The organism is Butyrivibrio sp. MB2005 (assembly GCF_000424285.1).
In the GTDB taxonomy this organism is placed as follows: Bacteria; Bacillota; Clostridia; order Lachnospirales; family Lachnospiraceae; genus Butyrivibrio.
On record NZ_AUJP01000008.1, the window covers coordinates 115344 to 173014 of the forward strand.

The following is a 57671-nucleotide window of genomic DNA, read 5'->3' on the forward strand; positions in this document are numbered from 1 at the left end:
AAGATAGAAATATAATGTCAATTTATATACTTTTTTCTGTGCTTTATAAGTACATGGGCTGAGTACTACAGGAAATGCATATAAAAAAGTATATAAGTCTAATTATTATTTTCAATTTATATACTTGGCGAGAAGTTACGGGAGAAATAGGTATATAAATTTGGCTTAAGAGCCTTTCTTATATATGTTGTGTAAAAAGGAACAGTAAACATATTTTAGGAACACTTTTGTAAAAAGAAAGATGTTTTTTGTGCGGAGTATACCTCAGATGACCATAACAGACGTTATTAGGTATATATCAAAAAAATCGTAGCTTTTATAGGGGAGTAGAAACACTTTTAGAAAAAGGGAATATATTTATGAAAAAGTGCGCAATAATAGCGGGTTCGGAAATAAAGAATTATGAATGGGTGAAGTCCCATTTTGATGAGGAGACTTTCTGTATATACTGCGATGGCGGGCTCTATCACGAAGAAAAGCTGGGGGTTAAGCCGGATCTTATAATCGGGGATTTTGATTCACATCCTGTGCCTGAAACAGAGGTTGAGCTTATAAAGCTGCCAACGGAAAAAGATGATACAGACAGTGTCTATGCCGTTAAGGAAGCCATAAAGCGTGGATTTACGGAATTTATACTGATAGGAGCGATTGGAAAGAGATTCGATCATAGCCTTGGAAACATGGCGATTCTGATAATGCTTGAAAAGCAGGGACTTTCCGGGATGATAATTGATGACTACTCGGAGATCAGCCTGATTTCAGGCGGATGCGCCTCGGTGGATAAAGGAATCTCTGAAAATAATGGAATAGCAGAAGCCGGTAAAAGTCTGGGAACTGCCAGCAACATTGCAGAAATTGGCGATGACTTTAGTTTCTTTTCTGTGCTTCCTGCAGGGGGCGATGCAAGCGGCGTCACAATAGAAGGCGCCAAGTACAATGTTAAAGACGTAGAGCTTACCATGGATTTCCCGGTAGGGATAAGTAATGAAGTGGCACCGGGCAGCAGAGCAACAGTTTCTGTAAGAGAAGGGAAGCTTTTCATAATAAAGGTAAAGAGCGAGAAATTCTAAGATTTATATCAAAAAGGCTACCAATGTAACAGTTTTGGCTATATATTTAAAAGGATAAGCGAAAACAATGAATAAGATAAGGAACGACCTGCGGACACACACATTTTTCTCTGCAGGCGGGGTATCCACATTACAGGAAAATATCGAAGCTGCAAGAGACAGGGATATTCAGCTATTGGCAGTAACAGATCCCTTCAGCGCATTGGTGGTTGATGAGGACTCCGCAGGCGCGGGATTTTCAGAAAACGAAACCACGGATTGGGATGCTGCAAATGAGGAAGCCGGAGACCAGGAGGAAGCTCCGATCAGTGAAAACCTCGATGGCCAGGAGGATGTTCTCATCCGTGAAAGCCTTGGAGTAAAGCTTCTGTACGGCTGCGAAGCAGATATAGTTAGTCCTGAAGGATATCTTTTCGGAATAGGACTTCCAGGGAAAGAAGAGTATCCAGGCGATGTCATTTTTACTCCGGATTTTATAGTTGCAGGGGTAAGCAGCAGATGGAAACCCATGGAAATAAGCGAAGCGAAGGCTACGCAGATGTACATAAATGTCATTAGGGACAGCAATGTTTTGATGCTGGGTAATCTTTGCAAGACAGAGATCAGCTGCGACATTAATGAACTCCTCAGGGTATGCAAGGAATTACATAAACCTGTAGAAATTGACGAGCAGAGCTTTTTATATGGGGACGACGCAGTAAGGAGAATCAGGAGCCTTCTTACAAAGTGCGCAGAAGAAAATGTTTTGATATGCGCAGATTCAGGGGCTTTGTCAGCGGCGAAGGTGGGACAGATGCCGCGTCTAATGGCAGAGCTTAATGAGATAGACTTTCCAAATGATCTTATAATGAATGCTGACAGTGATATTTTTCTAAGTAATTATCAAAAAGCAGGATTTGCGACCATAAATACACCTTGGGGGACTTATCAATGAAAATAGTTTTGGAGCATCTTACCAAAAAATTTCCAAACAGAAACAAAAAAATAAAAGAGGATGTCATTGCCGTAAATGATTTTGACTACGAGATTCCAAATGGCAAGCTTATTGGACTTCTTGGGCCTTCAGGCTGCGGAAAAAGTACAGTCCTTAATCTTATAAGCGGGCTTGAAAAACCAACCAATGGCAAAATCCACTTTGGCGATGATGATGTCACTGAGCTCCCTGCGGAAAACAGGGGAGTTGGTCTGGTTTTCCAGAACTATGCGCTTTATCCGCATCTGAATGTAAGAGAAAACATCAGATTCCCGTTAGAGAACCTTCGCGGTAAGGACAAAATGACCAGGGATGAGATGGACAGAAAGGTTTTTGAGACCGCAAAGCTTGTGCAGATAGAAGGACTCCTTGACAGAAAGCCTTCAGAGATGTCAGGTGGTCAGCAGCAAAGAGTTGCCATAGCAAGAGCTCTTGTAAAGCAACCAAAGGTTCTGCTTCTTGATGAGCCTCTGTCAAACCTTGATGCGAGACTAAGGCTTCAGACCAGAGAAGAGCTTAAGAGAATTCAGGTGGAAACAGGTATAACCACAATTTTTGTAACCCACGATCAGGAAGAAGCCATGAGTATCTGCGACACCATAGTGGTTATGCAGGATGGCAGGATCATGCAGCATGGCAATCCCCAGGATGTCTATGACAAGCCGGATAACCTTTTTGTTGCAAAATTCCTTGGGACGCCCCAGATCAACGTATTTAAAGGCGTTGTCAAAGCGGGCACTGTTTTCATTGGAAATGACAGAATCATGATGATGGAAGAAGACTTTGAAGACAGAGATGTCTTCGTGGGTATAAGGCCCGAAGGCTTCATTCCGGATGATAGCTGGAATGGCAGAAGCGAAGCCTCTGATAATAAGGAGAGACTTATCTGCGAATTCAGAAAGCTTGAAGTAATGGGTAGAGATTCAAGTATCCTTTGTGCCAACGAATATTTTGAAGGCACTATGATACGTGCAATTATCGCATCCGGCACAGAGATCAAGACTCCCGGCGGCGAAGTGGCATTTAATATTAAACCTAACAAGATTCATATTTTTGATGCAAAAACGGGGAAGGTGCTTCATTAAATGAATAGTAAAAAACAGACTTTAACTGCATGGCTGTGCTTACTGCCTGCAATCATATTTTTGGGAGCGTTTTTGGTCTATCCCATGATAGATGTTTTCATATATTCCTTTGAGGAGGGCTATAATTTCGCATCCCAGAGCTACTTTGGTATAGGTGGCTACAATTATTCTTATGTGCTTCATGATCCATATTTTATTCAGGCCCTTAAGAATACATTTATTATCGTGCTTATAACAGTGCCGCTTTCCACGGGCATTGCACTTATAATCTCGCTGGCTTTAAGTTCAATCGATAAGCTTCGTGAACTTTTCCAGACAATCTTTTTCCTTCCATACGTGACCAACACTCTGGCGGTAGGACTTGTTTTCATGATCCTTTTCCAGAAAACCGCCTACACAGACGGAATGGTTAATCTGCTTATAAGATTCTTTGGCGGCGAATCCGTTGATTTCATAGACGGACCATATTCTGCCAAGATGTTTGTTATGTGTTTTTACACAATCTGGGTGGTACTGCCCTTTAAAATCCTGATTCTTACAAGTAATCTGGCATCCGTAGACCCTATCTATTACAAGGCTGCAAAAATTGATGCCACACCAAAATTCAGAATCTTTTTCAAGATAACGCTGCCCATGATTTCGCCCATGGTATTTTATCTTGTGATCACAGGCTTTATCGGAGCTTTCAAGGCCTACAGCGACGAGGTTGCACTTTTTGGAACGGACCTTAACGCTGCGGGAATGAACACTATAGTTGGTTATATCTACGACATGCTCTACGGAAACAGCGGCGGATATCCATCCTACGCATCGGCAGCAGCTATCATACTTTTTGCCATAGTATTTACGATTACCATAATCAACCTTCTCGTCAGCGAGAAGACCGTTTATTACCAGTAATTACGGGCTTTAGCATGACCTTAATACATAACGTATCATGAAAAGAGGAAATATATGTCTTCAAATACAGATGGAAAAACAGGCTCTGTGCCTCATGTTAATTCTGAATATAAGCTGATTGAGCAAAGAGCAACGGCGGCAAATGTCTTTGGACAGATCATAAGGTATCTGCTGCTGGCCTTTTGGGCGCTTATCGTACTGTTCCCTTTTTACTGGATGATCCTTACATCCTTTAAAAGCTACAGCTCCTATAACAGTGAGTACGTGCCAAAGCTTTTTGTGACATCGCCCACCTTCCAGAATTACGTGGACGCTTTTACGGAGGTTTCCCTTGGCAGATACCTGCTTAACACCTTTGTGTTCACGGTGGTTACAACAGCAATCATGCTGGTTATCGTAGTGCTGTCGGCCTTTGCCTTTTCAAGGCTTGAGTTCAAAGGGAAAAACATACTGTTTGCCCTGTTTTTATCACTTATGATGATTCCTAACGAGCTGGTTATCATCACCAATTACGTCACCATCACCAACATGAACCTCAGAAACTCCATGCCGGGATTGGTGTTGCCTTCTGTTATCTCAGTTTTTTATATTTACTTATTAAAAGAAAACTTTGAGCAGATTCCGGACGAGCTCTACAAGGCAGCAAAGGTGGACGGGACATCTGATATGCGCTATTTGTGGCGCGTTATGATCCCCATAGCAAAGCCCACACTTATAACCATCACTATTTTGAAGGTCATAGAGTGCTGGAATTCCTACGTGTGGCCAAGACTCATAACCGATGACCCCAATTTTTTCCTTGTTTCAAACGGAATTCAGGAGATAAGGGAAAACGGCTTTGGAAGAGAGAATATCCCTGCCATGATGGCAGCGGTTGTAGCTATTTCAGTGCCTTTGATGGTTCTGTTCCTTGTTTTCAGGAAAAAGATAATGGCAGGCGTTGCAAGAGGAGGAACCAAGGGATGAGACTGTTTTCGTTTATGAAAAAATCCGGGAAGGCCGCAGCTTTCATGGCAGCAGTGCTTATGACCATGTCTGTTCTGCCGCTTACTGCGTGCCATGGATCCAGGGAATCCTCCGGTTTTGAGATTCCGGAAGCCTTCGATGAGACTTCAAAATATGAAATTACATTTTGGGCAAAAAACGACACCAACAAGACCCAGACCAGGATCTATGAGAAAGCCATCGCCGATTTTGAGAAGCTTTATCCAAATATCGACGTAAGCCTCAGACTTTACACGGATTACGGAAAAATTTACAACGACGTAATTACCAATATTTCCACAAATACAACGCCAAATGTCTGCATCACATATCCGGATCATATCGCAACTTACCTTACGGGCAGCGATACGGTGGTTCCTTTGGATGAGCTTTTGACGGATTCAAGGTATGGTCTTTCAGGGGATGAGCTAAAATACGACGCTCCTTCAAAAGATGAGATTATCCCCGAGTTTTTATCTGAGGGAATAATAGGGGATCACTACTACGCAATTCCCTATATGCGCTCCACGGAGGCTTGCTATGTGAACAAGACCTATGTGGAGAAGCTTGGATATGAGATGCCTGAAGTTCTTTCCTGGGATTTTGTCTGGGAAGTATCTGAAAAGGCCACGGAGAAAAATGAGGATGGAACCTTTAAATTAAATGGTCAAAAGGTCCTCATTCCCTTCATATATAAGTCCACCGACAATATGATGATTTCTCTGCTAAAACAGGAGGGCGCCGAGTATTCGGATTCTTTTGGAAACAACTGGCTTTTTGAGGATGTGACAAGGGAAAACCTCATGGAGATCACATCTCACGCCAAAACAGGAGCTTTTTCCACATTTAAAATATCAGGATATCCTGCAAACTTCCTGAATGCGGGACAGTGCATTTTTGCTGTGGATTCTACGGCAGGTGCCACCTGGATGGGCACTAATGCACCTCTTTGCGATATTGCCAAGGATAAGATCGTCGATTTTGAGACCGCAGTTTACCCTATTCCTCAGTTTGTGGATAGGGAGGGATTGCAGATTTCAGATAATAAGGCATCAAGGCTTGCTCCCGAAGAAAAGAAATTTGCCATGATGTCCCAGGGACCGTCGATTTGTATTTTCAATAAGAAGGATCCCCAGGAAGTGCTTGCCTCCTGGCTTTTTGCTCAGTACATGCTGACAAATGATGTGCAGATAGCCTACGCTGAGACGGAAGGCTACGTTCCCGTAACATCAAAGGCTCAGGATTCTCCGGAATATCAGGACTATTTAAGCAGAGCAGGGGAAGACAACACTACCTATTATGATGTGAAGATCGAAGCCACAAAGCTTCTTTTGGAAAATCAGAAATATACCTTTATTACCAGCGTTTTCAATGGTTCCGCATCGCTTAGAGATGCAGCCGGGTCGCTGATTGAGAATGTGACAAAGTCAGTTCGAAGGAAAACCGAAGTGGACGCAGCCTATATAGATAAACTCTATGAGGATACGAAGAGTCTTTATCACCTTGATCAGGTATCGGCAGCAGGAACCGGTAAAACGGAATTCGGAGAACTGCCGGCGGAATCAAAATGGCTTGTGAGACTTCTAATTACCACCTGGCTTTTAATAGGAATTTACATTTTTTCAAACAAAATTTTGAAATAGTGGTATAATACGTCTGTTACATTATTAACATGTAAGAATAAAGAGGAGAAAAATTATGAAAAAGGTAATTGCAACAGTTTTGACAATGGGCCTTGCTCTTAGCATGGCAGCATGCGGCAGCAAAGGTGCAGAGGTTCAGGACGCAGCTACTGAGGCAGTATCTGAGGTAGCAGAAGAGGTTTCTGATGCAACTCAGGAAGTAGCTGAGGATGCAGCAGACGTAGCTGAGGAAGTAGCCACAGAAGCTACAGAAGAGGCTGCAGAAGGCGAAGAAGCTACAGAGGAGACAGCAGCAGGCGACGTTATGACTCATGATGATTACGTTGCAGCTGAGCTTGATTCAGAAGTAACAGTTGAGACTTATGTACAGGCTAAGCAGGGCTGGTGGGAGAACGAAGGCGTTGGTAACGCTACATTCTACACACAGGCTGAGGACGGTGCTTACTTCCTTTACAATATGCCTTGCTCAGAGGAAGAGTACGAGCAGCTCACACCCGGCACAAAGATCAAGGTTACAGGTTATAAGTCAGAGTGGTCAGGCGAAGTTGAGATCACAGATGCTAAGTTCGAGATCGAGGATGGCAACTTTGTAGCAGAGGCACTTGATGTTACAGATCTTCTTGCAGATGATTCTATTATCGATCACCAGAACGAGTTCGTAGCTTTCAAGGGTATGACTGTTGAGGCTAGCAAGGATGCTGACGGCAATGACGTAGCTTTCCTTTATAACTATGATGGTTCAGGCTCACAGGGTGATGACCTTTACTTCAATGTTTCTGCAAACGGCACAACATATACATTCACAGTTGAGTCTTACCTTTGCGGACAGGATTCAGACGTTTACAAGGCAGTTGAAGGCCTTAACGTAGGCGATACAGTAGACATGGAGGGCTTCCTCTACTGGTATGAGGGTGTTAACCCCCACATCACAGCTGTAACTGTACAGTAATTATTTAAAAATCCGGTATTTTGTTCCATACGGCTATAGTGGGAGCCGTAGAATAAAATCGCAGGGTGCGTAAAACCGCATAGAATCTACAAGAACCGTTACAACAAGGCGTAAAGCCAGAGCTGTAGCGGTTCTTTTTATATGCAAAAACATGTTAAAATACATCAATTTACAAGCTGCAAAAATGTGAGATAATAAAAATTAGTTAAGCAATATATGGGAAGAGTTTTTTGGGGAGCCACAAGATATTGTGGAAGTTGGGGGAGTCATGGACTACGATTATCTTTCTTCGATTGTTTCTAATTACACCAATTTATCAGCACTTAGCAATAAAATAGGAGCTTCAACAGGCGTATCATCAATAAAGGATGTGATGAATACGCTTTCTTCAGGTGATTCATTTAGTGGGATCCTTGGAGATGCCGTGCAGTCGATTGCCGGAGATTATGACGAATATTCCAATGCTGAGCTTGCTGATTCTGCCATCAGAGCAATAACATCGAATACAGGATCAGCTTCTATCACAGGAATGCTTGATTCTATGGTTAAGTCCGAAGGCGTTGACGATGACACAGCACAGAAGCTCTCCGGTATTGCAGGCGTAAATGTGTCAAATGGCACTGAGAAGGAAGCCAGATCCAGCCTCATCATGCAGAACTATCTCACAGCCTCTATCCTTAAGGATACCCTTCAGAACTCCCTTACAGATTCAGCTGACTTTACCCAGTCACTCTTTAGCGGGCTTGCAGTTGGAAGCGGTGATGATTCATCAAACAGCACTTTGACATCACTGCAGAATTCCACACTTTCCGCCATCTCTAATATGTCAGCATACGAGGACTACCTGGATAAGCAGGTGGTATAAGGATGCTTTGTAAAAGAAATTAAATGAGAACCTAAAACCGGGAGTATGATTCGCACTATCGATAGTACGGCTCGTAAACGAGATACACTCTGCCTTTCTAAAAGATCAAAAATTCTCCGAATCTATGCGGAAAAATATCAAATCAGAATACAACTATATTTTGCAAAATCAAAATAAATTATTATTTTTAATATTGACGAAACTTTTTGCTGATGATACTATCAGTGAGCATTCAGTTCCAAATGCATTCAAGCACAAGATGATCATCTTGATTATTCCTAAACGCAGTACCTAAGGAGTTATCAAACTATGGGTTTGGAAAACGCACAAAATGATGCACGCCCGATCTGATCATGGTATTCACCGTAGTACGTAAATCGATCGATGAAGAGTGTTCACTCTATGTATTACATAGCAGAAAGGGCAAAAACCATGATATTTTCATGGAAGAACTAATATGATGTATGCGCAATCTAAAAGGCGCTACATGTGGGTTATTTTCCCTGGAATGCGATGGATCGATTCCCGGAAAATAGCATGTTAATACGAATAGGTATTAAATTTAACAATTGAAAACCAACAATAAAGATAAAATTTGTAAAAAACGTGAGAAAGTAGCGGCATTAGGTATTATGCTGCTACTTCTTGTATTCACTCCATCTCTGGACGTATTTCCTAAAGAATATTTTTTAATTTTTTTTAATAAATGAAATGTTAACGTTGTTTTATAATATAAGTAGATTAAAAATCATTTACAAAATGATTGTCAGATCTGTGCATACAGGTCAGTGAGCATGCTAGAGCGAGGGGGTACTACTATGGCAAATGATCGTGACAACAGGCAGGAAATCATGTCCGAGAGAAAGGGCTCATTTTTACAGACGATAGCTTTTCAGAATCTGGCGGTGAATATCGTGATTTTGATAGCTGTAATCATTGTGACCATCATAATGATAAACAGCATGAAGACCATGAAATTCACAGCAAATACGGCCAGTGTGAATGAGGCTGAATCCCTGGTCCAGGAGGCAAAGCTTAGAGAGAAAACGCTTTTGATCGATGGAAGATTAAGCGCTCTCATCGGTGCATCATCTGTCGAGGGTGTAGATCAGGCAACACTCCAGGGATACGTAGATGACATGAAGGCAGCTGAAGCAGGAATTCCCGAGCATGTGGAATATCTTAAGCAGAGCATACTTGTTACTCAGGTGGCAGATGGACAGCAGCAGATGGATGCCTTGGAGGCAGCTCTAAATAGCTACCTTGCTGATGCCAATGCTATAGTAGATGGATGCATGTCAGGTGATTTACAGACTGTTTATGGAATTTTGGGAAGCACCTACTACGCAAATATGGGCAACATGGAGGCTTGCTATGATGTAGCGGAGGCTTCTCTTGTTGGCCTGTCGAATGGCCTTGATGCTTACCTGCAGATCAGCCTTGATACTGCAACCAAAAAGGCTGTTATTGGAATCATTGTAATTATAGTTTGTATAGTAGTTGGTATGATTCTAAGTATTACTCGTGTCAGCAAAAAGATCAGTGCAATTTCCGGCGAAGTTGTTTCTATCATTGACAATATCAATGCAGGAAAAGGTGATCTTACGGCTCGAATCAATACGAAAACCAAGACAGAGCTTGAGTCCATCGTGGATGGAATAAACCAGTTTATCGGCACTCTTCAGAATATCATCAGGGATGTTAAGGATGGCACAGTCATTCTTCGCACATCTTCCGATGAGATGACAGAGCAGATTCAGAGAGCAAGTGATAACATCACCAATACATCCGCAGCTTTGCAGGAGCTTTCCGCAAGCATGGATACAGTATCTGAAACCGCTGAGCTCATAAACGGTAAGCTTGAAGAGGTTAAGGAAGCAGCTGATGATATCAGAAACGAAGCTGCAGCAGGTACAGAAACTGCCGGCAATATCAAGGTTGAAGCAGATAACATTAAGTCTGAAGCTACCAATAAGAAGGAGAATACCGGAGCTAAGATCACAGAGCTTGGCGAAGTACTTAAGAGTTCTGTAAAAGACAGTGAGAAGGTTAGCCAGATCAACGAGCTTACAAATGTCATTTTGGATATCGCATCTCAGACAAACCTCCTTGCCCTCAATGCTTCCATCGAGGCAGCAAGAGCTGGAGAAGCAGGAAAAGGCTTCGCAGTTGTTGCTGAAGAGATCAGTGCCCTTGCAGAGAACTCAAGGCAGACAGCAGGAAATATCCAGGTTATCAGTAATGAAGTTACTAATGCTGTTAAGACACTTTCAAACAATGCCCTTGAAGTTATAGACTTCATCACCGATACGGTTATCGCCGACTACGACGCATTCGTTGAGACCGGTGATAAGTACGAGCAGGCAGCCATTTTGATGGATGAGATGCTTGGTAAGTTCTCCGATAAGGCAGATAACCTCAATGTCATCATGGAGCGCATGGCAGATTCCGTTGAGTCCATCACAGAATCAGTTAAGCAGTCCAGTGAAGCCATCGGACTGTCCGCAAATAACTCTACGGAGATCGTTGGTGAGATTCAGGGCATCGACAATGCCATGAGCGAGAACAACAGAGTAACAGAGAGACTTGGCGAGAGCACAAGCATATTTGAGAATCTGTAAAAGGAACCGGAATGAAAATTGGCAGGAATATGCTATAATTGGTTAGTGTTGTATGACACAAATCCATAAACCGGGGAATATTAAATGACATATTCAGGCAGCACAAAGAAATCAAATGTGCTTATTATCATCCCAGCCTATAATGAAGGCGAGAATATCAAAAATATAGTTGAAGAGCTAAGGAGCGGATATCCGCAGTACGACTACGTTGTAATTAACGACGGATCATCCGATGACACCGGCAAGATTTTAAGAGAGCAGGGCTATAACCACGTGACCTGCCCTATAAACCTTGGAATCGGTGGTGCCATTCAGACAGGCTACCAGTATGCCAAGGAAAAGGGATACGACGTGGCAGTTCAGCTTGACGGTGACGGACAGCACGATCCTGCCTATATCGGCGATATCGTGCAGCCTATTTTGGACGATGAGGCAGACTACGTAATAGGTTCAAGGTTCGTCAATAAAGAGGGCTTCCAGAGTTCTGTTACTAGGAGAATCGGCATCAGATTTTTAAGTGCGCTAATAACGGTTCTTTGCCTTAGGAAAATAAAGGACGTAACCAGCGGTTTTAGAGCTGTGAACAAGTTTTTCATAAATGCTTTTGCTAGCAGCTATCCCATAGATTATCCGGAGCCTGAGGCTATCATGGATGCTGTTATGCGAAGGAAGAGAATCATGGAGCTTCCCGTTGTCATGCGTGAGCGTGAGACAGGCACAAGCTCGATTAATTTAAGACGTTCCGTTTATTACATGATAAAGGTTACGCTGGACATCATAGTCTGCAGAATCAGCTATGGCATCAGGAGATAAGAGATTTTCAGTATATCTGATGTGACTATAGATATTGTTAATTAGAAATGGGAGATTTTAAATGGGGACAATTATTCCGCCAAAACTTACTGCGGTCCTGATTACCGCAATAGTGATCTATTTTATAATAATTCTTTCGCTTTTAAAGCATAGAATGCTGAATATGAAGTACACACTTCTGTGGCTACTTACAGGAGTTGTGATGCTGATTCTTGTGATAAATCCGATGCTGATGTTTTATCTGATCCAGATTCTTGGCATTACCAGTGCCATGAACGGCCTCTACATAATGCTGATCGGTTTTCTTATCATGCTGGTACTGTCCCTTACAAGCATTGCATCAAGGCAGGCAGGCCGCATCACCAAACTCATCCAGAACCAGGGACTCCTTGAAAAGAGGATTCGTGAGCTTGAAGAAAAAAATGGAGAATCAGCAGAAAAATAAGGTTTTTTTGCGGGCGAAATCATACTGCCTTGTTAACGAAATTTTAATAATCTTCCTCTCGTAATCATGTTACAATATTCTCATCAATCAACTAGTTGTTTACACACGAAAGGAGTATTTCTTATGAAGTATGTATGTGGCACATGTGGATATATTTATGATGAGGCAGCAGGCGATCCGGATAACGGTATCGCAGCAGGAACAAAGTTCGATGATCTCCCGGCAGATTGGGTTTGCCCCCTTTGCGGAGTAGGTAAGGACGAGTTCAAAGCTGAGTAAATAAACAACAAGGTAAAGACAGTAAGGTATACAGCGAAAGTTGTATACCTTATTTAATTCACTGGATGTATACTGTTATTATAATCAGGACGCTGCTATTTGATTTATAATCTAAAGCAAGCAATTTGCGCATAAGAAAAGGCTAATGGAAATGAAAAAAATAAGTACATCTATATCTACATTTAGAAACTTAATAAATTCAGACTGCATGTACGTTGATAAGACCAGGCATATCTACGAGATGGTAAAAGAACCTTTTGGATTGTTCTTTTTTTCCAGACCAAGAAGATTTGGCAAAAGCCTTACAGTAAGTACTTTGGAATCGGTTTTTTTAGGTGAGAGAGAATTGTTTCAAGGACTCTATATCTACGATTCAGATTATAAATGGGAAAAATATCCTATCATACACATAGATTTTGGAAGAAGTGACAGCACCACTGCAGCGAATTTGGAAGAGTGGATAAAACTTGAACTAAAAAGTATCGCTTCTGATCATGAAGTTCAGATAGAGGGCAGTTCGCCGGCGCTTCAGTTTGGTGAACTTATAAAGGCACTTTATAAGAAATATGGAAAAGGCGTTGTTGTTCTTATTGATGAATATGACAGACCTATAACCAATAACCTTGAGGATGGAAAGGGAGTAAAACTCATACGAAGGATGATGGAAGCTTTTTATCAGATGATAAAAGGCTATGAATCTATGGAGCGTTTTGTTTTTCTCACCGGAGTGACGCGTCTGAGTCAGGTTTCTGTGTTTAGTAAGCTCAACAATCTGGTTGATATAAGTAGAAGCAGTAAGTACTCTGACGCTGTAGGCTACACCCAGGATGAACTGGATGAGTATTTTACTGATTATATCAAAGCCGGTGCTGAAAAGAACGGATGCACTTATGATGAGTTAAAAGAGAGACTTGCTTCATGGTATGATGGATTTAAATTTGTATTCGATGGAATCAAGGTATATAACCCGGTGTCCGTTGGAAGATTTTTTATGGAAAATTTTGAATTCAGGAACTACTGGTATGCGACTGCAACACCGGTTATGCTGGTAGAGCAGGCCAAGAAACAGAGGATAACTGTTGAAAATATTGAAAATGCAGTTATGACGGATATTGCCTATAACTCTTTTGATATTATGAAACTTTCAGAAGATAAGGCTGATTCACACTTACTAATTCAACTATTGCTTCAGGCAGGATATCTGACTATAGGAGATATGGTGGCGGAAAAGCCTGCCCCCACATATCGATTGGTGTACCCTAACAAGGAAGTGCAATTATCATTTGAAACGGACCTGGCTTCTGTATATATGGATAAGCCCATCGCGGATATAAACAATATTGTTAATGACATACAAAGTGCGGCGATAGAACAAATATTGGAAGGATAGATGCAACAAAATTCGGAGGCGCCCATGGCAAGAAAAAAGAGGCTTACCAGAAAGCCATTATCTTTTGCGACCAAGATCAAGCTCATGCAGATGAATCTTGACTCTGGTCTCGATCTTTTAGATAAAAAACTTTCCCATGAAGAGAAAATAAAAGTCGTAAAGTTCTGCCTCTCCCATGACAGAAATATCAGAGGAACCGCTGAACTCTACGGTCTTCGCTACGCCCACGTCTACCAGTGGGTTCGAAAATATGAGGCAGGCGGAGAAGAAGCCCTCATCGATAGGCGCGGCAAACGCGGAAAGGGCCGCAGAACCCTTCTTCTCGAAGAAGAACAGGCCGAGTACGACAGAGAGAACGAGCTTGAAAGACTCCGGAAGCTGCAGGAGGGGGAAGATGGCGAAGAGGATGAGGGGGATGGAGAAGGCGATAGCGAATGAGGTAGATACTGCGAACTGATAGCAGTGTAATAGGGATATTAAAAGCGGTTTTAGCCAGTGCTCATATGGGTGCTGGCTATTTCTAGTGCGCCCGACGGCGCACGTTTCTAATGGGTGAAAGTCCCTAGCCCGCCCGACAGTGGGAAGGGCATAGCTGAACACCAAGGGTGTCCTTTCGTGGTATAACCACGTTAACGTGAGGGGAATCTGAAGGAAGGTGTAGGCAAATCTCCGACCTTACGAACAGAAACCATATATGAGGCTATGTTGATCTGGGGGTAAGGCTACTAGACAAGTCAAAGCCCAATAACTGTACGGAACCGCGCATAGTAAATTTGGTTGGTGCATGGAGTGAAAGAAACGTGTGGTACTCGGGGAGGTCTCGTCAGCGGATGGAAACGGAGTATGAAGTCCGTGAGTAACAACGAATGGCGAGAAGTCAGCAGAGGTCGTAGTACCACGGTGACTATAGGCGCTGTGGGAAGGACTGAACTTTTAGGAGACACAAGCAATGAAGGTAACCGAAAGTGGGTTTGAGAACAGACAACTTCATATTGAAGGCTACCTGCAAATGGCTACTGCGGAACAGGAAGAGTATGCAGGAGTGTTCGACTACGCTAAAGGATAGTAATAAGTCTATTGATTTTCTTACAAGGGATAACAGAATTGTGCCTTGGGTCAAGAATGGCAACTATTCACCTGATAACAGCTATCGAAACGGAATGATAGAAGGCATGCCCTTTAATATTGATTCGTCAGATTTCATCAGTATTTTTGAGGGGGAATTATAATGGCTTTAAGGATTAGAAAATGCTATTTTTGATTTACAAAATGCAATTTTTAAATGCGAAATTGCTATTTTTTAATACAGAATTGCAATTTTAAATTTGCAAATGCAATTTTATAACATAGAAATTGCAATTTTGAATTTCTATTGCAACAAATCTCAAAAAGTGGATTACCCAATTTAGCCAGCATTCATAATGAATGCTGACTATTTTTATGCGCAAAATCTAAATTCGGCTTTTCTGTGCCTTGAAAGCAAAAAATGTATCTAAATGAGAATAAATCACATTTGAGCGTTGATTTTTAGTCCGATTTGTATATAATCAGAATTAAGGAGGAATCAAACCATGTTGATTCAATTTAATTTTAAGAATTTCAAATCTTTTAAAGAAGAAGCAACACTGGACTTGTCAGCGACAAAAATGACAGAGTTTTCAGAACGAGTTGTGAATGTTGGCGGTGAGAAGAGCCTGACAGTTGCGGCTATTTATGGAGCAAATGCCAGTGGAAAATCAAACATATACCATGCATTAGGATATATGTCCGATTATGTTATTAATTCTTTCAAATATGGGGATGATGAGGAGGAATATGAGTTATATAAGCCTACTCCGTTCCTGTTTGCTTCGGACTCTGCAACAGATGAGTCGAGTTTTGAAATATATTTTACATTTCCTGGTGATAAGAAGGAAAAAACATATAATTACGGATTTTGTATAAATGGTGAAGGTGTCACGGAAGAATGGCTAAATTCTAAAGCAAAAACAGCCAGAGAATTTAAAACGGTTTTCTACCGCGGAAGGACGCCAGATGAACTGGATTTGTCAGGTATTCCAGCTAGCAGCAGAGATAATATCAAGGTAGCTCTGGAGAAACAGGTTCTGGTAGTATCTCTCGGGGCAAAACTGAAAATAGAAATATGTAAGCAAGTCAGGGAATGGTTCCTTATGAATGAATTTGCCGACTTTGGAGATCCAATTACAAATTATTTCCTTTCCAGAAGACTGCCTAATGAATTTGCTGATAATAAAGATGTTCAGAAGGATGTAATAAGATTTTTTGATTCCTTTGATGAGCATATCAAAGACTTTAGGGTTGAGAAGATACCTCAGGAGAATCAGGCGAAAGAAGAAAAGTATAAGATAAATTCACTTCATAAGATGGTTGACGCGGACGAAATGGTGGAGATACCTCTTGAGGCGGAATCTGCCGGAACATTAAAGATGTTTGCACTTTATCCGGATTTAAGAGATGTGTTGGAGAAGGGAAGCGTGTTTGTTATCGATGAATTGAATGCTCGCCTTCATCCGCTTTTGGTAAGAAATTTCCTGCTTACATTTCTAAATCCTAAGATCAATACAAACCATGCACAGCTTATTTTTACGACTCATGATACATGGCAATTATCAAATCAGTTACTGCGCAGAGATGAAGTCTGGTTTGTGGAGAAGGATGAAAATGGTGAATCCACATTATATTCATTAGCTGATTTTGTTGATGAAGATGGTATTCATATTCGTAAGGATGAGAATTATGAGAAGAATTATCTCATAGGAAAATATGGGGCAATACCCAGCTTAAAAAGCATAGATTTTATAAACTGAGGTGGCATTTGTGGGTAAAAAAGACAGGACTGGGAATAGAGTGAAAAGGGATTCCCGTAGGAGATTAAGGATACCGGAATTGGGGTATTACCTCATCGTAACGGATACAGAGGGCACTGAGCGATGCTATTTTACGGGGCTTCATCAATCATTGCCTGAAAATATCAGAAAGAACATAGTGATAAAGGTTGAAGAGACCAAAACAAGAAAGCTAATAGACAGGTGCCTTGAACTGACGGCTTATGATGCTCAGTATCGATTACCCTGGATTGTTTTTGATAGAGATCAGGTGGAGACTTTTGATGACATAATTAAAGAAGCAGAAAGTAAAGGCATCAATGTGGGTTGGTCCAACCCTTGTTTTGAAATATGGATGTACGCATATTTTGGATCTATGCCTGCAATCGATAATTCATGGACCTGCTGCACAAAATTTGGACAACTGTATGAAACGAAAACCAATCAGGAATACTCTAAGTCCGATGAGAGCTTATACAAGAAGGTCCATGACAATGGTGATGAGGAGAAAGCGATACAAATAGCGGAGCAGAAGTTTCAACAATGTATCAGGGATGGCAAAACTATACCGTCAGAAATGTGTCCTTGTACTACGGTGCATAAGCTTATTGGTGAGATTAGGGATAAGACAAAAGACGTTGAAAGAGAACGTATTATGGGAGTTTGATAATTGGATAAGTTTATAGAAAAAATTGTTAGTGAAGAATGGGGGAAATGGAGTAGTTTTATAATATTCTTAATATTCAGTACGTTAACAGCGGTATCTATCATTTCTGCGATATGTGGTGTGTTTTCATATACAGTTACTTATAAAAATATAAGCTATTCAAAACTGACGAATACTGGAAAAAATATACTTGCAGTTGTTATTATTCTGGTTATAGCATTGAATATTTGGCATTTTATATATGTATATAATAAGAATCATATTCGGAGAGCAAAGAAAAATCAGTCAGGTATCATGATTTATTTAGATGCACCTACAAAAAAGGTATATGAAGATACTGTAAGGAAATTTGGAATAGAGTTTTCTAATAACGTATCCCTGTCCATAAATGTCAATTTCCGGAACTTCAATAATATCAACAGTTCCACCAATTTGTTCAAGGATTTGTTTTTTTAGACCATTGAAGTAATAAGGCTCAGTTTTTTCACCTTCTGTAATGATAAGAAACGAGTTTGCCTTAGGCGTTTTAAAATCATGGGTACGCTTTTTTCTATCGGCCCGTCTCTTTTTAAAAATATCATCGCTTCCCATTCAATCACCTGCTTCCACATTATACTCAGATAATGAAGGGATTCCTCCATAAACTCCGGATAAATAGTCTTTTTCAAACGATGCATCAGAACGAATCTTGAAATCAGATAAGGCAGAAAGGCTGGAATACCCATAATCATCTTTTTGAACAAACCAGATCTGATCTCTTCTGAAAAATTTTCGATCCAAAAGAGTTGTGTCATGTGTTGTATAAATAAGCTGGGCACTAGAATCCTTATTGTTAAATAAATCAATTACAAATTTAAGAAGTAGAGGATGCAGCTTAATATTCAACTCATCTACAATCATAATTCCATCTCGCATAATGATTGAAGAAGCAATAATAAAAATAATTATGCTTTTTAAGGTACCTTGCGATTCGTTATACAGATTTAGCTTATATTTCTTTTGATTCTTACCATTATGATATGTAAAAAACTCTATCTTTTTGTCGATTGTATCGTATGAAATATCCCTGATACCAGTATCAATAGCAGTGAGAAACCTGATGAGCTCATCTTTATTATTATCAATTACATCTGGCAGAAATCGTTCCATAACACGGGGATTTTCATAAAAGCGAGTATCTACTATCATCATGTGAGAAATTTCAGCAAATACTTTGTGAAATACTTCTGTTTTTAGAGATAATCTGCTGAAAAAGGTTAGGGCAAGAGCTTCTTTTGAAATCTGATTCTTATATCGGTCACATTCTCTTCTGATCGAAGCCCCCATTTTAATTTCTTTAGTACTGCGTTCTAAAATTATTGATTTACGATTGCTCTCAAAATCCCGGACATAAAACCATTCACTAATAATTTCTTTATCATCAAACTCAAATCCATAGCTATATTCTGCAGAATCATCACAGAAAATAATTTGATATTCAGATGGAGAGAAATCATCATCAAAAGCAAAGGGATTATAATATTTTTCCAGAATGTTATCCTCAATCTCACCGACGGCATTCATAGAGCGCATAACTATATTTTGGAACATCTGTATACCATAGTAGAGGTTTGATTTTCCACTTGCGTTTGCACCATAGATTGCTGCTACTCGTAAGAACTTTTCTTTTGTTCCTTGGATTAGATTGTACTGATGTTCTTTATATGCTGGTATGGATGTCATATCAAGAGTGATTTCATCTTTAAAAGACAAAACATTCTTCATAGAAAACTGAACTAGCACGGCATGAACCTCCTATTATTCCTATTCTGATAATAAAATAACATTTTATGCATGCTACGTCAATAAAATTACGGAAAATTCACAAAAATATTGGCATAAGCAACATGTAGTAAAAACACAATATCTTGTGCAAAACCTAAAAGCTGCATAGGGATAATGAATATATGAATTTGTGATATGATAATTGTGGAGAGGAGGCGTGATAAATGAGAAAAACATTAAAATACTCAGTATTAAGATATTCTCCTGCTAAGATTTCAGGGGAGTTTATTAATCTAGGAATCCTATTTTCTGAGGAGTCTGTGAATTTTCACGCGTTCTATTATTCAAAAAATATTGCTAGAATTGCAAAATTCGATGATATGCTTGACCCCAAGGTTTTAAGGGAGTTTTTGTCTGGAATCATGCAAGATATTGAGGGTTTTTCTACGGAATATTTTTTTGATATAGACTATTACGTAAAATTTTATATAAATGATTATGAGTTTGAAAAACCTAAAATAATTGAGTATGACGATTTAGATGAGATTGTTGACGCTTTAAAAAAGACATATTTTAGATTTGATTATCCAAAAAATGAGCGGCCGACAAAATTTGAAGATCAAAGAATACTTGCCGATCTTATCATGGCTTCAGGCACCGATTTTAGTCGAAATAAAGCAGTTCAAGGAAAGTATAGTGAAAGTATTCATTACGATCTCGTTACAGCTGATTATTATGTCAAATTGTTTGATTTTGATGGAAAAGATTTAAAACGTTGCATAAATACTGCTAAGACATGGGCTTGGAACAGTAACTATGATGACGGTAAGAAGGTGTATATTTTCTATAGGTATAGTCAGAAAAAGCCTGAGGATAGTAAGGAATTCAAGATTATTTCTGATATTTTTAATGATTCACGGGCTGATTTCTTTAGTATAGAAGAAAGCGCAGATGTGCTACAGGGAGCAGGATAAATAAAACTGAATTAGTAAATAGCTTAATATATGGCATGGTATTCGTACCATGCCATAATAATTTGAAATTGAGAGAATAATATAGATCAATAAAAAGTGTTTGTGTTCTCTTGTCTAACAGTATTCCATAGCGGCCATCTCGGGTTCCATAAAACATTGATTTCTGTCTAAAAAAGTCCTTGACTTTTGACCCAGTATAATCAACCCGCTGATTATCATTTGAAAAATGACAATTACAACACATTTTTACCTTTGAATTTTGACAATTCGAGGCTACTTTATCCTTTGAAAAATGACAATTGTCGTTGTACAATGGTATAAACAGGAGGCTTTTATGTTAAAGAGAGATATTTGGGGAAAGCTTAACGATTGGAACAATCGAAATCATCACCCCCTAGTAATAAAAGGCTTAAGACAGATTGGAAAAACATATATTGTGAAAGAATTTGGCAAGGAATTCTTTGAAAGCTGCGTATACATTGATCTTAGAGCAAATAAGACAGTGCACGGTGCTTTTGAAGGAGATTTTGACGTAGACAAAATGGTTATGTCCATTTCAGCTGTAATTACAAATGCCAAATTTATCCCACACAAAACACTTATCATTCTTGATGAGATTCAGGATTGCCCCAATGCCAGGAGTTCCCTTAAGTATTGGGATATTGATGGCCGCTATGATGTTATTGCTACCGGAAGTTTTCTGGGCGTGAAAGGATTCCGCGAACCATATACAAGGGGCATACCTGTTGGCTATGAAGAGCAGCTGACAATGTACCCACTTTCGTTTCGCGAATTCTTAAAAAATACAGGAATAGATGAAAAAGTACTTGATTATGTTAGGGAATCTATTCATGATAAGAAAACAATAGATAAACCCATACATGAAAGTATGCGCGCTCTGTATCTGCAGTATCTTATAGTAGGTGGTATGCCTGAGGCAGTAAATACATTTTTTGAAGCTCATGACCTCAATGCTGTGAGAAATGTGCAAAAATCTATACTAAAGTCGATAAGGGATGATTTTGGACGGTATAAAGACGCTGATGGAAATGACAAGACAAACGAAGTACTTAAACTTAGGGCAGAGGCATGCCTGGATTCAATGCCATCACAGCTTTCAAAAGAATATAAGAAATTTCAGTACAGTCTTGTAAATGCTAAAGGACATTCACCGGAAAAGGCTGATGGTTTGCAATACCTGATAGATGTGGGTCTTATTGTCCGTTCATTTAACACAAGAGAGATATCATTCCCTCTCGAGGGAGCAAAAATACCAACTGAGTTCAAAGCCTTCTATTGTGATACAGGGCTACTCATATCGCAGCTTGGCGACGATATTCCTGCAAAAATTCTTTCAGGAGATTTAAGTGCTTACAAAGGAGCCATAGCAGAAAATATGGTTGCATCTGCATTTGCTACTAACGACATGAAATTATATTACTTCCATGCGCCTAGTGGATCTCCGGAACTTGACTTTCTGTTTGAAGATAAGGGCGAAACGGTGATAGTCGAATGCAAGGCTACCAATAATAGAGCAACAAGCATGAAATATGTGATCCGTAATCAGAAAAAATACGGAATTCACCTGGCAATAAAGCTTGCTGACACCAACGTAGGCGAAGGTGATGGCTTTATCACATATCCGCTTTATGCTATTGGGTTCATGGAACCAATTGTGCCAAATGCTATCATTGAACCTGTGGATATTAAGCAGCTAAAGGTCCCTGATAACAATTAAAATAACACCAAACCAAATAGTATAGTAATTACGAAGAGGGATACATTTTTGGGAGAAGATAATCAATTAAAAATAAGAAATCCAATTTTAAAAACTGACAGTGTGATAAAAAGTGATGTAAATGCTAATACCGATAATTTTAATTATGGCATCGCTGTTTTAAGAATTTGGATGTGTTTTGAAGTAGTTCTTTATCATTTTAAAAGTTGGAATGGAGCATCGATTCAAGACTTGGCATGGCCCTTTCGAATGCTAATGAGATATGGTAAAATTGCTGTTCCGGTCTTTATGCTCACATCATTTATCTTTACTGACATGTCGAAATTATCGATGGATAATAAAAAGATCAAAAAGAGATTTCTTCGGTTACTGGTACCGCATTTCTTTTGGGCTTTTTCGTATTATCTGATATATAAATTGCTGGACATATGGAAAGGATTAAGTCTAGAAAAAGGAATTAGCGATTTGCTATGGCAATTGGCACTCGGACATAGTTTAAATCAGACAGAGTGGTTCCAGATAGACTTGATTATATTAACAATTGTTTTTATTGTGCTTTTTAAGATATTCAAGAAACATGCGATATTCGTCACCTGGTTAATGGGTTATCTTGCGTTATACCTTCAGTATTCAGGCAAAAACGGAGCCCTTTTTGACAATGTAGTTTGGAAAGAGGGATTCAACGCGGGTTATGTAACATATCCTATAGGAAGAATAATGGAAATGCTACCTTTCGCTGTTATTGGAATTTTAATCTGTCATTATGAAATTTTGGATAAGATAAAAAAGCATAGGTGTGCAGTAATAGTTATTTCTATACTTAGTTTGTGTTTTTTATTTAATATGGATGTATTTTCAAGTGTAGAACGGCAATACGACTATTCAGGATGTTATTATATTTTAGCGGGCACAATATCGGTTATTCTTTTCTGTTTGGTACCGTTAGAGGTATTGCCTACATTTATTAAGAAGATTATCATGTTCTTTTCCCAATTTTCTTTGTCTGTATACTTCGGACAAAGACTGATAGCCACACTGATTTATAATACATGTCTTAACGCTTGGTTTAAAATGCGTCCGGGTTCGATTCATGATTGTATTATTATTTATATTTGCTGTGTTATTATAGCTTGGTGTATAAGCCTGATTCCTTCAAAATACATCAGAATGGCAGTAAAGTGATTTTGGAACTCTGCCAAGTGTAATGTTTGTTTTGGGGAATTAATCATTATCTTTTAAAGGTATAAATAATGTTTAATAATAATAGCAGAACCCGAAATGCTGTTAATGCATCTTTCTGGGGGATGACTTGTAATGTAGTAAATAGTTTATTGGGATTTGGATATAGAACTATATTCATCTATGTATTGTCATCAAATTATTTGGGGATAAATGGGCTATTTACAGATATATTACAGATACTATCTTTTGCGGAACTAGGGATAGGTAATGCTATAGCATTTCGATTATATAAGCCAATTAGTCAGAAAAATATCCAAGAAGTTGGCGAAATCATGTATTTTTTTAAGAGGGTATATCATTTTATTGCCTTAATAATACTGATGTTAGGATTATCTATCCTTCCTTTTCTTTCATATTTCATTAAGGATACTGGTGAAATCCCGGGAGATGTCAATTTAACAATAGTTTATTTACTGTTTCTATTTCAAACAGTATCATCATATTTTTTTTCTTATAAACAGATATTATTGAATGCTGATCAGAAGCAGTATATTAATTCGCTGGTGAATTCAGCAATTTCTTTGATAGTATATATTTTTAAAATAATAGTTCTCTTAACAACAAAGAAATATGTTCTTGTATTGGTAGCCGGCATTATCTTTACAGTAATATCTAATTATATATTTAGCGAATGGGTACGTAACAGATATAGGGAAGTATTTGAAGTTGATAATAATGTTAATGTTTCCGTAAAAAGTCAGATTTTCAATGATACAAAGGCGATTTTTTGCCATAAGATAGGCGGAACAGTCTTAAATAGTACAGATAATATAGTAATCTCAAAGTTTGTGGGACTTGTTTCTACAGGTATATATTCTAACTACAGTTTACTGTTTTACAGTGTCACTTCTTTATTGAATCAGCTACTGGGCAGCTTCGTTTCAACCTTGGGGAATGCTCATATTGAACAAACACGGGAACAGAGATATACAACCTATAAAAGGCTGTTATTTGCTAATTTATGGATAACGAGTGTGTGTACCGTCTGTCTGTTTACACTTATCAATGATTTTATTCTTAATTGGGTCGGGTCAACAATGTTATTATCATTAATGACAGTGGCAGCATTAAGTATGCAGTTTTTTGTTGAGACATCACGGATTATATCCACTGCTTATACGAATGGATGCGGTTTGTTTGTAAAAGATAAAATGCGCCCTTTGATCGAAGCATCAATAAATCTGGGGGTATCAGTTATTCTGGTCAAGGAGATGGGGATTGCCGGTGTGTTTTGGGGAACGGTTATCAGTCATCTATGTACAGTATCATGGCGTGAACCTTATTTGTTATATAAATATGAATTTATGAAAAGCGTTGTTGGATATTGGATTCATTACTTTATAGCATTGATAGTGACAGGGCTGATATGCTATGGATATAGTGTTTTTTTTGAAATGGCAGGAATAGAAGTAAAGAACTTAGGATTATGGTTTATTAAAGCGGTGTGTGTTTTTTGTTTGACTAACATATTTTATGTATTGATGTTTCGCAAAAATGGCAATTATCTGTTCTATAAAGAACTGATAATGAAAAGACTGCGACATGATCATTAAATCACAAAGATGGTTGTGAAAGTATGTGACGGTGAAAAGATATGAAGATTCTTTATTATTCAATTGAACATGATGATCTGGATCATGGTGGAAGCGTAATCCGGAAAAGAAATCTGGCACTCTTGCAGAAATTGGCGGGAGAGGAAGATGTTTACTTTTATGTATGTCAAAATCAGAAAACCTTGCTTTCTAAAGGAATCAAGTATCTACAGGCCCTGACAGGATGTGAGATTGGAATTGATAAAGAATTGATACGAAAGATTAAAGAATATGATTATGTTTTTATGGATGGAACTACTTTAGCAGACTTTAGCATCCGCATGCTTCAGATGGGCAGGGTGATCAGTTTTTTTCATAATGTGGAATATGATTATTGGTGCCAATTACTTGCATCGCAACAGAACATTATTAAAAAGGTGGAGCGGTGGCTTTATAAGCAAGCAATTTTTGTATATGAAAGAAGGATTACACGATATTCGGATACGTTAATTACACTGAATAAAAGAGATTCTGACAGACTAAAAAAACTTTACGGTCGAGAAAGCGACTTGCTGCTTCCCACTTCCATGGAAGATGCGTATAGGGAGAACACGCTTCCGGCCGAAGACAAAGAGCCCTATCTTCTGTTTATAGGCAGCGACTTTTTTGGTAATACGGAAGGCTTGTTCAGGTTTTGCGAAAACTGCATGCCTAAGATCAATGCTTCTCTGATTGCGGCAGGCCTGAATATGGAAAAACATGAGGAACGGTTTGGGTCAGATAAAATCCATTTCTATGGTTATGTCGATGACCTTACTGAACTGTACCAAAATGCTGCGGCAGTTGTAATGCCTATTATCAGTGGTTCCGGTATGAAGACAAAGACCTGCGAAGCGATGATGTATGGAAAAGTCATTTTTGGGACACAGGAAAGCTTTGAGGGATACCTCCTTTCTGAGGACTGCATCTTATGTGAAGACGATTCGGCGTTTATTGATAAAATTAACGCTTATCTTGAAAGCGGGATACGTAAATTCAGTCCCGCGAATAGGAATGTTTATTTACAAAACTATGAAAGTAACATTATGGCGGAACGGTTTGTAAAGTATTTTACCGGAGAAAGAGAATGATACCAAAAACAATCCATTATGTCTGGCTTTCCGGCTCTGCCAAGCCTGATGAAATTAATGAGTGCATCCGTTCCTGGGAAAAAATCCTGCCGGACTATACTGTGCGTGAGTGGCAGTTGCAAGATTTTCCAATAAAGGATATGCCCGGTTATGTGAAGGAAGCAATCGCTATGAAAAAGTGGGCTTTTGCAACGGATTATCTGCGACTCTTTATCCTGTATCAGGAGGGAGGGATTTACCTTGATTCGGATATATTGATGAAAAAGAGTATCGATGAATTCCTTGACAATGCTTTTTTCTCATTTATCGAATATCATGAAGAGGGCTTTGCTCCATACAAGGATTTGATTGATGAGAATGGTAAGGCACTTGTGGAAGATCATATCCCGGGCTTTTGCATGCAGGCAGCATTTCTTGGCTCGGAAAAAGGAAACGCTTTTATCAAAGATTGTATGGACAGCTATCAAAACAGATCATTTCTGACTCCGGAAGGGAAGCCTGATATGAGCATATTGGCACCTGATATTTATGCTCTTTGCGCACGTAAATATGGCTTTTTGTATAAGGATTGCCTACAGAAGATAGGGGATCGCATGACAATCTATCCATCTGCCTATTGTGGTGGAACGAGATCTCTTGAGCAGGAAAGCAACTATGCAGTACACTGTTGTGCCGGCTCATGGAGAGAGTATGCGCTGAAACAGAGACTATTTAGCAAAATCAAAAAGATCATAAGAGGATGAGAATTGTGAAATTCCGAAAAAAAGTGGCAGTCGTGTTTTTGGCCAGAGATTGCGAAAAGACACTGCCTGCTTTCTTGAAAAAAACAGAACATTTGCGGTTGTACTTTGAAGACAGCAGTGTTTTTATTGTGGAAAACGGCAGCAGGGATAGAACGCGAAATATTCTTCGTACGTACTGTGAATCGCATACGAATGTGAGATTGTTTTTTTTTGATGATTCAAATTTTGACAAGCTCCCACGTATTGAGAAAATGACGATACTCCGCAATAAGTGTCTGGAACTTGTAAGGGAAAGAGGATATACACCGGACTACTATATCATAATTGACGGGGATCTGGATTATGATGTAGAGTCGATTGTAAAGACTTTGCAAAATGCACCGGCTGACTGGGCTGCATTATTTGCGAATGGGCGGTATTTTCTGAAGGTAGGACCTATACATATTCCTGTTTTGTATTATGATTTGTTTGCCTACTTGCCAGAGCCACCGGTAATCGGAGTTGGAGATTGCATGACGCAGGATGAGATGCTGAGACTTCGCCGTTTTACGCAGCAGGCACTGAGAAAAAAGAGATATCTTCCCTGCAGGTCAGCTTTTGGAGGCCTAGGGATTTACCGTTATGATGCAGTCAAAGACCTTAGGTATGTAGTTGAAGAAAACAAAAGAAGTCCGGAATTTGATCATTTGTGCGAACATATACCTTTCAACAGGGGAGTTTTAAAACACGGAGTACTCTATGTTTGCTGTGATATGAAGGTGGACTATGAGCCGGTTGGCTTTAAGGTTTTGATTGGGGCTTTTTTAGTGGGACACGGAAAAGAGAAGGAACTGCAAATAATCAGAAGAATCTATCGAAAGGTAATTACTCTACGTGATAAAATTAATGGGAGATCAGAATGAGGCTGCTGTTTTGCGGAAATATTTTTTCCAACTTTGAATGTGGGAATTCCTTTCGTAGTGGGATTTTTTTTGTGGCATCTGCACTACTTGACGAGTTTTGTAAGATGGAAGATGTCGAAGTAACGGTGTATGCAGATCCTGAGAAAGCGGACATAGTGGAACGTTTTCTTCAAACCGCTCATCCGACGCTTTCAGTTATTACATTCAGGGCGTTACCACACAGACGTTTGCAGTATCACCTAAAAACGTGGCTTGAGAAAAGAGAGAAAAACGGGAAAAGGCCATTAAGAGGTAGTGGAAGGCTAGTGCATTTGTTTGATGCATTTGATGTGTTCACGTATGACAGTGATGTGACAGCCTTCAAAAAATATGATGCATTCTTTTCACCCTGTGAGGCTGCACCGCCGGCAATTGAAAAGTCGGGGATACCGGTTTATACAATTATCCATGACCTGATTCCAATCGTGACTGGGGAGTTTCCGGTCAGAAAAGGATATTGGTTCTATGATGTATTGCAGCAGGTTTCTCCTGAAAAATATTATTTCTGCATTTCAGAATGCACGAAGCAGGATTTCATAGAACATTGTCCTAAGGCAGATACTGCGCATATACGCGTGAATTACAATGGTTTTGTGCCGAGGGAGGAAGTGTTAACGGAAGCAGATGGTCAGCGTATAGTTGAAGATGCAGGCCTTTCTTGGAAGAAATACTTGCTTATCCTCGGAAATGTAGTACCGCACAAAAATGTGGAACGGCAAATCCGTTCGGGAGTCCGCTTTATCAAAGAGTGTATGCTTAATGACTATCGGATTGCTGTTGTCGGGAGCTGTAATGATCCGGATAAGATACTGGAAAGTGCAAAGGTTGCTCAGGATGACCGCAGCCTTGTAATCTTTTGTGGTTATGTTCCGGACGCGCATATCGGGGCTTATTACAAAGGAGCCTTCTGTCTTTCATTTACAAGCATGTATGAAGGCTTCGGACTACCGGTGCTTGAAGCAATGAATGAGGGGTGTCCGGTGGTTACAAGTAATACAAGTTCTCTTCCGGAAGTAGCCGGTGATGCAGCACTCCTGATACCACCAAAGGATGATGAAGAACATGTAAATGCTTATACAAGATTACTGAAAGAGCCAACTCTTAGGGAATCACTGATAGCCCGTGGAAAGGAACGAGTCACACATTTCAAATGGGATCAGACTGCTAAACTAATGATGGATGCAATGAAAAATGACAGAACGGTTTAAACATTAGTATCTAAATAAGGGATATTATGAAAAAACAAATCCTATGGCTTGCGCCCTACGTTCCTTACTCCAAGGTAAGGCATGCGGGTGGTAAGAACCTAAATTACTACATAAACTACATAAATGACACCGGGGAGTTCGATATCACCTTTATTGGGCTCGGATATGAGGAAGAGCATTGATTGCATGGTTCTAGGTATTATAAGATGGATTGTTTATGTTTGTGGGCTATTTGCCTGGACAGAATACTAATATCTGTGCGATAGGAGTGAAAACATGATACCTAAATATTTATATCATTATACGTCAATCGACACATTAAAAAAGATACTTGAAAACAAAACAATTAAGTTCTCAAGATTAGATACGATGAATGATCCTCTTGAAGGAATTATAACAATTAATGAATCGCAGGAACTTCTAAATGCAAGAAAATGCATGTATTGTTCATGCTGGTCTGAAGAGTCAGAAGAAAGCATAAGCATGTGGGGAGTATACAATAGATTCAGGGGAGTAAGAATAAAAGCCAGATCGGATCTGTTTGCTGATTTTCAAGGTGTGATGGAATGTGAATGTGGCTTTGTTCCGTATGGAGCAATAGACCCAGTTGATAGTGGAGTTAGAGCTACTATCGATAAAAGGCCCATCATGATAAATAAGGTTTACGGACCAATAAAAGTCACGTATCAACCTTTAAGTGAATTACAAGGATGCATTGCAAAAGAGGGGGATTTTTGGGAAGGAATTAATGAACCATCGTTTAAGATTAAAATTGCTGATATTGGAAACCATAAGAATTCCTTCTGGGAATACGAAAAAGAATGGAGATATAAGTTATCAGCTTTTTCAGCTATAGGTGCAAGAGATATAGAAACACTGAAAAGTGGATCTAATGATTATTTGATGAAAGAAATGTATGTCCACATAAAGCGCAATATAGAAGAAATTGTGATGGGACCAGAGACAACAGACGATGAATTTCATGAATTGGTTAAATATCTTAATGATAAAGAATTGAATATTTGTATTCGAAAAAGTGATATTGCGTTGAGAAATATGTATTAAAACATATTTTTATAATGTAGAGCAACAATGACATCAAGAGGACTATAAATAGATATTTTGATGTTATCATAGATAAATGAAACTGAAGTATGAAGTGATATACTATGCGTAAAGGATGAAATGATGAGAATATTTCAGAATTAGACGTTTATATACGGAATAAGTATTTATATGAAGATGTGAGGGTACTGATTATGCATGGAGGCCAAGGAACAATTGAAATAATAACGAATAATGGCCAGCAAGTGGCTTGCAAACATCTACTAGATGGGAATTTTGCGGACGAATATTCTAAATATAGATTTTTGCGCGAAATTAAAATAGCACAGAAAATTGATTCGCCAAATGTAATTAAAATAATAGATATTGGAGAGGATGAAGAAGGCCTTTTCTATACAATGCCTGTGTATCAATATGATTTAAATAATTTTATTATTATAAATAGTGAACAGCTTTTTAATGATCCGCAAATGCAAAAGAAAATATTTATTTCTATACTAAATGGAGTGAGTGCTTTGCATGCTGCTGGGATTATTCACAGAGATTTAAAACCGGGAAATATACTGATAAATAATCTGGATGATATTGTTATTTGTGATCTTGGATTAAGTAAGGATATCGATTCATCCAGTTCGTTTACATATACAGGAGCGGTATTTGGTACACCAAATTATATGTCACCGGAGCAGAATAATGATTCTAAGCATGTAGATATACGAACGGATATTTTTGCGCTTGGCGTAATATTAAATGATTTGACAGGCAGAGTGATGAATTGCGCGCCAAATCAGCTGTGCAGAATAGCAGATAAAGCCACTAATTATAATAGAGAAGAAAGATATAGTAGTGTTGCAGAATTTAAGAGGGATATTGAAGAAGGGTATGATATTTGGCTTAAAAGTAATGCACGTGTAAGTTCAGAGGAACTAATTAATTCGCTTAGTCGTAAAGATATTGGGATAATTGAAATTGTTACATATTCAGAACAGATTTTACATAGTCCCTACTATAAAATAGGAGATGCTGATAACTTATCTGGCGCACTAGATGAAAAGAAATATATGATATTAGAAAGAGAAGATGAAAATCTTTGCTTGGAAATGTTCGAGCATATTTGGGAAGACTGGAGAAATACATGGAATAATAATTATTATAAAGTTGACGATATGGAAGCTTTAGTAAAATGGTATTGGGGAATATCGGAATCTCCACTAATAAAAGGGTACAATCTTGCGATGCTAGCAAATGCTGCTCGGGATGGCAATAGATTTGCAGCTATGAATACTATGATTGAAATGATAGGGGAAATAGCTGGTAATGAGGAGATAAAGAGAGTTCTTTTGAGCTTTACAAGTGTTAATACAATAAAGAGTAATTTCAAAACAGTGGGAAAGAATCCGCCAGCATGGATGTGATTTGAATTCATTTTATGAATAATACCTACGAGGGTAAACTATATACAACTGAAGCAGAGAATTTATTAGAATATTTAAGTTGAAAATATACAAAGGCTATGCGATGTGTAGTAAAAGAAAGGGAAAATGATGCTTTAGCTTTTGGAGACATCATAGGAGAGATGAGATGAGAGTTTACTTGAATAATATTGGGGTGATTCGAGATTCCGAAATAGAAATCAATGAAATAACGCTAATAACGGGATATAACGATTCTGGAAAAACAACAGCAGGGAAAACTATAAATGCTATTTTTTCGGCAGTTGAAGATATTTTTTTGAATGCGCTTGCTGATAAAATAGCATATATCAATATTGTTTTACATAGGAGAATAAGAAATATAATTCCGGTTGGTGCAAATGAATTAAACTTAAGCAATAGGATCAGCCAAAGGATAAATGAATGGCTCAATATAGGTTTTGCAGCTACGGATGAAGAAATCAAGGATTTATGTAATAAAGCAAAATCTATTATTGAAGACATCTCTCAAGCGAGCGATGAACAGATAGATGGATTGTTCAAGGAGCCAAACAGATCAATGCTGGGTGGAAGAGTAAAAATCTATAGAGATAATGGCGAATTATTGAAAACCATTGCCTTGATAGAGACTATGGAACAGCTTATAACAGATGATCCTCAAGCTATGAAATATGCAGATAGAAAGATTATAAAATATCTGCAGAGTGATTTCTTTGATCAGATTACACCCGTGAGATACAAGGATAGAGTGGGAGAAATTCTTGTAAAAGAAAACGATGCAAATGTATTTAACATACGCATTAGGAAAAATGAAATAGAAGGAACAGAGCACTTATACAACTATATAGCAAATTCTGAGATAGAAAAGGTAATAATGATTGATGATTCTGACGTACTAGATGAAATATATGCTCACGTTAACAAGCAGACTTCATATGGTATGTATCATGATCAATTAGAATTATCTGATTATTATCAAACCATTTCTGTTCGGAACAGAAAAGAAAAGTTGTCAAATTATATGTTTCCACATAACTATCTTTATCAGGAAATTGAAAATGAGGAGAGAGCCCAACTTATTTTTGAAAAAATAGATGAGGCTTTTAATGATGAAGTAATTATCAGTGGAAATAAGATGGTATGTGCGGGTAGTAAGCTGGATGTTAGGAATTTAGCGGCAGGTTCAAAACTATTTGCTATTATTAGACAATTATTACTTAAGGGACAGCTTGATAATAAAACTTTGCTAATTATGGATGAACCGGATGACCATTTGCATCCTGAGTGGCAAGTCTTATTGGCAGAGGTGTTGGCGCTACTAAACAAGGAATTGGGTGTAAAGATATTGCTTACGACCCATAGTACAAATCTGGTATATGGATTCGAGGTAATTCAGAAGCGTGAAAAAAAGCAATCAGTAAAGCTATATGATACGATTAAATTAGAAGATGAGTACTCTGTAATGTACAAGGATGTATCTGACGATTATTCAGAAGTATACTCAAAGCTTGGTGCACCTTTTATTAATCTCAGGAGAGAGGAAAGCTTGTATGACAATTAAGGAATTGAGAGATTTTCTCGAAGCTAATTTCTCAAATGAGTATAAAACGATATCAGAGCTTGCAAAGCCCATGAACATTACGGACAACAGAGAGGCTTACAATTTTGATGCTATTAAGAATCATTATTGTCGGAGGCAAAAGCTTGAATCAGCGGACGCACTTGCACTTAGTTCTGATACGGTGTATTTAATTGAGTTTAAATCTGGATTTGCAAGGCAGGGAATGGATCCAAAGCTGGAAAAGGCAAAGAAGGATGGACAAAGATGTAGCATAAGACTAAAGGCATGCGAAAGTGAGTTATTACTTGAGAAAGTCTTATGTGATGGGGCAGCTGAATTCAAGAAGGTGTTTATTAGCGTTATAGACTGTTCCGATACAAAAGGTGCTATGGAAGATGTAATTCTCAAAATGGCAGGAGGAAAGCTTGGGAATGAAAGTGTTTCTGAAAAGAGTAAGTTGGAACATGACCTTAAGGAGAATTCGTTGTTAGTATATAGAAAAGAGATAGATAAAAAGCATATTTTATATGATGAAGTCTGGGTTATGTATGACTTTGAGTATAGTGAAAAGGCAAGAAAAAGGTAGCTCTGTGGAAGGAACTTATCCCCCAAAAAGGGATTTTTTGCAGCTGATGATTGGGGTCATTTATTAGTAAAAAATAAGAATATTTGTGGATATTAAGGGCAATTGTCTCAGCAACACTAAAGTCAAGAGAACAATATTTTAAGATTACATTCTGAAGGAGATAGGGAATCTGATGAATGAGGCAGATATAAAAGCAAATTGGTACTATTTTAGGTCTTTGTCGAATCAACTTCATAGGATAAATCGTCAAGAAAAAATGTTAAATGCTTCAACGTTTTCAAATGAGTTTGCAAAGATTCTTATGCTTGCATCATCAGAATTTGAAGTAATATCTAAATTGATATGTAGGGAGGCAGGAATAAAACTTCCCTGGAACGCAAATATTGTTTCAATTACGAAAACGTTGCTTTTAAAATATCCCAAAATTGGGGATACAAAAGTTTATACGCCATATATTGAATTCCAACCATTAAAAGAGTGGAAAATTATTAAGGAAAAATAGAAATGGAAAAATAGTTGATTCAGTTGATGGAATCTCTTGGTGGGGTAAGCATAATGGAATAAAGCATGATAGAGTAGATGTTTTTGAAAGTGCTACTTTGGATAATTGTGTTTATGCTGTGGCTTCATTGCTTATTTTAGAGTTATATTTATCGCAACAGGCCTTGGGGAATGTGGATTCTATTAGTATGATAGGCTGTAGTTACTTTGATTTGAAATATGGTGTTTCTGGAATAGTTGCCACAACAGGAGTTTTTCTTCCGGATTTTATGTAGAATTATATTTAGTTCATTTATATTAGGAGATGTGTTCATATTTTGGTACGATATATGACATGGAACGCATTTTCTGAGAACGATGGGTTCTGGATAATACATGCAAATTGTAATACCAAAGTACACAGGATTCAGACTATGGAAGAACTCGAAAAGATAGATCACGAAATCGTTAAGAATGTGCTAAAGATGAGCGTAATGAATAATGCATCTTTGTCGCAGTACCAAAAACAACAAGCTATTAACATCATAGACAGAGCCGCGCAGCAAGCAGACTGGATAATAGAAATGCTAAAAATGTACGGCTACATCAAAAAAGATTAATGTATGAAAAAACAAATCCTTTGGCTCGCCCCATATATCCCATACCCTAAGGTAAGGCATGCGGGTGGGAAGAACCTAAATTACTACATAAACTACATAAATGACACCGGGAAGTTCGATATCACCTTCATTGGGCTCGGGTACGAAGAAGAGCGGAAGGAAGTGGGGCTGGAACGATTAGGCATATCATCTGACATATATTACCGCGACCATTCCAAATTAGACTATATAATAAGAAGGGTGGTCAGCGGATTTACGCTTCTCAATCCCTGGACTAAGTACGCAAGACAGCTCCTTCTCTATGAGCACATGCAGCTTAGCAAGCGCATAGAGAAATATAAGGCAGCAGGCGGGAATCCTGACATTGTGATGCTCCATTGGACCTCAATGGGGCTTATTATGCCTGAAATTAAGGCGCTGTTTCCCAAGGCTAAGTACATCATGATTGAGGAAGACGTAACCTATCTGGGATATCAGCGAAAGTATGAGACATTCGGGACTAATCAGTGGAAGAGATTTTACACAACTCTCAAGAAAGCAGAGCTCGAGGTCATAAAAGAAGCGGATCTTACGGTTGTTCTTAATGAAAAGGACAAGGACTTATTAATTAACGACGGAATCCCTAAGGATAAAGTTTTCGAGGGAACCAATTACTTTGAGAGGCATACCGGAGTAAAGAGAAATCCAGATTATAAAAATTTGTTATTCTTTGGAGCTATGGATAGGGCGGAGAACTATGATTCTGTCATATGGTTTATTAACAACGTAATGGATGAGCTTGCAAATGAGGGGTATACACTTACTATAGTCGGAGCCAATCCCGCAGGAGTTCTAAAGGACAAGGTCAAGCTTTTTAATGAAGCTTATAAAAAAAATGGCAGAGAAGTGCTTTCCGAAAACAGCAACATTACCGACAAGCACCAGAATAAACTGCAGTTACCAATCACCCTCACAGGATTTGTGGACAGCGTAGATCCTTACTTTGAAAGAGCTCTGTGCCTGGTAGCTCCACTCCTTCTAGGAGCGGGAATAAAAGTGAAGATCCAGGAAGCGTTGTCAGCAGGGGTACCGGTTCTGACAAATGATATCGGAATAGAGGGTATAGGCGCCAAGGATCAGGAGGAATTCTTATTTTGCAAAACACCTGAAGACTACATAAATAATATCAGGAAACTGTCAGATGATAAGGGGTTAACTGAGAAAATCGGGGATAATGCTTTTAAATACATACAGAAGCACAACGATATAAATGATAAGCTAAATGACTTGTTAGGCACATTTCTTGACGGTTGTAACGTCTCAGACCATTTGTAATAAGGATTCAGACTAGCCGTATCTATATTTAAATTCTTATCGTGATGATTCTTGTCTATTTGGTACAAGCATTCTGTAATAATTCAAGAACTTTGTACGGATGTTACAAGAATCATCATTGTATAAGTCTATGTCTTATCCACGCTGAAATGTGGAGAATTCAGATATTAAGTATTCGTGATTGAGGTTTAACCAAAGAAATAAACTAAAAAGCGTTTATAAATGGTATAACTTATCCACCAAAAAACATTTTCATTCGGCAAAACAGTACCGGATTGATTTCTGGATATGTATAATCTGGGTTCTCATATTGACAGAAAATCGTCAGGATGCACATGATCAAAGTCACTACACATAAACAAGCCACATGTCTGGCTTGTTTATTATATGTCTCTTTATCATTGTAATCTTTAGCTAAAATACTCATCGCCATAATCACTGCAGAAATAATTAAGTAAATTCTGTAATCTAACTGATATCTTACAAGCACACCACACATAAGAGTATCAACTGATACCACGATTAGCACAATAATATAGCACAATCTTCTAAACCATAAAGCTTTATCTGCAAATACGTTTTCGGGATAATTGAAACTATTCTTTCTCCTGAAATCTGCAATACACAGCCATGTAATCGGCGCCATCATAATTGCTCCGCCAATGACTGGCTCGCTTACTATAAATCCCTGATATCTGATGATAAGACTACTGGAATACATAAATGGGAATTCAAAATGAATATGTGGTAGATTAAACAGATAATACCACAGTCCTATAGGAATCCTTGCAGGATGAATTCCCATGTGAACCATATCATAACCTGTTAGATTATAATTTGCCCCAAAGTCAAATGGTGAACCAAATCGTGCATAGTTATAATACATAAGGCCTGCAGCTACAGGCACATATGGAAGAATCAGTATGACAAGCTTTATCAATGAGCCTTTTTTTCTGAGATAAGCATTTCTTATCAAATCCCAATAAATTACTAAGCCTAAAAAACTTGCCATTGCAAATTGTGGTCTGCAACCAACTGCAAGTGCCATACATAGTGAACCGAGAATGCCCTTCAACAGCAAATGCCTCTGGAAACTATTTCCCGCAACTTTCAAGCAGCTGCCATCTCCTTTGGGAATCTCACTACTGCATGAGGTGCCATCGTTAACAGAATTCATCCACAACGTTAGGCCAAACATTATAAACATCAGCCCTGTACCTATAGCCACATAGTAGATAGAAGCCCTTTTTATTATTAATATCAATCCGGATGATAACGTAAAGGTTGTCGAAAGCAGCAAAAACAATCGCAGAGGGATATTCTTATTAAGCTTCTTTCTGAGCTCGTTAACAAGAAAGAAGCTTGCAAGTATCAGCAGCACATCCAAAATGCTAGTCGCTGTCATGTTTGTCATATCGTTACCGCTGATTAGATAGTATGGTAAATGAAGAATCAGTGCAGGAATAACTCCGAAATAAATGTAGTATTTATCCCCATAATAAGCGGTATCCCATACGGCCTTTGCGCCAAGCGTTTCTCGGTTGCGAAAATCATATGGATTCTCCATGTTTGCAAGAATATCATCCGTATTCTCTGCTACAAAAAAGTTGCCATTAACAAAGGCTTTAGCAAGGTTTGAGTAATTATATGAACTGCCCCAGTCTCTGGTCTGATTCTGAATTGATAACGTCAAGATAATAAGCCCTATTACAAAAGCTGATACGATAAGAAAGGATTTGCGACTGTCAAAATCCATACTATCAAGCGAATAATAGTCTGAAAACAACACAGCTTGCAGTGCTAACAACACCCCAAATACCAGTAACAGACGCATGATTCGCAATCTGAAAGGGATACCGGAATTCACTTCAATAGAATCAAAAACGATCTCATCCAGATCATCTGCTATTGTAAGCTTAATCTTGTTCACTTTCCCGAATGTCTCAACTGGCAAATACATGGTTTCTGGAACAAGCGGACTAGCCACAATTTGTACAAAATCATAGAATTGTGCATGCCCCTCATCCATTATCGAAGTCGTAATATGCAGAATGCACTGTCGTTCCTTACTTTCCCAGCCAGCGTCGTTACAGTCTGAAACATTTAAATGAATGCTTTTTACATATGCGTCAATGTCTTCAGATATAAGGGTTAAATGTCCAGGGACTACATAAGACTTTCCGTACTCCACTTGCATTCCATCTTCGAAGGAAAAAGTGGGGAAGCTTGCATTCTCCGAGCTACCATATAGCCAGAATTTGTAATTAAACGCAAAAACCTCAAGAATTAATGCTACGAAAAAACAGAAAACAATTGGTTTATACTTACATCTATGTAATAAATTCATCATTCTTCCCAAAACTTTATTAATGGTACAATTATCAAAAATCCATCTACACTTGATTGAGGAACAAAACTTTGTAATCAAGTACGGAACGGATGCTTTGTCACTGATGGATTAGCGTACTTATTGTACCACATAATACGGACCTTATGGAAAATTCCGGACTGTATAGGCGCCGTCTCAAACCTAGAAATTGGACTAAGTGAATATCATATAGTAATATGATAGGAGTGATTCAGTTATAAAGCATGATGATTTATGTGGTTTATCTATGATTAGACAAATTACAGTAGAGAATAATAAACTTTTATTTTCAAATATCATTCAGATCCAGATGCCAATCATTGCCACTATCAAGAATGATTTTAGTAAGGTTTGCCTATTTTAAAGAAATAGAAAGAGATAATAAAAAACAATACAAATGATAAATAATATACCGAAAACGTCAAGAAAGAACGGAAAGTACATATACAGATTTTTTAGTGAAGTCATTATCACTAGTATAGCAGTAGCAATATTCCTATATCACTGGTATGAATTTGTAAAAATAAATAATAATACGGGCTATTTGCTTGGTGCAGGTAACCTTGGAATGGCTACAGGAATTTACCTTATTTTATATATCGTTATAGGAAAATGGTTGCATGCATTCAAAATAGGTGTGGAGCGTAAGGCAAATATTTTGGCGGGGCAGGTTCTGACACTTATGACTGTGAATTTTATCGAGTTGTTTATTTCATGTGCAATAACAGGACAGTTCAGATATTTCCCAAAGTTTATCAAAACTTATTTTGCAATGTTTTTAATACAAGCCTTAGTGAATTGTTTGATATCAGTTATTCTGGTAAATAGCTACAGAAAGATGTTTCCGCCACTTACTATTATCGAAATTCATGGTGATCATGATAATAATCTGTATGAAAAAATCAATGGAATTGCATATAAATACAAGATAGAAGAACGCATGTCATGTGATGAGGAAGAGGCAAATATCAGAAAAAAAATAGTTGGCTTTGATGCAGTACTTCTAAATGATCTTCCTGCACACAAGAAGAATAAAATTTTGAAAGTATGCTTTGAATTGGATAAGAGGGTATACTTTGTACCTAAGATTTCTGATGTAATTGTAAAAAACTCGGAGGAACTCAATCTATTTGATACTCCGCTTTTCTTAAACAGAAACAATGGTATAAATCCTATTCAAAGGTTCATAAAAAGATTTTTTGATATTGCTATAAGTATTGTGACGCTAATAGTCCTTAGTCCAATTCTGTTAATTACAGCGCTTGCGATAAAAATCGAAGATGGTGGTCCCGTGTTCTTTAGACAGGAGAGAGTGACTCTTGACGGACAAAGATTTATGATTCTAAAGTTCCGTTCGATGATAGTGGATGCAGAGAAAGACGGAAGACCTCACCCTGCTGGAGAGCAGGATGATAGAATAACAAGGGTTGGGAAAATCATTAGAGCTATAAGGGTGGATGAGCTTCCACAGCTGATTAACATTATGAAGGGAGATATGTCTATCGTGGGTCCCAGACCGGAGCGATGGGAACATGTCGAAAAATACGCTGAAGATATTCCGGAGTTTTTGTATAGGAATAAGATGAAGGGCGGACTAACAGGATATGCTCAGGTTTATGGAAAATATAACACTACCGCTCTTGATAAATTGAAGTTAGATTTACTTTACATTACTAATTATTCACTATTATTGGATGTTCAGATAATATTTGAAACTATAAAAATACTTGTACAGAAAGAAAGTACTGAAGGTTTTACAGAATCAGCCAGCAAAGAAATGCATGATGCTGATCTTTAAAAAGTCATATAATTAAGTATCAGCTTCACGACTCAATAATTTAAGAAAGGTTTGCTAATGACAGATAAAGTTTTTGAACTATATAATGAATTATTTCAGAGATACCCTTCCCTTGAAAGAGAGAAGGATAGTATCATGAAGTCCTTTGAGATTATACGCGATAGCTATAAAGAAGGTGGTAAGCTACTTGTGGCAGGAAACGGTGGCTCTGCTGCTGATGCAGAACACATAGTTGGAGAGCTGATGAAGGGATTCATCAAACCAAGGAAACTTGATAATGAGATCACACAGGAGCTCATATCAATAAACAAAGAGCTTGGATTTCAGCTCTCAGAAGCTATGCAAGGAGCACTTCCGGCAATAGCGATTGTGGATCATGTAGCATTATCCACTGCATTTTTAAATGATGTGAATCCTCAGATGAGCTTTGCTCAGCAGGTGAATGGTTACGCTACTGACAATGACGTATTCCTTGGGATAACCACATCAGGTAATTCAGAGAACATTATATATGCGGCAATTATGGCAAAAGCGAAGGGCCTTAAAGTCGTAGGCCTTACGGGACGTGACGGCGGCAAGATAAAGGAGTACTGTGATGCCTGCATCATAGTTCCTGAGTCAGAGACCTTCAAGATACAGGAACTGCACCTTCCGGTATACCATGCACTGTGCCTAATGTTGGAAGAAGCGTTCTTCTAAGTAACGTAACAAATAATTCATATTGCGAAAAAGAAAACTATACACTAATGAAAACTCACCAAGAGCAATGAAAACGGAGCAACCATAGTAATGTCAGATCAGAACGAGACAATTGATAATCTGAAAAAACAGAATGATAATCTGCAGATGCAGCTTGATCAAAGGAATGAACTTATTGCTAAGCAGAAGAAGAAGATAGACAGGCTTAAGGATATAGAAAAGTCTTATAATGCAATACAAAATTCAACGGGGTGGAGAATAGTCAGTTTCCCCGGAAGAGTATATGAAAAATCATTCTCAAAAAAGAAATCTTCAAGACGAGGAATCTTCAAGGTTGGAATGTATATTAAGGCACTTAATATAAACAATATAAAGTTCGTTCTGTCAGCATATAAGAAAGGTGGAATAGAACAGGTTAAAAGGGAATTCAGAGACTTCGAAAGAAGAACAGATAATTATCAGTTTGGGACACTTACAGATTTATTACTGCTAGATGTTATAGAGAATAGACCATTTGAAAAGTATGATAAGTTAAAATTTCCGGAATATGATTCACCCACAGTTTCCATAATTATTCCTGTTTATAACCAATTTGAATATACATATAACTGTCTTAGTACAATTCTGAGCAATAGCTGGGGAGTACAGTACGAAGTTATAATTGCTGATGACGTATCAACAGACTACACGACTCGTTTATCAGAAATAGCAGAGAATATAAATATAGTCCGAAACTCAGAGAATCAAAGATTTCTGAAAAACTGCAATAATGCGGCAAAGCATGCAAAAGGCAAATACATATTATTCCTGAATAACGACACTCAGGTACAGCAGGGATGGCTGAAAAGCCTAGTTGATCTTATTGAGAGAGATGACAAAATTGGAATGGTTGGTTCCAAACTGGTATATCCTGATGGAACACTTCAGGAAGCAGGCGGTATCATTTGGGGTGATGGGCATGCATGGAATTATGGTAATGGAAAGAATCCCCTTCTTCCGGAGTTTAATTACGTGAAGGAAGCAGACTATATTTCAGGTGCCTCCATCATGATAAGAACAGATCTCTGGAAAGAAATCGGAGGTTTTGATGAACTCTTTGCTCCGGCGTACTGTGAGGATTCTGATCTTGCTTTTGAAGTAAGAAAGCATGGATACAAGGTTATGTACCAGCCTGAGTCCCTGGTAGTTCATTTCGAAGGAAAATCGAATGGTACGGATACTTCAACAGGAATCAAGAAATATCAGGTTGAGAATTCTGAGAAACTTAAACAGAAATGGGCAGAAGAATTCAAAAAGCAGTCCCAGACAGAATCAGATCTTTTCCATGCAAGAGACAGAAGTCATGGAAAGAAAACAATACTAGTGGTAGACCACTATGCTCCCGAGTTTGATAAGGATGCAGGGTCTAAGACCACCTGGCAGTATCTTCAGATGTTTATTTCTCAGGGATACAATGTAAAATTTATCGGAGATAACTTTGCAAGAAAAGAACCATATTCAACAGCACTTGAGCAGATTGGTATAGAGATTCTGTATGGTCCGTGGTATAGGGATCATTATGAAGATTGGATAAGGGATAATCAGGAAAACATAGACTTTGTATATCTGAACAGACCTCATATTACAGAGAAATATATTGATTTCATAAGAGATAACACTAATATCAAATGCATCTATTACGGACACGATCTTCATTTCCTAAGAATTGGTCGCGAGTATGAACTAAGTGGTGATACGAAGCTCAAAAAGGAAGCTGAGGAATGGAAGAAAAAAGAACTTGATATCATGCATAAGGCAGACATTAGCTATTATCCGTCTCAGATAGAAATCGATGAGATACATAAGATTGACCCTTCTATAAAAGCAAAGGCTATAACTGCTTATGTTTATGAGTCCTTCAGAGAGAAAAAGAATCTAGATTTTGCTGTGAGAAAAGATATTCTATTTGTCGGAGGTTTCGGACATCCACCGAATGAAGATGCTGTAAACTGGTTTGCCACGGAGATTTGGCCGGATGTAAGAAAAGAACTTGGAATATCTTTCCATATTGTTGGATCAAAGGCTACTCCCAGGATAGAAAAACTATCTGGTAAGGATGGAATAATCCTTGAGGGATTTGTTTCTGAAGAGAGGCTCATGGAGCTATACGATACCTGCAAGCTGGTTGTGGTTCCTCTTAGATATGGAGCAGGAGTTAAGGGTAAAGTTATAGAAGCTCTGTACTATGGAGCACCTATGGTAACAACCTCTGTTGGAACAGAAGGTATTCCTGATGTAGAAGACATTATAGAGGTTGCTGATGATGCTAAACAGTTTGCGAATATGGTAATCAGTCTGTATAATGACAATGCCCGACTTTCGGAGATATCAGATAAATACAGCAAATACGTGCGTGATCATCACAGCATAGATGCTGTATGGAATATTATAAAGGAAGATTTTGAATAATGGTTATTACAAGAACCCCGTTTCGCATGTCCTTTTTTGGCGGCGGAACAGATATGGAAGATTATTTTAAGGAAAACAAGGGGGCTGTATTATCAACAACCTTCGACAAGTACTGCTATGTTAATGTACGACATCTCCCGCCGTTTTTTGATTACACATCTGAGTTTGTGTATGCGCAGATTGAGAGAGTTAAGGAACTAAGTGATGTTGACCACCCGGCCATAAGAAATGCTATGGATATGATGGATATGCATGAGCTGCGGCTGTCCTATGAAGCGGACCTTCCGGCACGAAGCGGACTTGGAACCAGCAGTTCCTTCGCGGTTGGAATGATAAATGCATTCTATGCACTTAAGGGCAAGTACGCTGATAAGAGACAACTTGCTGATGATGCAATTTATCTCGAGCGAGTCCTTTGTAAAGAAGCAGGTGGCTGGCAGGATCAGATAGCTGCCTCATTCGGCGGTCTTAACAGAATCAACTTTAACGCAGACGGATATGAAGTACTTCCAATAATCATATCTCCCGAGCGTAAAAAGACATTGAATGATAACATGATGATGTTCTTTACAGGATTCACAAGACTTTCATCAGAGATTCAGAAGGCTGCAACACCGGTTGCAGATAAGAAAAAACAGCTTTCAGAGATGTACACACTTGTTGATGATGCGGAAAAAATACTTGTCAACAAAGATGCAGATTTGGATGAATTCGGTAAACTTCTTGATTATACATGGAAACTTAAGAGAAGTACCGGGAGCAACGTATCCACCGGAAGAATAGATGAGTATTATGAAAAGGGAATAAAAGCCGGCGCACTTGGCGGAAAGCTACTTGGAGCAGGCGGCGGAGGATTCCTGTTATTCTACGTTCCTGAAGAGAACAGGGAAAAGGTAAGGGAAGCAATGAAAGATCTTCTCTATGTGCCTTTCAAGTTTGAGGATGAAGGAACAAGAGTAGTTTATTATAAGGCTGAGGATTACGATCCCGAGAAGAGACGTGGCCTCTAATTAAATGTGAATTGGAAGGAATAAGTTGTGAAAGTAGTTATAATGGCAGGTGGCAGAGGTACCAGAATCGCTTCTGTTAATTCTGAAGTGCCAAAGCCAATGATCCCCCTTGCAGGGAAGCCGGTACTTGAATATGAAGTAGAAGCATTAAAGAGACAGGGACTAACAGATATACTCCTTATCGTTGGATATCTTGGAGATGCTATACGGGAATACTTCGGAGACGGCAGCAAGACATCTCCTGTTACCGGAGAATCCTTTGGAGTAAATATTGAATACTTTGTTGAGGATAAGCCACTGGGAACAGCAGGGGCATTATTTGCGTTAAAGGACAAACTCACAGAGGACTTCCTGCTTCTTAATGGCGACATCATATTTGATATTGACTTTGACAGGTTCATCAAAGCCCATAAGGACAGAAACGGTCTTGCTACTATAATTACTCATCCTAATAATCACCCTTATGATAGTGGAATCATCATCGCTGATGAAAATGGGAAGGTACTGAACTGGCTTCATAAGGAAGATCCAAGAACCTGGTATAGAAACAGAGTCAATGCTGGAGTACATATCTTATCACCCAAGATAATGGATAAGTTCACCTTCGAAGAAGGCGAAAAGGTAGATCTTGATAGACAGATACTAAAGCCCCTTATAGCAGATGGTGAGCTCTATATTTATGACACGCCGGAATTTATTAAGGATATGGGAACTCCTGACAGATTCTATCTAATTGAAAACGACATAAAGTCCGGAAAAGTTGAGCAGAAGAATCTGAAACATAAGCAAAAAGCTGTATTTCTCGATAGAGATGGTACAATTAACAAATATATAGGATTCCTTAGGAACATAGATGAATTCGAACTCCTGCCGGGAGTAGCAGAAGCAGTCAGAAAAATTAACGAATCAGGATATCTTGCTATCGTTGTCACCAATCAGCCTGTTATCGCAAGAGGTGAAGTGACTTATGATGAGCTAAACGAGATTCATAACAAGATGGAGACACTTCTTGGACAGGAGGGAGCATACCTCGATGCGATTTATTACTGTCCTCATCATCCGGATAGCGGATTTGAAGGCGAAGTCAAAGAACTAAAGATAAACTGTGAATGTAGAAAGCCAAAGCCCGGAATGTTACTTAAGGCAGCAGAGGAATACAACATCGATCTCTCGGCCTCATACATGGTAGGAGATGGTGAAAATGATATCACTGCAGGTAATGCTGCAGGTTGTAAAAGCGTTCAGATTGGCGGTGAAGTAGATTCACTTCTCGCATTTGTAAATAAATACCTTTGATGGAGTAGGTAATGATATCTAGACTTAAAGAAATAATAGAATACAAAGACATGATCTACAGTATGGTAAAGCGCGAGCTTCGCGGTCGTTATCAGAAGTCAGCCCTGGGAATGCTCTGGGCTCTTCTTTTTCCTCTTTTTCAGATTGCTATCTATACCTTTGTATTTGGAGTAATCTTTCCAAGTTCAATAGAGAACTATTATATATATCTAACAGCAGGAATTGTACCTTGGACATTCTTTAGCGAAGCTGTAGGACAAGGGGCAGGGTGCATAGTAAATAACTCAAATTTAGCAACTAAGATATACTTTCCAAGGGAAGTGCTTCCTATATCAGCAGTACTTGCAAAATTCATAAATATGCTGCTAGCTTTTGTAATAGTATTCCTCTTTATTGTTATCGGCGGTGTGGGTATTAATCCAGCAGCAATATGGTTCTTACCTATAGTTATGATTGCAGAATTTATACTTTGTCTTGGATTTACACTTTTGTTTTCTGCAATTACTGTATATATAAGGGATATGGAATATATTGTAGGAATTCTCATGATGGCATGGATATGGGGAACTCCTATAATGTACAGTATGGATAACCTTCAGCCAATAGTTAAGGTTATTTTGCTGTGCAATCCTATGACAAGCATAGTGCAGAGCTATCATGCAGTTCTTTATTATAAACAGTTACCTGATACACTTTACACTGCCATTACATGGGGAAGTGCGATCATTATATTAGTAATTGGAGAGCTTGTGTTTGCTCATCTTGAAGGTGATTTTGCGGAGGAAATGTGATGAATGCAAATATAAGTAATCCCGAAAATGCTATCGAAGTAAGGAATGTGCATAAGTTCTTCAAAGTCTATGAAGATAAAGGAACAATGCTTCGTGAGCGCATTGTAAATATAGGTCGCAATAAATATGAAAAGCGTGAAGTCCTTAAAGGTATTAGTTTTGACGTTAAAAAAGGCGAAGCAGTTGCCCTTATCGGACGAAACGGATGTGGTAAAAGTACCACACTTAAGATGCTTACAAAGATCCTTCGTCCAAACGAAGGAACAATAGCTGAGCAGGGTAGAATTTCCAGCCTTATCGAGCTTGGAGCAGGTTTTCATCCTGATCTCACCGGAAGGGAAAATATTTATATTAACGCCTCAATTTTCGGAATTAAGAATAAAGAAGTAGATAGAAGACTAGATGATATTATTGCATTCTCAGAACTTGAGCAATACATAGACAATCCTGTAAGAACCTATTCTTCGGGAATGTATATGCGTCTTGCATTTGCGGTAGCAATAAATGTAGACGCTGATATTCTTCTTGTAGATGAGATCCTTGCAGTTGGTGATCAGGCGTTCCAGACGAAATGCTTTAACAAACTTAGAGACCTCAAAGCAAACGGTATGACAATAGTTCTTGTATCACATTCTATTGGACAGGTTAAGCAAATCTGCGACCGAGTAATATGGATAGAAGATGGCCTTATAAGAGACGAGGGTCCTGCCAGAAAGATCTGCGATGACTATCTCAATGATATGGAACTTAAGCGCCTCGAGAGAGTAGAAGTAGAAGCTAAGATGCGTGATCAGAAAGAAAAAGAATCTCTTGAAAATGGGGAACTTTCTCAAGAAGAAAAGAACATCATCCAGGAAAAGCTTAATAATAGCATGAAATGTCAGAAGATATGCTCTCAGTGTGGACCGGATGCAAGAAGATCCGGAACCGGTGAAGCGGAGTTTACGGACGTTATTATGGTTAATGAAAAAGGTGAACCATGTACTCGCTTTGCTACAGGAGATAAGCTGTCTATAAGAATAAAATTCAAAGCAAATGATACTAGTAAGAATCTCAACTTTACTTTTGGAATAACAAGAAGTGACTGGGTATATTGTTATGGCAATGAGATGCAAGAATGTACAGGGCATACTATAAGTGGTAAGGAAGCAGGAGAAGTAGTTCTTACAATCAATAAGCTCAATCTCCTAAAGGGTGCATATTTCCTTGATTTCTGGATTCAGGATGAAGCGGGTGTAGAAATAGATTGTATCCATAATCTTATTGTTATGCATGTAGAAGAAGATACAGGAAAAGACCATGGCATAATGGGAATGGACCACGATTGGGAGATACAATAATCAATTATGTGTTAAGGCAGCTAAGAGAGATGTTTATAAGACTTGAAATAGCCTCGCATATATGGAGCTTTACAGAATGAAAAAAATACTTCAAATATCAAAATATTATTATCCAGAACTAGGAGGAATTGAGAAAACAGCCAAATCTATAAGTGATGCTGTGCAAGGAAAATATGAAATGCGAGTAGTCTGCTTTTCCAGGGAGAAAAGCAATGCTATTGATATAATTGATGGTGTAAAAGTTTCCAGATTTGGAAGCGTTAAAGTTGCTTCACAGCCGTTATCAGTGTCCATTGGTGCAAAGATTAAGCATGAGCTTAGGGAATACAAGCCGGACTATGTAATTGTACATGAACCGGATCCTTTTTTGACTTTTTGGGTTTTAAAATATATTTCTAATGAATCGAAGCTTATTACATATTGGCATTCTGACATAATAAAGCAAAAAATAGGTGAAAAGCTTTTGAGGTCTCTTTATTTTAAGGAGCTTAAAAGAGCATATAGAATAGTTGCAACTAGTCCAAATTATATAGATGGCAGCCCATATTTATCGCGTTTTAAGGAAAAGTGCATGGTGGTTCCAAGTTGTGTTGATGAAAAAAATCTTATTCCATCAGATACCAGTCATAAAATGGCTATGGAAATAAGAGAGAAGAATAAAGAAAAAATAATATGCCTGGGTATAGGAAGAGTTGTTCCCTATAAGGGATTTGAATACCTTGCTCAGGTTGCCAGATTGGTAGATGAACGATTTGTATTTTTTGTATCAGGTTACCCAGGTTCTTCGACAAACAGAATAAATCAGGACACAAAGGATTTGAGTAATTTTACCTTGCTTGGTGCGACAAGTGATGATGTTCAGAAGGCTTATCTTGAGGCTGCAGATATATTCGTATTTCCATCTATTACAAAGAATGAGGCATTTGGTCTGGGGCTTGCAGAGGGGATGTATTTTGGAAAGCCTGCTGTGACCTTCTATATTAAAGGATCCGGTGTTAACTATGTTAATTTAAAAGACGTAACCGGATTAGAAGTTGATAATCGCAATGTAGAAAAATACGCAGAAGCTCTAAAGATGTTGGCGGATGATGAAGGCTTAAGAAAACGGCTAGGAGAAGCCGCTAAAGCTAGAGTGGAACATAATTTTCTATATAAACAGTACAAAGACAATATAATGAAGGTTTTTGAAATATAGGATGATTGATGAAAAAGTGCATAGCAGTTGTTTGTAACAATTATGGAAAATCTTATGATGGTATAGGATCGTATAGTAAGGTCATTTATGAAGACAGCATAAAAAACTTTGATGTGAAGATTTATTCGTCAGATTGTAAAACAGATCTAAATGCATTTGGTAAGATGTCCGAATTTGGAATGGTTAAGCAGGTTAGACAGCTTGCTAAAGATATTAAGCATGGAAATAAGTATGATGCGATAGTAATCGAATATCCATTTGCAGAATGGAACCCATTGATTCTTTACAGTTTTTTTTCGATTTCTCAGATAGCGAAAAAAAATAGTATTAAAATCATTACATCTGTTCATGAATATGGCAGGCTTAATACACTAAGAAAATTTGTAATAGAATATCTATGTTCTATATCCGATGCGATTTTTGTGTCAAATCAAGAAATGGGAGAATCTATAAAAAGATTTTGCCCATATTATTTTGAGCGTGCGATACCTACAAATATTTATTCGGACAATTTAGAGTTTAATATAGCTAAGAAAAAGAATAAATATGTGTATTTTGGGCTTGTGGGAAAGACAAAAGCGTTTGATGAGATGATTGAAGGTTGGGATAGATTTAACAAGGGTGGGGATAACACGTTATATATCCTATCTGGTTCTAAAATAGAGAATATTGATAATCATCTAGGAATACAATATTTTTATGATTGCCCACCGAAAAAAATTATTGAGATAATGAGTGAATGCGCATTTTGCGTAGTTCCGATTAGACCATTTATTGATGAGAAAAATGCTACTTTTAAAACGGGATGTTTAGCTGGATGTATATGTATAGGGAAATTTGATGAGAAGTACCGTGGTCTTGATTTTGTTGTTAATATGAACAATTATTCGCCTGAAGAGTTCGAAGATGTATTTGAATTGTCAAAGAAAATATCAGATGACGACTTAGAAAAAAGACAAAAAATGGCATATGAGTATGGAAAGCAGTATGCACCTCAAAATATTGCTAAGATTGTAGAAAAAAATGTTATGTATGTTATAGATAAAAGATAAATGCTTTATCATTTAATGTATTGATATTTAGAGATGATATGTAGGATTTTAAATAATGAATAGAATAGTACATGTAGACAAAAGACTTTTATCTATAGTCTTTGCTGGAATATGGATACTATTTCCATTGAGAGATGCGATTGGTTTTTATATAGGACAAACGCCGATTAGACCAGCAGAGGTTTGGCTTATTATTTCGTGCACTTTGCTATGTGTATGTATGAGATTGAAATACGAAAAGTATGAGTTAATGCTAATAACCTTTATTAGTATTAATCTTGTACTAACAATATTAGGGGTACTAATAAGTAATGGCATAGTTTTATCTTTCGCGATTAAGTATATAGCTAGAAACATAGTGTATTTGGCAGTTTTAATAATATTTCTTGGAACGGGTTATCAAATAGATGATATATATATTGATAACTTGATGAAATATACAGTAATAATCCAGGCTATTGCGTGTGTTTATAGAATAGTATTTAATAAATTTTTATATTTAGGAAAAATAATTAATGCCTACGAGTACTTCGATGCAAATTTTATTGAAATAGCTCGATATGCATTACCTAGGCTCAAAGGGACATGTTCTGAGCCAGGATATTTAGCACCCTTGATGGCAATGCTATTATACTATTTTATTTCAGTATATTTTAAGATAAGCGTTAACAAAAGAGAAAGAAAGAAAGCGATTATATATATAGTAATCATACTTGTAATTTCCTTATTTTCTTTTTCGAGCGCGGTATATGGAATGGATACGTTGGCATTGATACTGGTATTGTGCCAGAAAAATCCATTTATTCGAAAATATGTTGCTATCCTTATTGGAATAGTTGGGGTAGTGATTTTGGCTTTTATAATTTATGGGAATGAATCATTAAGAGTCGCTTTTGTGGATAATGTGTATAACAAAATAGTATCGTTTCTGTCTAGGAACAAAAATCTTGATTTTAACTATTCTGCTGTGGATAGAGCTCAACATTTGGATCATGCGATTGAGATGCTTTATAAAAACTCACCCATACAATATGTTATTGGAAGGGGAACAGGGGCATACTATTATAGCGTACAGTCTGAGATTGGATTTCTCCAAAATAATGTTAGTGAAGCTAATAATATATATTTGTCAACATTAACGGATAGAGGTTTGCTAGGTCTCTTATGTATTGTATTTGTCTTCATAATTGCTATTAAGAAGCGTATAAAACATGATATTATTTCCGAGACGTTATACATCGGTATAATGGCACAGGGAATACATTGGATTATTGTTGGTAATTTTTGGCTATATTATTTTTGGGTTGAAATACTTCTTCTTATCGGATATAAAAGATTCGTTATAAATAATCTCAACAACACGGAAGATTATACGGCAAGGAACTAGTTAAATGAAAGTAATGAAAGCTGCAATAGCAGAATATATAAATTTAGAAAATGAAAACAGTGAACCGGTAGGACATGCGCCTAAAGTGCTAGAAGAGTCAGCAGAGCTTTTAAAGAACAAATATAATATAACTGTTTTTTGTAGTGACAGTATAAGTAAAGATCTGATTCCTGAATATGAAGTTGTTAGTGTAGAGGGTAATTATCATAAAGGTAACAAGGCACTAATGTTTATTTCTCGATGGAAGAACCTTAATAAGATTTTTTCAACGGCAAAATACTATGACATAATATGGTTTACGAATATCGACTGGGTTCTTTACTTATATCTGGCATTGAAAAGAGAAAAACGGCCAAGTATTTTGGTTACATTATACCGTGATATTCTTGATGATATGAAGTCGTATAGTTCACCACTTCGAAGAATGCTTGGCAGAATTTGTATGCGGGCGGTGAACGATGTTTCTTTATATGTTGTAACTAATCCATCCTTAAAGCTTTTTGATAATCAGATAACGCTTCCGGACTTCTATTATTCTGAGAAATATGAAAAATATAAAGATGTAAAAAAGAAGGGCCAGATGGTTTGTTTAGGAGCTATGAGAGGCACCAAGGATTTAGAGGGAATTGTAAGGCACTTTTCCGGAACTGGATCAAAGCTATATATTGCCGGAGACTTTATGGACAAGGATGAATATAAGAGTCTGAAAGCTATAGCAGGAGAAAATATCACAATAGAAGACAGAGTATTACCTTTTGATGAGTATTATTCATGCATTGCGGAATCAAAATACACATTACTTCCATATAAAAAGGAACGCTATGAAAATGCAACAAGTGGGATATTGCTTGAATGTATTTTTCTTAACTCTATACCAATTGCTCCTGATTGGTTATTATCAAATAATAAAATATCAGGTATAGGGTATAGTAGAATAAGTGAATTGCCAACTTCGGTAGAAGGTCTTAATAAATTAGCTGAGAATTATCACACTGATTTAGATGCGTACCGGAAAGAGAATATTCAAGATCGACTAATAAAAACTATTGAGGAATATGTGAAGTGAAAGATATAAAGGCGTTAATAATTCTTGGATTATTCATTTTTATAAATCTATTTGAGGCATGTTTCTGTGAGTTTTCAAAGAAGCATGCCTCAAATAGACAAGATAGTGAAGCACAGTCAAATGGAGTAAAGCACGATAAAAGTGTTATCGTAAATCTTATTCTGGATATATATAGCTGGATCAATAGCTTTACATTCTTATATTTTAAGATTGTTGGTTACGTGCCTTCACATCATATACGTCTCTTCTTATACAGATATGTTTTCAGAATGACAATAGGAAAAGGCACGATTATTTATTATGGATTAGAAGCTAGAAATCCATGGAATATTACAATAGGAAAAAACTGTTCTATAGGTGACAAAGCTATTTTGGATGCCAGAAAGAATATTGTTATTGCGGATAATGTAAATATTAGTACGGGTGCTTGGATATGGACTGTTCAGCATGATGTAAATTCTGAATCATTTAGTACGACAGGACAAGAGAAACCAGTTTATATTGGGGAATATGCATGGATTAGTTCTAGAACGTCAATATTGCCGGGAGCAAATGTTTTAAAGGGAGATATTATTGCTGCTGGGGCTATTTTAACTAAGCCGTGTAATGAACATTTTTGTATATATGGTGGAGTGCCGGCTAAAAAAATAGGTTTGAGAAATGATATAGTAAAATATCGATTGACTGAGAAACATAGACATTTTTATTAATATGGAGATTAACTATGAATAAGGCTGTTTTGATTACTCATAAGGTTTTTCCTTTGGATTCTGGAGATGCACTATATAATTGGGGAATAATAGAACATTTTTCTACAGTTGTTGATTTATGTGTTTATACATTAATAGAAAAAGAGGGTTATAAATATAAAGATAGTAGCATAAAATATTATTCTGATTATAATTCTAGAAATTATTATTCCTCGAAAATGTATTTAGATTTAGTAGAATGTATAAGTAAAAACAAAATAAAGCTTATCTTAGTTAGCCATCATTTGATGTATTTATATCATAGGAAACTTAGAAAAAAGTTTCCAGAAGCTACAATAATATATATATCTCACAATGTTGAATATCTTAATGATAAAGAAAGGTATAATTGTGCATTAAGAAAAAAGGCGTGGAATGAAAAGATTATTTATTTTCCTTATTCCCAAATTAGAGTGTTTAGATCCTGGCTTATAGAAAAGGAATTGCTTACAAAGTCAAATGCTTATTTATCAATTTCAAAAACCGATGCTGAGATACATAAAAAATTATATAAGAGTATTGCTAAATGCTATTATTTAAAACCATTAATCAAATTCCCGAATACTTGTAGAAGCAAAGATAGACGATTATTTAAAAAAAAGATAATGATTTTGGGATCGATGAGTTGGTATCCAAATGTAAATGGCGTTGTTTGGTTCTGCAAAAATGTCATGAATGTTCTCGCAAGTGAAGGATATATGCTTTATATAATTGGTTCTAACCCAGACCCTGCAATATTACAATGCAAAGAAGAATTAAGGGACAATATAATTATCACGGGAAGAGTTGAAAAAGTAGATGAGTATTTTAATATTTGTGATATAAGTATAATACCTTTATTTGAGGGTACAGGTGCAAAAATTAAGTTGTTAGAATCGATGTGCCGAGGTATTTTGACTGTATCCACAAGTTATGCAGCAAAAGACTATGATATTTCCAACGAGATTGGAATTGCAGATTCAGGTGAAGAGTTTTTAAATCAAATTCATAAATTGGAAAATGATTTGAATTATAGACTATCAATTTATAATGGTATTAGTCAATATTGTGAAAACTATTTTTGTTTGTCAGAAGATATAAGCAAACTACTTGTAAATGAAAGTAAATAGATAGTAACTGGGGAATACAAAATGGAAGATAAGATAAAAGTATTGATTACGACTTTGTTTTATGACAATTATAATTACGGGGGAATACTTCAAGCGTATGCGTTATATCATATACTTGAGAATTTTGGTTATGCAGTTGAGGAACTAAATTATAATAGAACCGAAAAAAGGACTATTAATAAGAATTTAAGTAGAATTAAAAGACTGATCAATATAACAGTAGATCCCATAAATTATTTACAGAGAAGAAAACTAATTATTGGTCAATGTGAAATGGCGGAAAAATATAAAGAATTGTTTCCGACGGATCCAATAAAAATGGAATTTGATAAATTTATCAGTGAAGAATTTTTGGTTACTAAACTAGTATATCCAGACACAATTGATACATTGCCAAAATATGATTGCTATATTGTGGGTGGGGACCAAATGTGGAATCCTACCTGGTTTGATAAAAACTATTTCTTATCATTTGCTAAAGGAAAAAAAATAGCATATAGCTGTAGTATAGGAAAGGATAATCTAAGCAAAAAAGAAAAGAAAAAACTGAAAGCTATGATATCATCTATTTCTGATATTTCAGTAAGAGAAAAAAATATTTACGATTGGTTACAGCAGGAAAACGTTGAGTGTATGTGGGCGGTGGATCCTGTTTTTTTACTTACTAAAGAAGAATGGATAGAAGTTAGCAATAAAAGTAAAATATCATACGAGATAAAGACACCTTACCTCTTTGCATATTTATTAGGGGATGATACACTTGCACGTACAAAGATAAAAGCGTTTGCAAAAAAGAATCAATTAAAAATAGTTGCTATTCCACATGTGTGTAGACGATACAATGCGGCAGATGAGAATTTTGCTGATTATAGTTATATGAATGTTGGACCGAGAGAGTATATAAAATTGATTTTAAATGCGGCATGTGTAATAACTGATTCATTTCACGGGACGGCTTTTTCAATACTGTTTCACAAATCCTTTTATAGTTTTTGTAGAGTGGATGGAAAAAATGATATACCGATGAATTCAAGATTAGAGTCGATCTTATCCGAATACAATCTTACTGAAAGATTAGTGAATGTGAATGAAATTGATAGGCTGGATTTAGATGCTGTAAATTATGTTGTATCAGATCAGTATATTGAGCAGAGAAGAAAAAACTCAATAGTCTTCATGAAAAATGCAATAAATAAGAAATGATTTTTGTGAATAATTTGTCATCTGTGATAGAGGAGTTATCGCATAATGGATATTTAAGGTATTGACAAAGGAGATGGAGCAATTATTAGCATTAAAGAGTATCCATTAGAAATGAAAGAGGTTGCCAAAGTCAGATTATTGAGAAAATATGATCATTTTAGACATCCATGAGGAAATAATGAAAGTTTATGTATAGATTTAGGTATGAATCTGATAATTAAGATAGGATTATCCTCAGAATACAAAAATATGTATGTTTATAAGTGAAGCATCCAAGATATATTTTTATGACAGTAAGATTTAGAAATAGATTTCTAGAGAACTAAACAGAAATGTATATATATCTAGAATGGGTAACGCTACTAGGAGATGTTTAGTAGACTAAGAGATAAGATTACAACTGGGTTACAAGGAAAGAAGCGTTGGTTAAAGCTTAAGGTTTGTTAGCAGCGGGAAGAACAGATGTGTTTGGGACGGAGTAAGAGGATGGATGATTGGAGCTTCGGATTGAAGATAAGAATAATGTTGTTGAGGACTTACGAGAGAAGGACTTGTAACACAAGAAGCAGAGATTTCAGTGATACAGAGTGATTGAATCAGAGATAAGATAAATAAACTAAAAAAAGTGAGGAATGACCCTCAAAAATCTATGAGAATGGATAATGGTGGTGGATAATTTCCATCCCCAAAAAGGATTCGCTTTAGGATATGATTATTAAAGAAAGTAGAACTAAAAATGTTTCAAGAAGCTTGATATGGGGAGTGTTTTCTAGAATGGTATTAATTGTTATGCCATTTGTATCTAGAACAGTAATGATATATACCTTAGGGATAGACTATGTTGGCTTAGGGAGTTTGTTTTCCTCTCTACTAGGGATTCTTAGTTTTGCAGAATTGGGAATGGGTTCAGCGATGGTGTATAACATGTATAAGCCGGTTGCAGACGGAGACGATGATAAGATATGTCTTCTTCTGGGATATTATCGTAAATCTTATCGTATTATTGGTTTTATAATATTGTTTTGTGGTTTAATGTGTGCACCTTTTCTAAATTATCTTGTAAAGGGTAACATACCTGATGGAATTAATCTTCGAATGTTATTTGCAATATATATGTTCAACACAGCAATTGGATATTTTTTATTTGCATATAAAGGGGCTATTTTTTTGGCAACACAAAGGGTAGATATGTCAACAAAAATAGCAACATTTACAGGATTTGTAATGAATGTTTTGCAAATAGTAGCGATGATTATGTTTCGCAGCTATTATTTGTATGCACTGTTGATACCATTGTTTACCATTGTTCAAAATATCATTATAGCAAGGGTTGCTGATAAGAAATATCCGCAATATATTCCAAAGAGTGGAATTGCGGAAAAGGATGTTGCTTCGATTAGACGAAATGTTTCTGGTATTGTATTCCAAAAGTTTGGGGGTATCGTATTGACTAGCGCAGATGCAGTAGTGATATCCTCTTTTCTTGGATTAAATTTTTTGGGTATTTACAATGGTTATTGGAGCATTATAACTGCTCTTGTAAGCTTGCTAGGAGTTCTCCATACTGCAATTATTCCAGCCATAGGAAATAGTCTTGTTTTGGAGGATAAAGAAAAAAATTATTGCGATTTTAAAAAGTTTAATTTTCTATATGCATGGGTACTTATATGGTGGTGCGCATGTCTACTATGCATGTTTAATCCTTTTATGAGGTTGTGGCAAGGATCAGAGAATATATTTGATGAATCAGTAGTTTTGCTATTTGTAATATTCTTTTTTGTTCATCACATTGGTGATTTTTCATATCTGTATAAGGAAGCATGTGGTTTATGGTGGGAAGGTAAACTTGTTCCACTAATATCTTCATTGGTTAATATTACATTAAATGTTTTGTTGGTTCAGAGCATAGGAATAGCCGGTATTTTACTGTCGACGATAATCAGCATAGGATTTATCAATATACCGTTCGGAGGAAAAGTGTTATTTCAAGGATATTTTAAGCGAAAGAGCTACTATTTAAGCTTTTTATTTGATATTATAAAATATTTTGCGATATGTATTGTTGTATCACTTATTACATATGCGTTATGTTCTGTTTATACTGTGAATAGCGATTTGGTTATGCTTATTAAAAATGGTATCATTTGTTTGGTTGTTCCCAATATTATTCTTTATTTTATATTTTGTAGAACAACAAACTATAAGAATGCGAAATTGTTTGTGAAGGAGGCGTTATTCCAGTCAAGAGGGATTATGCGATGATGTATTTTGTAAGAATATTTTTAGTAGTGCTTATTTT

General features: G+C 37.4%; 52 protein-coding genes and 1 pseudogene (1 of these 53 only partly in view). 50 read left to right on the plus strand and 3 right to left on the minus strand.

Going from position 1 to position 57671, the window contains the following annotated elements; all coding sequences use genetic code 11:
- Window positions 1-359 precede the first annotated feature (359 nt).
- From G610_RS0104050 to G610_RS0104130, 18 genes are all read left to right on the plus strand, one after another.
- On the plus strand, window positions 360-1070 hold the full coding sequence (locus G610_RS0104050; RefSeq protein WP_026523758.1) for a thiamine diphosphokinase: 711 nt from the start codon (window positions 360-362) through the stop codon (window positions 1068-1070).
- A 67-nt stretch (window positions 1071-1137) separates the two neighbouring features.
- Window positions 1138-2004 carry a PHP domain-containing protein gene (locus G610_RS0104055; RefSeq protein WP_026523759.1) on the plus strand — a complete coding sequence of 289 codons (867 nt, stop codon included), beginning with the start codon at window positions 1138-1140 and terminating at the stop codon, window positions 2002-2004.
- Entirely contained in the window at window positions 2001-3128 is a 1128-nt protein-coding gene (locus tag G610_RS0104060; RefSeq protein ID WP_026523760.1) for an ABC transporter ATP-binding protein, read from the plus strand. Before G610_RS0104055 ends, G610_RS0104060 begins: the two co-directional genes overlap by 4 nt.
- Entirely contained in the window at window positions 3129-4028 is a 900-nt protein-coding gene (locus G610_RS0104065; RefSeq protein WP_026523761.1) for a carbohydrate ABC transporter permease, read from the plus strand.
- A 54-nt stretch (window positions 4029-4082) separates the two neighbouring features.
- On the plus strand, window positions 4083-4994 hold the full coding sequence (locus tag G610_RS0104070) for a carbohydrate ABC transporter permease (protein ID WP_081667202.1): 912 nt from the start codon (window positions 4083-4085) through the stop codon (window positions 4992-4994).
- A complete protein-coding gene (locus G610_RS0104075; RefSeq protein WP_242829612.1) occupies window positions 4991-6655 on the plus strand; it encodes an ABC transporter substrate-binding protein in 1665 nt (554 codons plus the stop codon). The genes G610_RS0104070 and G610_RS0104075 overlap by 4 nt, the downstream gene beginning before the upstream one ends.
- Before the next feature lie 55 nt (window positions 6656-6710).
- On the plus strand, window positions 6711-7604 hold the full coding sequence (locus tag G610_RS0104080) for a hypothetical protein (RefSeq protein ID WP_026523764.1): 894 nt from the start codon (window positions 6711-6713) through the stop codon (window positions 7602-7604).
- A 250-nt stretch (window positions 7605-7854) separates the two neighbouring features.
- Window positions 7855-8469 (plus strand): hypothetical protein, encoded by a 615-nt coding sequence (locus tag G610_RS0104085; RefSeq protein ID WP_155830944.1) that lies wholly within the window; start codon window positions 7855-7857, stop codon window positions 8467-8469.
- A gap of 818 nt (window positions 8470-9287) precedes the next feature.
- Window positions 9288-11090 (plus strand): methyl-accepting chemotaxis protein, encoded by a 1803-nt coding sequence (locus G610_RS0104090; protein ID WP_026523766.1) that lies wholly within the window; start codon window positions 9288-9290, stop codon window positions 11088-11090.
- Between the two features lie 84 nt (window positions 11091-11174).
- A complete protein-coding gene (locus G610_RS0104095) occupies window positions 11175-11903 on the plus strand; it encodes a glycosyltransferase family 2 protein (protein WP_051197600.1) in 729 nt (242 codons plus the stop codon).
- Window positions 11904-11964: 61 nt separating this feature from the next.
- The gene (locus G610_RS0104100) at window positions 11965-12348 is read left to right on the plus strand and encodes a DUF2304 domain-containing protein (protein ID WP_026523768.1); all 384 of its coding nucleotides are present in this window, start codon (window positions 11965-11967) and stop codon (window positions 12346-12348) included.
- Between the two features lie 123 nt (window positions 12349-12471).
- Entirely contained in the window at window positions 12472-12627 is a 156-nt protein-coding gene (gene rd, locus G610_RS22590; protein ID WP_081667206.1) for a rubredoxin, read from the plus strand.
- Window positions 12628-12778: 151 nt separating this feature from the next.
- Window positions 12779-14017 (plus strand): AAA family ATPase, encoded by a 1239-nt coding sequence (locus G610_RS0104110; RefSeq protein WP_035796883.1) that lies wholly within the window; start codon window positions 12779-12781, stop codon window positions 14015-14017.
- A 24-nt stretch (window positions 14018-14041) separates the two neighbouring features.
- Window positions 14042-14455: a helix-turn-helix domain-containing protein gene (locus G610_RS22935; RefSeq protein ID WP_051197602.1), complete on the plus strand. Its 414-nt coding sequence runs from the start codon at window positions 14042-14044 to the stop codon at window positions 14453-14455.
- Window positions 14456-14869: 414 nt separating this feature from the next.
- Window positions 14870-14992 carry a hypothetical protein gene (locus G610_RS23675; protein ID WP_256379770.1) on the plus strand — a complete coding sequence of 41 codons (123 nt, stop codon included), beginning with the start codon at window positions 14870-14872 and terminating at the stop codon, window positions 14990-14992.
- Window positions 14983-15246, plus strand: coding sequence for a hypothetical protein (locus tag G610_RS22940; protein ID WP_155830946.1), 264 nt, complete (start codon window positions 14983-14985; stop codon window positions 15244-15246). Before G610_RS23675 ends, G610_RS22940 begins: the two co-directional genes overlap by 10 nt.
- Window positions 15247-15588: 342 nt before the next feature.
- Window positions 15589-16845 (plus strand): AAA family ATPase, encoded by a 1257-nt coding sequence (locus G610_RS0104125; RefSeq protein WP_026523770.1) that lies wholly within the window; start codon window positions 15589-15591, stop codon window positions 16843-16845.
- Window positions 16846-16924: 79 nt separating this feature from the next.
- Window positions 16925-17530: an RloB family protein gene (locus tag G610_RS0104130; protein WP_330368090.1), complete on the plus strand. Its 606-nt coding sequence runs from the start codon at window positions 16925-16927 to the stop codon at window positions 17528-17530.
- 303 nt (window positions 17531-17833) lie between these two features.
- On the opposite strand, the gene G610_RS0104135 is transcribed toward G610_RS0104130, so the two are convergent.
- Together G610_RS0104135 and G610_RS0104140 are read right to left on the minus strand one after the other, a co-directional pair.
- Window positions 17834-18121 (minus strand): hypothetical protein, encoded by a 288-nt coding sequence (locus G610_RS0104135; RefSeq protein WP_026523772.1) that lies wholly within the window; start codon window positions 18119-18121, stop codon window positions 17834-17836.
- On the minus strand, window positions 18122-19312 hold the full coding sequence (locus tag G610_RS0104140; protein ID WP_026523773.1) for an AAA family ATPase: 1191 nt from the start codon (window positions 19310-19312) through the stop codon (window positions 18122-18124).
- A 206-nt stretch (window positions 19313-19518) separates the two neighbouring features.
- On the opposite strand from G610_RS0104140, the gene G610_RS0104145 reads away from it, so the two are divergent.
- From G610_RS0104145 to G610_RS0104220, 16 genes are all read left to right on the plus strand, one after another.
- A complete protein-coding gene (locus G610_RS0104145) occupies window positions 19519-20268 on the plus strand; it encodes a DUF3037 domain-containing protein (RefSeq protein ID WP_026523774.1) in 750 nt (249 codons plus the stop codon).
- 334 nt (window positions 20269-20602) lie between these two features.
- Window positions 20603-22006: an ATP-binding protein gene (locus tag G610_RS0104150; RefSeq protein WP_026523775.1), complete on the plus strand. Its 1404-nt coding sequence runs from the start codon at window positions 20603-20605 to the stop codon at window positions 22004-22006.
- A gap of 48 nt (window positions 22007-22054) precedes the next feature.
- Entirely contained in the window at window positions 22055-23188 is a 1134-nt protein-coding gene (locus G610_RS0104155; RefSeq protein WP_026523776.1) for an acyltransferase family protein, read from the plus strand.
- A 68-nt stretch (window positions 23189-23256) separates the two neighbouring features.
- The gene (locus G610_RS0104160) at window positions 23257-24801 is read left to right on the plus strand and encodes a lipopolysaccharide biosynthesis protein (RefSeq protein WP_026523777.1); all 1545 of its coding nucleotides are present in this window, start codon (window positions 23257-23259) and stop codon (window positions 24799-24801) included.
- Window positions 24802-24842: 41 nt separating this feature from the next.
- Window positions 24843-25910, plus strand: a complete 1068-nt coding sequence (locus G610_RS0104165) for a glycosyltransferase (RefSeq protein ID WP_026523778.1) — start codon at window positions 24843-24845, stop codon at window positions 25908-25910.
- Window positions 25907-26653 (plus strand): glycosyltransferase family 32 protein, encoded by a 747-nt coding sequence (locus G610_RS0104170; RefSeq protein ID WP_026523779.1) that lies wholly within the window; start codon window positions 25907-25909, stop codon window positions 26651-26653. Before G610_RS0104165 ends, G610_RS0104170 begins: the two co-directional genes overlap by 4 nt.
- Before the next feature lie 5 nt (window positions 26654-26658).
- Window positions 26659-27555 (plus strand): glycosyltransferase family 2 protein, encoded by an 897-nt coding sequence (locus G610_RS0104175; RefSeq protein ID WP_196809803.1) that lies wholly within the window; start codon window positions 26659-26661, stop codon window positions 27553-27555.
- 71 nt (window positions 27556-27626) lie between these two features.
- A complete protein-coding gene (locus tag G610_RS0104180; RefSeq protein WP_196809804.1) occupies window positions 27627-28802 on the plus strand; it encodes a glycosyltransferase family 4 protein in 1176 nt (391 codons plus the stop codon).
- 26 nt (window positions 28803-28828) lie between these two features.
- Window positions 28829-28984 carry a hypothetical protein gene (locus tag G610_RS22945; RefSeq protein WP_155830947.1) on the plus strand — a complete coding sequence of 52 codons (156 nt, stop codon included), beginning with the start codon at window positions 28829-28831 and terminating at the stop codon, window positions 28982-28984.
- 94 nt (window positions 28985-29078) lie between these two features.
- Window positions 29079-29867: a hypothetical protein gene (locus G610_RS0104190; RefSeq protein ID WP_026523782.1), complete on the plus strand. Its 789-nt coding sequence runs from the start codon at window positions 29079-29081 to the stop codon at window positions 29865-29867.
- Window positions 29868-30061: 194 nt separating this feature from the next.
- Window positions 30062-31282 (plus strand): serine/threonine-protein kinase, encoded by a 1221-nt coding sequence (locus G610_RS0104195; RefSeq protein ID WP_026523783.1) that lies wholly within the window; start codon window positions 30062-30064, stop codon window positions 31280-31282.
- A gap of 166 nt (window positions 31283-31448) precedes the next feature.
- A complete protein-coding gene (locus tag G610_RS0104200) occupies window positions 31449-32861 on the plus strand; it encodes an AAA family ATPase (RefSeq protein WP_026523784.1) in 1413 nt (470 codons plus the stop codon).
- Window positions 32851-33447 carry a hypothetical protein gene (locus G610_RS0104205; protein ID WP_026523785.1) on the plus strand — a complete coding sequence of 199 codons (597 nt, stop codon included), beginning with the start codon at window positions 32851-32853 and terminating at the stop codon, window positions 33445-33447. Before G610_RS0104200 ends, G610_RS0104205 begins: the two co-directional genes overlap by 11 nt.
- Window positions 33448-33619: 172 nt before the next feature.
- On the plus strand, window positions 33620-33949 hold the full coding sequence (locus G610_RS0104210; protein ID WP_026523786.1) for a hypothetical protein: 330 nt from the start codon (window positions 33620-33622) through the stop codon (window positions 33947-33949).
- A gap of 316 nt (window positions 33950-34265) precedes the next feature.
- On the plus strand, window positions 34266-34547 hold the full coding sequence (locus tag G610_RS0104215) for a hypothetical protein (protein ID WP_155830948.1): 282 nt from the start codon (window positions 34266-34268) through the stop codon (window positions 34545-34547).
- Between the two features lie 3 nt (window positions 34548-34550).
- Window positions 34551-35861 (plus strand): glycosyltransferase, encoded by a 1311-nt coding sequence (locus G610_RS0104220; protein ID WP_081667209.1) that lies wholly within the window; start codon window positions 34551-34553, stop codon window positions 35859-35861.
- Window positions 35862-36093: 232 nt separating this feature from the next.
- On the opposite strand, the gene G610_RS0104225 is transcribed toward G610_RS0104220, so the two are convergent.
- The gene (locus G610_RS0104225; RefSeq protein ID WP_026523789.1) at window positions 36094-38208 is read right to left on the minus strand and encodes a hypothetical protein; all 2115 of its coding nucleotides are present in this window, start codon (window positions 38206-38208) and stop codon (window positions 36094-36096) included.
- A gap of 418 nt (window positions 38209-38626) precedes the next feature.
- Between G610_RS0104225 and G610_RS19640 the strand changes: the two genes are divergently transcribed.
- From G610_RS19640 to G610_RS0104305, 16 genes and pseudogenes are all read left to right on the plus strand, one after another.
- Window positions 38627-40027, plus strand: coding sequence for an exopolysaccharide biosynthesis polyprenyl glycosylphosphotransferase (locus G610_RS19640; RefSeq protein ID WP_051197604.1), 1401 nt, complete (start codon window positions 38627-38629; stop codon window positions 40025-40027).
- A gap of 57 nt (window positions 40028-40084) precedes the next feature.
- Window positions 40085-40726: a D-sedoheptulose-7-phosphate isomerase gene (locus G610_RS0104235; RefSeq protein ID WP_026523790.1), complete on the plus strand. Its 642-nt coding sequence runs from the start codon at window positions 40085-40087 to the stop codon at window positions 40724-40726.
- Window positions 40727-41245: 519 nt separating this feature from the next.
- A pseudogene (locus tag G610_RS19645) lies at window positions 41246-43174 on the plus strand (glycosyltransferase); the annotation flags it as partial.
- The gene (locus tag G610_RS0104245) at window positions 43174-44184 is read left to right on the plus strand and encodes a GHMP family kinase ATP-binding protein (RefSeq protein WP_026523791.1); all 1011 of its coding nucleotides are present in this window, start codon (window positions 43174-43176) and stop codon (window positions 44182-44184) included. The pseudogene G610_RS19645 and the gene G610_RS0104245, both read left to right, overlap by 1 nt.
- Window positions 44185-44211: 27 nt before the next feature.
- Window positions 44212-45480 carry a D-glycero-beta-D-manno-heptose 1,7-bisphosphate 7-phosphatase gene (gmhB, locus tag G610_RS0104250; protein WP_026523792.1) on the plus strand — a complete coding sequence of 423 codons (1269 nt, stop codon included), beginning with the start codon at window positions 44212-44214 and terminating at the stop codon, window positions 45478-45480.
- An 11-nt stretch (window positions 45481-45491) separates the two neighbouring features.
- Window positions 45492-46271, plus strand: a complete 780-nt coding sequence (locus tag G610_RS0104255; protein WP_035796896.1) for an ABC transporter permease — start codon at window positions 45492-45494, stop codon at window positions 46269-46271.
- On the plus strand, window positions 46271-47611 hold the full coding sequence (locus G610_RS19650) for an ABC transporter ATP-binding protein (RefSeq protein WP_035796899.1): 1341 nt from the start codon (window positions 46271-46273) through the stop codon (window positions 47609-47611). Before G610_RS0104255 ends, G610_RS19650 begins: the two co-directional genes overlap by 1 nt.
- Window positions 47612-47687: 76 nt before the next feature.
- Complete coding sequence (locus G610_RS0104265; protein WP_026523794.1) at window positions 47688-48806, plus strand: glycosyltransferase; 1119 nt, start codon at window positions 47688-47690, stop codon at window positions 48804-48806.
- An 8-nt stretch (window positions 48807-48814) separates the two neighbouring features.
- Window positions 48815-49858, plus strand: coding sequence for a glycosyltransferase (locus tag G610_RS0104270; RefSeq protein ID WP_026523795.1), 1044 nt, complete (start codon window positions 48815-48817; stop codon window positions 49856-49858).
- A 55-nt stretch (window positions 49859-49913) separates the two neighbouring features.
- A complete protein-coding gene (locus G610_RS0104275) occupies window positions 49914-51245 on the plus strand; it encodes an O-antigen ligase family protein (RefSeq protein ID WP_026523796.1) in 1332 nt (443 codons plus the stop codon).
- A 4-nt stretch (window positions 51246-51249) separates the two neighbouring features.
- The gene (locus G610_RS0104280) at window positions 51250-52311 is read left to right on the plus strand and encodes a hypothetical protein (RefSeq protein ID WP_026523797.1); all 1062 of its coding nucleotides are present in this window, start codon (window positions 51250-51252) and stop codon (window positions 52309-52311) included.
- On the plus strand, window positions 52308-53021 hold the full coding sequence (locus G610_RS21970) for an acyltransferase (RefSeq protein ID WP_051197610.1): 714 nt from the start codon (window positions 52308-52310) through the stop codon (window positions 53019-53021). Before G610_RS0104280 ends, G610_RS21970 begins: the two co-directional genes overlap by 4 nt.
- Window positions 53022-53035: 14 nt before the next feature.
- On the plus strand, window positions 53036-54169 hold the full coding sequence (locus G610_RS0104290) for a glycosyltransferase (protein ID WP_026523798.1): 1134 nt from the start codon (window positions 53036-53038) through the stop codon (window positions 54167-54169).
- A gap of 21 nt (window positions 54170-54190) precedes the next feature.
- Window positions 54191-55372, plus strand: a complete 1182-nt coding sequence (locus tag G610_RS0104295) for a polysaccharide pyruvyl transferase family protein (RefSeq protein WP_026523799.1) — start codon at window positions 54191-54193, stop codon at window positions 55370-55372.
- A 708-nt stretch (window positions 55373-56080) separates the two neighbouring features.
- On the plus strand, window positions 56081-57634 hold the full coding sequence (locus G610_RS0104300) for a lipopolysaccharide biosynthesis protein (RefSeq protein WP_155830949.1): 1554 nt from the start codon (window positions 56081-56083) through the stop codon (window positions 57632-57634).
- Window positions 57631-57671, plus strand: the start of a protein-coding gene (locus G610_RS0104305) for a hypothetical protein (RefSeq protein WP_026523801.1). The gene runs 889 nt beyond the window's last position; 41 of the gene's 930 nt are visible here — the first part of the coding sequence; its start codon is at window positions 57631-57633; its stop codon lies off the right edge, out of view. The genes G610_RS0104300 and G610_RS0104305 overlap by 4 nt, the downstream gene beginning before the upstream one ends.

Coding starts and splice junctions, on each gene's coding strand:
- G610_RS0104050 (WP_026523758.1), top strand. CDS start 360: ATGAAAAAGTGCGCAATAATAGCGGGTTCGGAAATAAAGAATTATGAA.
- G610_RS0104055 (WP_026523759.1), top strand. CDS start 1,138: ATGAATAAGATAAGGAACGACCTGCGGACACACACATTTTTCTCTGCA.
- G610_RS0104060 (WP_026523760.1), top strand. CDS start 2,001: ATGAAAATAGTTTTGGAGCATCTTACCAAAAAATTTCCAAACAGAAAC.
- G610_RS0104065 (WP_026523761.1), top strand. CDS start 3,129: ATGAATAGTAAAAAACAGACTTTAACTGCATGGCTGTGCTTACTGCCT.
- G610_RS0104070 (WP_081667202.1), top strand. CDS start 4,083: ATGTCTTCAAATACAGATGGAAAAACAGGCTCTGTGCCTCATGTTAAT.
- G610_RS0104075 (WP_242829612.1), top strand. CDS start 4,991: ATGAGACTGTTTTCGTTTATGAAAAAATCCGGGAAGGCCGCAGCTTTC.
- G610_RS0104080 (WP_026523764.1), top strand. CDS start 6,711: ATGAAAAAGGTAATTGCAACAGTTTTGACAATGGGCCTTGCTCTTAGC.
- G610_RS0104090 (WP_026523766.1), top strand. CDS start 9,288: ATGGCAAATGATCGTGACAACAGGCAGGAAATCATGTCCGAGAGAAAG.
- G610_RS0104095 (WP_051197600.1), top strand. CDS start 11,175: ATGACATATTCAGGCAGCACAAAGAAATCAAATGTGCTTATTATCATC.
- G610_RS0104100 (WP_026523768.1), top strand. CDS start 11,965: ATGGGGACAATTATTCCGCCAAAACTTACTGCGGTCCTGATTACCGCA.
- rd (WP_081667206.1), top strand. CDS start 12,472: ATGAAGTATGTATGTGGCACATGTGGATATATTTATGATGAGGCAGCA.
- G610_RS0104110 (WP_035796883.1), top strand. CDS start 12,779: ATGAAAAAAATAAGTACATCTATATCTACATTTAGAAACTTAATAAAT.
- G610_RS22935 (WP_051197602.1), top strand. CDS start 14,042: ATGGCAAGAAAAAAGAGGCTTACCAGAAAGCCATTATCTTTTGCGACC.
- G610_RS0104125 (WP_026523770.1), top strand. CDS start 15,589: ATGTTGATTCAATTTAATTTTAAGAATTTCAAATCTTTTAAAGAAGAA.
- G610_RS0104135 (WP_026523772.1), bottom strand. CDS start 18,121: ATGGGAAGCGATGATATTTTTAAAAAGAGACGGGCCGATAGAAAAAAG.
- G610_RS0104145 (WP_026523774.1), top strand. CDS start 19,519: ATGAGAAAAACATTAAAATACTCAGTATTAAGATATTCTCCTGCTAAG.
- G610_RS0104150 (WP_026523775.1), top strand. CDS start 20,603: ATGTTAAAGAGAGATATTTGGGGAAAGCTTAACGATTGGAACAATCGA.
- G610_RS0104160 (WP_026523777.1), top strand. CDS start 23,257: ATGTTTAATAATAATAGCAGAACCCGAAATGCTGTTAATGCATCTTTC.
- G610_RS0104165 (WP_026523778.1), top strand. CDS start 24,843: ATGAAGATTCTTTATTATTCAATTGAACATGATGATCTGGATCATGGT.
- G610_RS0104170 (WP_026523779.1), top strand. CDS start 25,907: ATGATACCAAAAACAATCCATTATGTCTGGCTTTCCGGCTCTGCCAAG.
- G610_RS22945 (WP_155830947.1), top strand. CDS start 28,829: ATGAAAAAACAAATCCTATGGCTTGCGCCCTACGTTCCTTACTCCAAG.
- G610_RS0104190 (WP_026523782.1), top strand. CDS start 29,079: ATGATACCTAAATATTTATATCATTATACGTCAATCGACACATTAAAA.
- G610_RS0104195 (WP_026523783.1), top strand. CDS start 30,062: ATGCATGGAGGCCAAGGAACAATTGAAATAATAACGAATAATGGCCAG.
- G610_RS0104200 (WP_026523784.1), top strand. CDS start 31,449: ATGAGAGTTTACTTGAATAATATTGGGGTGATTCGAGATTCCGAAATA.
- G610_RS0104205 (WP_026523785.1), top strand. CDS start 32,851: ATGACAATTAAGGAATTGAGAGATTTTCTCGAAGCTAATTTCTCAAAT.
- G610_RS0104210 (WP_026523786.1), top strand. CDS start 33,620: ATGAATGAGGCAGATATAAAAGCAAATTGGTACTATTTTAGGTCTTTG.
- G610_RS0104220 (WP_081667209.1), top strand. CDS start 34,551: ATGAAAAAACAAATCCTTTGGCTCGCCCCATATATCCCATACCCTAAG.
- G610_RS0104225 (WP_026523789.1), bottom strand. CDS start 38,208: ATGAATTTATTACATAGATGTAAGTATAAACCAATTGTTTTCTGTTTT.
- G610_RS19640 (WP_051197604.1), top strand. CDS start 38,627: ATGATAAATAATATACCGAAAACGTCAAGAAAGAACGGAAAGTACATA.
- G610_RS0104235 (WP_026523790.1), top strand. CDS start 40,085: ATGACAGATAAAGTTTTTGAACTATATAATGAATTATTTCAGAGATAC.
- G610_RS0104245 (WP_026523791.1), top strand. CDS start 43,174: ATGGTTATTACAAGAACCCCGTTTCGCATGTCCTTTTTTGGCGGCGGA.
- G610_RS0104255 (WP_035796896.1), top strand. CDS start 45,492: ATGATATCTAGACTTAAAGAAATAATAGAATACAAAGACATGATCTAC.
- G610_RS19650 (WP_035796899.1), top strand. CDS start 46,271: ATGAATGCAAATATAAGTAATCCCGAAAATGCTATCGAAGTAAGGAAT.
- G610_RS0104265 (WP_026523794.1), top strand. CDS start 47,688: ATGAAAAAAATACTTCAAATATCAAAATATTATTATCCAGAACTAGGA.
- G610_RS0104270 (WP_026523795.1), top strand. CDS start 48,815: ATGAAAAAGTGCATAGCAGTTGTTTGTAACAATTATGGAAAATCTTAT.
- G610_RS0104275 (WP_026523796.1), top strand. CDS start 49,914: ATGAATAGAATAGTACATGTAGACAAAAGACTTTTATCTATAGTCTTT.
- G610_RS0104280 (WP_026523797.1), top strand. CDS start 51,250: ATGAAAGTAATGAAAGCTGCAATAGCAGAATATATAAATTTAGAAAAT.
- G610_RS0104290 (WP_026523798.1), top strand. CDS start 53,036: ATGAATAAGGCTGTTTTGATTACTCATAAGGTTTTTCCTTTGGATTCT.
- G610_RS0104295 (WP_026523799.1), top strand. CDS start 54,191: ATGGAAGATAAGATAAAAGTATTGATTACGACTTTGTTTTATGACAAT.
- G610_RS0104300 (WP_155830949.1), top strand. CDS start 56,081: ATGATTATTAAAGAAAGTAGAACTAAAAATGTTTCAAGAAGCTTGATA.